The sequence below is a fragment of the Salinactinospora qingdaonensis genome (genome assembly GCF_039539445.1).
Classification (GTDB): Bacteria; Actinomycetota; Actinomycetes; order Streptosporangiales; family Streptosporangiaceae; genus Salinactinospora; species Salinactinospora qingdaonensis.
The window spans coordinates 1-57671 of the sequence record NZ_BAABDD010000025.1 but is presented as its reverse complement, the minus strand read 5'-3'; the positions used below and the strand labels follow the sequence as shown (position 1 = coordinate 57671).

Below are 57671 nucleotides of genomic sequence, written 5' to 3'. Positions count from 1 at the left end.
CGGGGACGTCGGACTCGTTCGCGACGTCAATACTCATTGCTCAACGCGCCTTCATCTCGATCGTGAACCCCCGCCACCGGCGGCGCGGTGGCGGGGACGGCTATCCGGCGCCGTTGCCCGAACCGTTGAACGTGGACCGTGACGACCGTGACCACGAACCACTGTGCTGGCGATTGTGCTGCTCGCCGTCCTGTTTCCTCTTGTCGAAGCGCCCGTAGGCGTCGACGATCGCGCTGACCAGCTTGTGCCGGACAACGTCTTGGCTGTCGAGCCGCCGGAAGGCGATGTCGTCGATGCCGTCCAGGATGTGCTGGATCGTACCCAAGCCGCTGTCCTGCCCGCCGGGCAGATCGACCTGGGTGACGTCACCCGTGACCACGACCTTGGAGCCAAACCCCAAGCGGGTGAGGAACATCTTCATCTGCTCCGGCGAGGTGTTCTGCGCTTCGTCGAGGATGATGAAGGAGTCGTTGATGGTGCGGCCACGCATGTAGGCCAGCGGAGCCACCTCGATCGTCCCGGCCGACATGAGCTTTGGGATCGAGTCGGGGTCGAGCATGTCGTGGAGCGCGTCGTAGAGCGGGCGCAGATAAGGATCGATCTTCTCGTAGAGCGTTCCGGGCAGGAATCCGAGACGTTCCCCCGCTTCGACTGCGGGGCGGGTGAGGATGATCCGGTTGACCTGCTTGGCCTGGAGTGCTTTGACCGCTTTAGCCATCGCCAGATAGGTCTTGCCAGTGCCGGCCGGCCCGATACCGAAGACGATGGTGTACTTGTCGATAGCGTCGACGTAACGTTTCTGGTTGAGGGTCTTGGGACGGATGGTGCGCCCCCGTGACGACAGAATGTTCGTCGTCAGCACCTCGGCCGGGCGCTCACCTTCGTCGCTGGGAGCGCGCAGCATGCCCAGCGCGTGGTTAATGGCGTCGGGAGTGATCTGGGTGCCGTCCTTGACGAGTTCCAGCAGCTCTTCGATGAGACGTACCACCAGCGAGGTCTCCTCGGGACGGCCGCTGATGGTGATCTCGTTGCCGCGCACGTGGATGTCGCTGTCGAACGAACGCTCAACGGTCCGCAGCAGCTCATCTCCGGAACCCAGCAGGTTGATCATCATGTGCTCTTCGGGCACAACGACCTTGACCTGAGTGGTGGATTGCGTTGATTCGACCATGGCATGGCCTTGCGGCCGTTCGCCCCTGCCCTTCCAAAACTGGTGGGTTGCTGGTGTGTTCTACGGCGTCACGGTGACAAGCGTGGATAGCTGCTCAGTAGGAGATTCTACCAAGCGGGCCCTGGCCGCCCCTAAGGCTTTTACCTGGTTCCGCCGGTTTCAAAGGCGGCTTAGCCAGGAGGCCACTCCAGGCCACGCCCACCGAGTACGTGCCCGTGTACGTGGAACACGGTCTGGCCAGCGCCTGTTCCCGTGTTGAAGATGAGCCGGTAGCCCGTTTCGGCCACGCCGTCGACCTTGGCCACCTCTTCGGCCTCGCGGGCGATCTCGTCGAGCAGTCCCACATCAGCGTGGGCCGCCTCCGCGGCGGTGGCCACATGCTCGCGGGGCACGATCAACACGTGGGTGGGTGCCTGCGGATTGATGTCGCGAAACGCGATGGTGCGTTCGCCTTCGCGCACGATCTCGGCGGGGACCTCGCCCGCTACGATCTTGCAGAACAGACAGTTGGGTTCCCTCGACGCCACGGCGTCGCCTCCTTGAGTCGCATCACAACGGCGGTCCCCACCCATGATGCCTGAGACGCCCCGATTATCTCGCGTGAGCTGAGGTGCTTGCGAGCGCCATGAGACGCATGAGGGAGAGGTCAATATTGCACGATCTTGGTACCTCCCGTGAAGGTTTTCTCCTACGGTAGATCGCGCAACGACGCTCAACCCACCTGGAAATGACTGCCCATCACCCATCAGTGTCCGCACCCGTGTCGGGCGGAGAGCACGCCGTCCAGCGGCTATTCTGGGTGTCTTGCGCGGTTTTTGCCGCGCTGTCCCACCTTGGCGGGTTGTTCGTTAGCAACGGGCCAGCACGGGACATTCCCGTGCAATCGGGGAGGGAACCGTCCACCTTCTCCCTAGCAGAGGCGTCAGACACCATCACTGAGTGAGAAGAACGGTATGCCCTTTCGTAAACCGGGCGACAAGGGCGCGCGTCCAACTGACGTGACTGAAACCATGGTGGCGAACAGCCCCACGGCGACGGTGACGGTCGGATGGGACGCCGACCAAGCGGTGACCCAGCTATACAGCGCCCACTATCGGCCGCTGGTACGACTCGCCACCTTGCTCGTCCGAGACGCAGCGACCGCGGAGGAAGTCGTACAGGACGCTTTCGTCGCCATGCACGGCGCATGGCGACGGCTTCGCGACCCCAACAAGGCGCTGTCCTATTTACGGCAGTCGGTGGTCAACCGGGCCAGGTCGGTCTTGCGTCACCGCGCCGTCGTTGAAAAGCACGCGCCCAAAGCCCTACCGGACGCTCCCAGCGCCGAGCAGGGAGCCCTTGGCGAACTAGAGCGCACCGCCGTTATCCAGGCGCTGCGTAAACTGCCGAGCCGGCAACGGGAGGCCATCGTTTTGCGTTACTACGGTGATCTCTCCGAAGCCCAGATCGCCGAGGCAATGGGAATCAGCCGCGGCGCAGTCAAGAGCCACACGGCGCGCGGGATCACCGCGCTCCGCTCGGTTCTGGAGCAAACGACATGACCGAACCATTCGACGAAAGCAGCATCGAAGAGCGGCTGCGCGCAATCCTGCGCGAAGAGGCCGACACGGTGCAGCCTTCCCCTGAAGGGCTGGACCGCATCCGCGCACGCACCTCTAGGCGACGGATGGGCTGGTTCGGCATTGCGTGGTTGCGGCCGGCCGCCGCGGTGGCCGCGGCGGCGCTGATCGTGGGCTCGGTGCTCCTGGGCACGCCGCAAATCCGCGACGAGGTGCTCCCCGACAGCTTCGCGCCGGCCGCGGGCTCCTCTGAGACCGCTACCCCCACCGAGGGGAGAGAGCCCTCCACCAGTGAGGCCCCCAGCCCCTCCGAGCGCGACCAGCCCCCCGGGGACTCCGACGACACCGCTCCCCACGCCCCCGCCCCCAACATTCCAGTGGAGCCCGAGAGCAGCGAGGAGAGCACGAGCACAAGCCCCGAGTGCATCACCCCCGGCGCCGACCCCGAGGATCTTCCCGACGAGGTCACGGCATCGCCGCAGGAACGGGAACGCCGCCACATCCCGCTGTGCGAGCCCTCGACAAGCCCCTCCACTAGTGGTTCTGCCAGCCCCGACGACGGTTCGGGCAGCGAGTCCGACTCCACCGACGAAACCCCCACCGACGACAGTTCCGAAGAACCAGCCGGCGAGGCGAGCCCCACCGACGACGCCACCGGCGATGCCGGGGCGAGCGTGCCCGAGAACGACGCGGTCAGCGGGGAACAGTCTTAAGACCGGACCTAGCGCGAGCCGCTACCAGCGACCGCAGCGGGCCTGCACCACCGCCAGGGCCGCGAGTCCGGCGGTCGAGGTACGCAGCACGGTGGGCCCCAACCGGGCCCGCCGTGCACCCACCGCGTCGAAGGCGGCGAGTTCGTCGTCACTGAGCCCACCCTCGGGACCTACAACGAGGACGATGCTGTCGTCGCCCTCACCACGGGGCACAGGCAGGCGCGAGAGCGGCTCGGCGGCCGACTCGTGCAGTACGAGCCCCAGCGTGGCCTTGGCCAGCAGCGCAGCGACGTCAGCCCCAGAGGCGAGTTCGCTCACCTCGGGGAGCCGACTACGCCGCGCCTGCTTGGCCGCTTCCCGAGCGGTGGCGCGCCACTTGGCCAGTGACTTGGTCGCGCGCTCGGCCTTCCATTTGGTGACGCAGCGATCCGCGGCCCACGGGACGATCCCGTCCACGCCGGCCTCAGTCATCACCTCAACCGCCAACTCACCGCGCTCGCTCTTGGGCAGGGCCTGCACAACGGTAAGGCGCGGAGAAGGCGGCGGCTCAGTGCGGCGCTCCCGCACAGCGAACGTGACCACATCCTTACCCACCTGCGAAACCACGCAGCGGGCACGGGTGCCTTCGCCGTCGGCGAGGTCGGCGACCTCGCCGACGGCGAGTCTGCGCACCGTCGCGGCGTGTCGACCCTCACCACCGGTGAGGACGACACTGTCGTGGTCCAGCTCGCCCGGCTCGGTGAGAAAGACCGGGGGCGTCATCACCGGGCGCCGTTGAAGGCGTCCCGCAACCGTGAGAAGAAGTTCCCCTGGCCTGGGCTGAACTTACCCGGAGGCTGGTTCTCCGAGCGCAGTTCGGCGAGCTTGCGAAGCAGCGACTCCTGCTCCTCGTCGAGCTTGGTGGGCGTCTCGACATTGACGTGAATCATCAAATCGCCACGCCCTGGCCCGTTGAGGCGCTTGGTTCCCCGCTCGTTGAGGGTGATCACGTGCCCGGAGTTGGTACCCGGCCGCAGGTCGAGTTCCTCGTTGCCGTCCAGCGTCTCGACGGTCATGGAGACCCCGAGCGCCGCCGCGGTCATGGGAACCGCGATCGTGCAGTGCAGATCGTCACCCTGGCGCTCGAAGATCGGGTGCGGGCGCTGCACGATCTCAAGGAAGATATCGCCGCGTGGCCCGCCGTTGGGACCGACCTCACCCTCGCCGGCGAGCTGGATCTGCGTGCCGTCGTCGACACCGGCCGGAATCTGCACCTTGCGGGTGACCTTCTCGCGGACCCGCCCCTCGCCGGCGCAGTCGGCGCACGGGCTGGGGATGCTCACACCCTGCCCCTCGCACTGCGGACACGGGCGGGTCGTCATGACCTGACCGAGGAAGGACCGGGTGACCTGAGACACCTCTCCGTTGCCCTGGCACATGTCGCAGGTCTCACGCTTGGTGCCCGGGGCCGCACCCTCACCCTGGCAGGTCTCGCACAGGACGGCGGTGGGGAAAGTGATGTCCTTGGTGACCCCGAAAGCCGTCTCGGACAGGTCCAGCTCCACTCGGACCTTGATACTGCGGCCTCGGCGCATCCGGTCGCGCGGGCCACCGCGTCCCCCGGCTTGGCCGCCGAAGAAAGCGTTCATGATGTCGTCGAAGGGGAAGCCGCCGCCGAACCCTCCGGCGCCGCCCGCGCCGCCGCCACCACCGGGCGCGTACGGGTCGGCTCCCATGTCGAACATGCGCCGCTTCTCAGGGTCGGAAAGGACCTCGTATGCCTGAGTGACCTCTTTGAAACGGTCTTGGGTGGCCGAATCCGGGTTCACGTCCGGATGTAGTTCGCGTGCGAGTCGACGATATGCCTTCTTGATCTCGTCCTTGGTCGCGTCGCGACGCACTCCAAGAATCGCGTAGTAGTCTCTGGCCACTTACTGCCCCGCCAAGATCTGACCGACGTACCTTGCCACTGCGCGTACCGCTCCCATCGTTCCCGGGTAATCCATTCGCGTTGGGCCGACCACGCCCAGTTTGGCCAGCGATTGGTCACCGACGCCATAACCCGCGGAGACGATCGAAGTCGACTGTAGTCCTTGGTGAGAGTTTTCCGCGCCGATGCGGACGGTAAGCATAGAAGGATCGCCGGCCTCGCCTAGCAAACGGATGAGGACGACGTTTTCTTCCAACGCTTCGAGTATCTCTCGCAGGCTAGTCGAGAAATCGACCGAGGCGAGGTTGGCCGTGCCACCGAGCACGACCTTTTCCTCGTGCTTCTCCACGAGGCTCTCCAGCAGCACCGAGAGGACGGCAGCCGCCAGGGGACGCTCCTCTGGGGGCAGCCGGGAAGGCAAGTCCGACACAGCCGGGGGAACCTCGGTAAGCCATGTTCCCACAAGCGTCTGATTGAGCAGGAGCCGCAGGTTCTCGACCTCATGCTCCTCAGCGCTCTCCAGCCCGTCGATAACCCTCTGCTCCACCCGCCCGGTATCGGTGATGAGAACCATCATCACCCGCTGGAGGCCAAGCGGTACCAACTCGATGTGCTGCACCGCCGAACGTGTGAGCGACGGGTACTGTACGACCGCCACCTGCCGCGTTAGCTGGGCCAGCAGGCGCACTGTGCGCGTCACGATCTCTTCGAGGTCGACGGCGCCCGAGAGGAACGTCTCAATGGCACGCCGCTCGGCCGTCGACAGGGGTTTGACCGTGGACAGGCGGTCGACGAAAAGACGATAGCCCTTATCCGTGGGAACCCGGCCGGCACTGGTGTGCGGCTGGGTAATGTAGCCCTCTTCTTCGAGGGCCACCATGTCGTTGCGGATGGTCGCCGGCGAGACGCCCAAGGCGTAGCGCTCGCCGAGAGCCTTGGACCCCACGGGCTCGTTCGTGGACACGTAGTCCTCGACGATAGCCCGCAACACCGCGAGTTTTCGATCGTCGAGCACGCGCTCACCTCCTGGCACTCCGTGGTCTCAAGTGCTAAGTCTATGCGGAAGCGTCCAATCCTCCCCTAAAGCGGGCGGATGCGCGAGCACGATGCCATGACAGTTCGGCTCCAAACACTTTCAGTTCACGGCCGTAACGTGAGGCTGAGGGGGCTACTGCCGATAGAATCGCCCACCGTGCGCAGCGATTCCGGGAACAGGTACGGCTCGGACGTGCTCGCGGGCGACTGGCGGCGGCTTCGTAAAGGACGGGTGCGCGAAGTGCCCGCAGAGCGGGAGCTTGTCGTGGAATCAGCCGACGAGGGGTTTTGCGGTGCGGTCGTCGACTGGGACAAGACGACCGTCACCCTGGAGGACCGCCACGGTCGTCGGCGAGTGTTCGACCTCGCGCCCGCGGCGTTTCTGATCGACGGCGAGCCGGTGACCGTAGTCCCCCCAACGACTGCGGCCTCTCCGACTGCCCTGCGCAGCGCCTCGGGATCAATCGCCGTCTCGGGCCTGCGGCCACGTGTGGCCAAAGAGAGCCGCATCTACGTCGAGGGCGTGCACGACGCTGAGTTGGTCGAACGCATCTGGGGGCACGACCTGCGCGTCGAAGGGATCGTGGTGGAGTATTTGGAAGGGGTGGACGTGCTGCCGCAGGTGGTGGCGGAGTTCGCCCCAGGGCCGGAGCGACGGCTCGGCGTCCTCGTCGACCATCTCGTGCCCGGCTCCAAAGAGAGCGCGATCGCCGAACACGTCACCTCCCCCCACGTGCTCGTGGTCGGGCACCCTTTCGTCGACATTTGGGCGGCTGTGAAGCCGGCGGTGGTGGGGATCGATGCCTGGCCCGAGGTTCCCCGCGGCGTGGCGTGGAAGGAGGGGGTGCTGCGTGCCCTTGGCTGGGAGGAGGAGCCCGGGCAGGCGTGGCAGCGCATTCTGGCGGCGGTACGCTCCTATGCCGACCTGCGTCCCGAACTCCTCGGCCGCGTCGAGGAGCTGATCGACTTCGTCACTGCGACCGACCCGGCGTCGCTGAGATGATCCCTGTGACAAGAGCCGACACCGGTCGGCACCACCGCGCGCCCGCGCACGGTGGCCACGTTCGGGGGTGAGGCCCCGAACCCCCGAACGTAGTATCGGCACATCGCAACCGGCACAGCCAAGGGACACCATGAGCGAGACCCCGCCCAACTATCCACCGCCTCCCGAGCAGCCCTCGGAGGAGCAGCCGGGACACGGTTCCACCCCCTCAGGCGGCCAGCCGGCTCCAGGGGCGGCGGACTCCGGCGGACAGCCTGGCTATGGACAGCCGCCACAAGAGAGCGCTCCCCCACCGGCTCAGCCGGGCTACGCTCCCCCACAGCCCCACGAGAGCGGCCCGCAACAGCCGGGCTACGGCCAACCGCAGGGCTACCCCAGCGGGGGCCAACCCGCCTACGGCCACCCCCACCAACCGGGACCACCGCCGCAGCAACCGGGGTATGCTCCCCCGCCCCCACAGCCGGGCTACGGGCAGCCACAGCAGCCGGGGACTCCGCCGCCTCCCGCACCGGGCTACGGCCAACCGCAGGGCTACCCCGCCGGCAGCCAGCCCACCTACGGCCAGCCCTACCAGCAGCCGCCGCAGGGCTACGCCACCGGTGCCCAACCCGCCTACGGCCACCCCCACCAACCCGGTTACGCTCCCCCGCAGCCCTACGAGGGCGCTCCGCCACAGCCGGGCTACGGGCAGCCACAGCAGCCGGGCTACGCTCCCCCACCCCCACAACCGGACTACGGGCAACCGCAGGGCTACCCCACCGGCAGCCAGCCCGCCTACGGCCAGCCCGGATACGGCCACCCCCACCAACCGGGAGATGAGGCGGCTGCGTGGGACACCACGTGGGCGATGATCGCCCACCTGTCCGGGATCATCGTCTCCTGCGTCGGCTGGCTGCCCGCGCTGATCGTGTTCCTGGTCAAAAAGGACCAGTCGGCCTTCGTGCGCCACCACGCGGCTCAGGCGCTGAACTTCCAACTGACCCTGCTGCTGCCCTACGTCCTGGGGTGGGTGGTCTTCCTCGGGCTGGCCGTGTTCGCGCCGGAGCAGTCGCCGATCGGGTCAGCGTTAATCATCCTGGTATGGCTGTTTTCGATCGTCCTGGGTATTCTCGCTTCGGTAGCAGCGACCAGGGGAACGTGGTACCGCTACCCGCTCACGCTCCCGATCGTGAGATAACCCCATCCCCACGCCGGTTCGCCCCGTCTTAGCCCGGGACCGGCGATAGCTGGAGCGCAAGACGTGCGCGGCCGGCGACCTCACCATTCGTGGGCTTCCCACGAGAAAGGCGGACACCGCAATGGGCACCCCTTACCCAGATCCATCCAACGGTGATCAGTATCCCCAAAACGGCGGCCAGGACGGCCAGAACTACCCCGGTGGCTACACTCCCCCACCCGGAGGCGACCCCTACGGCCAGCAGGGCTACCAGGCCCAGCCCCACCCCGGCCAACAGCCCTACCCGGGGCAGCAGCCCCCCTACCCTGGCCAGGCGCCCCAGAGCAGCAGTGACGACAACACGATGGCGCTGCTGGCTCACCTGGGCGGGATTGTGACGAGCTTTGTCGTTCCGCTCGTGCTCTACCTGGTCAAGCGCGACGATGCCTCGCCCTACCTGCGTCACCACATCATGGAGTCGCTGAACTTCCAGATCACGATGTTCATCGCCTACATCGCCTCATGGCTCGTGGCGGGCATCACTTTCGGTTTCCTGGGGTTCTTGCCGTTCGTCGTATGGGTCGTGGTCATAGTCTTTGCCATCCTCGCCACCGTCTCCTCTAGCAAAGGCGAGTGGTACAAGTACCCCTTCGCCCTACGCCTGGTGAAGTAACCCGAGTTCGCGGGGCGGGCGGCCCCGGCCCCCGGTCGCCCCACTCGCGTTCTCCCTTGCTCGCAGCGCGCCCCGCGCGCTTCTCACGAGGCTCAGGTCAAATCGCGCGCCACGGCGTCGGCGAGCAGCCGACCCCGCTGGGTGAGCACGGCGCGGCCCCGCTCGTGGGCGGTGGCTTCCAGCAGCCCTTCGGCGACCGCGCGTTCGGCGCCCTGGCGCCCGGCGGCGTCGAGCAGATCGAGCGGGCACCCCTCCGCGATGCGCAATTCGAGCAGGATGCGCTCGAACCTGCGATCGTCGCTGTCAAGTACTTCCCTTGCTTGCCCGGGGCTGCGGCCGGCTGCCAGGCGGGCGGCGTAGCCGGCCGGGTGTTTCACGTTCCACCACCGGGTTCCCCCGACGTGGCCGTGCGCGCCGGGGCCGACGCCCCACCAGTCGCCGCCGGTCCAGTACAGCAGGTTGTGGCGGCTGCGGGCCGCCGCGCCCCTGGCCCAGTTCGACACCTCATACCAGCCGAAGCCGGCGCGGCTGAGCAGCTCGTCAGCGGCCAGGTAACGGTCGGCCATAGCGTCGTCGTCGGGCGGGGCGAGTTCGCCGCGACGTACGCGGGCCGCGAGCCGGGTGCCCTCTTCGACGATCAGCGAGTAGGCCGAAATGTGGTCAGGGCCGGCCTCGATCGCCGCGCGCACCGAGTCGGTCCAGTCGGTGTCGCTCTCGCCGGGCGTTCCGTAGATGAGATCCAGGTTGACGTGGTCGAACCCGGCCTCGTATGCCCAGGCCACGCACTGCTGTGGCCGGCCGGGCGTGTGGGCGCGCTCCAGCACCGCCAGCACGTGCGGGTGGATGCTTTGCATCCCGAAGGAGATCCGGGTGAAGCCGGCGTCGCGCAACCGCAACAGCGAGTCGCGGTCGACGGTCTCAGGGTTGGCTTCCGTGGTGACCTCGGCGCCGGGTTCCAGACCGAACGTCTCGTCGACGGCGGTGAGGATACGGCCGAGGTCGCCCGGCGACAGCAGAGTAGGGGTGCCGCCGCCGACGAAGACGGTGCTCACCGGCACCTCGGCCGCGCCTAGGACACGGCGGGCGAGGGCGATCTCGGCCACGGCGAGGTCGGCGTAGGTCTCTCGCGAGGCGGTGGCCCGACCGTCGCCGCTGCGCAGCTCGTCAGCGGTGTAGGTGTTGAAGTCGCAGTAGCCGCAGCGGGTCACGCAGAACGGCACGTGGATGTAGCAGCCGAAGGGGCGCGTCCCCACGCCGGCCAGTGCCGCCGCGGGTAGCGCCCCGTCGTCGGGCACGGGGTCGCCGTGAAGCGGGACGGAAGGCATACCTCCAGTGTCGGTGATGGCGGCGACCGAACGTGCCGGAGCGGCTTAGCCGGCTTCGGAGGTACGGGAAACCTGGCGTTGCACTTTCTCGAAGACGCGCTCCCATTCCTGGGCACGTCCAGGGATGTCGAGGATGCGGCGCAGCAGCGCTATGTCGCGCTGGGGTGAGGCCCGGAAGGCGCTGACGAGGTCGATCCCGTGGTCGGGACGGTACTCCACGGTGACGGTGTCGCCGGCGGCGAGGTGGCCGGGCTCGATAACCCGCAGGTAGGCGCCGGTGCGCGCTTCATCAGTGAACCGTTTGACCCAGGCGGGCTCGTCCAGCCAGTTACGGAAGACCGCGCAGGGCACGCGCGGGGAGACGACCTCCAGCAGGGTGGTGCCCACGCGCCAGCGCTCGCCCAACAGCGCGCGGGTCACCTCAAAGCCCTCGATGGTGAGGTTCTCGCCGAACACCCCGTCGCGCAGTGGCCGGCCAAGCTGTTCGGCCCACCAGTCCAGCTCCTCGCGGGCGTAGGCGTAGACGGCTTGGTCGTGGCCGCCGTGGTTCTTTTTGTCGGCTTGCTCGTCGCCGTCGAGCCCCAGCGGGCCAACGGCGACGGGGCCGGAGACGGGCCGTTTGTCGATGGCGGTGCGTCCGAGCTTGCCGGCCCAGTCCGCTTCGGCAATGCGACCGACGTTCACCGATCGCAGGTTTCCGGAATCCATGAGCCGTACGGTAATGCGGTGGCCGCTGGAAAGCGAAGGTGTTTCGGGGCTCGCGGCCGGCTTAGGTGGGTGCGGCTTCGGAGAGTTTGGAACGGGCGGAGCTGGTCGAGCCGCGCACCACAAGCTCGGGATCGAACATGTACTCGGTGCGTGAGGCGGCGTGGCCGGCGATTTCGTCGCACAGGGCGCGTACGGCGGCCAGCGCCATGGCCTGTATCGGCTGGCGCACCGTTGTCAGGGGCGGGTCGGTGAAGGCGACGAGTTGAGAATCGTCATAGCCGACCACGGAGAAGTCGCCGGGCACGCTCAGGCCGCGCTGGCGGGCGGCGCGCACCGCGCCCAACGCCATCAGGTCCGAGCCGCACACCATGGCGGTGACGCCCCGGTCGAGGAGTCGGCCAGCGGCGGCGTGGCCGCCTTCCACGCCGAACAGCGAGAGTTCGACGAACTCGTCGTCATGGACGAGGCCGTTGTCGCTCATGGCCGAGCGGTAGCCTGTCAGTTTGCGCTGGACTGGGACGTAGCGGTAGGGACCGCTGGTGAAACCGATCCGGGTGTGGCCCAAGGCCGCCAGATGGTTGACGGCGAGGTGGCTGGCAACGTAGTCATCGCAGGAGACGAAGGCGGCGGAGATGGATTCGCTGTAACCGTTGACCAAGACGATGGGCAGCCGACGCTCAAGCAGAGCACGGTAGCGGCCATGGTCGGCGGCAGTGTCGGCATGGAGACCCGAGACAAATATCACGCCGGAGACGTTGCGCTCCAGCAGCATCTCGACGTATTCGTCTTCGACGATGCCGCCCGGGGTCTGGGTGCACAGCACAGGGGTGTAGCCGTGCTGTGCCAACGCGCCCTCAGCAGCTTGGGCGAACATGGGGAATATCGGGTTTTCCAACTCGGGCACGACCATGCCGACCAGTCCCGCGGAACGCTGGCGTAGGCGTGCGGGGCGCTCGTAGCCGAGTACGTCGAGTGCGATGAGCACGGCTTTGCGGGTTTCGGCACCGACACCTGGCCTGTCGTTGAGCACGCGGGAGACGGTGGCCTCGCTGACGCCGGCTTGGGTGGCGATATCGGTCAGTCGTGGGCCCATGGGAGCACTCTAATGCAAAGCCGTGCCAACGGCGCGCAAGATATCGATAATCTTACGCAAGGAATTGCAACCTTTAACATCGTCCTTGCGACACGGAGGAAACTCCATGCAACTCACCCCCGACCCTAGCGCGGTGCCCTCCCCACCGGTCGCCCAACAGTGGTGGCGCGACGCTGTGATCTACCAGGTGTACGTGCGCAGCTTCGCCGACGCCAACGGCGACGGTGAGGGAGATCTGGCCGGCATCCGGCAGCGACTGCCCCAACTCGCCTCGCTGGGGGTCGACGCGGTCTGGCTCACCCCCTTCTACGTCTCCCCGTTGGCCGATGGCGGCTACGACGTGGCTGACTACCGCGATGTCGATCCGCGCTTTGGCACCTTGGCCGACTTCGACGCCCTGCTGGCCACAGCCCACGACCTGGGGTTGCGGGTCATCATCGACATCGTCCCCAACCACACGTCGGCCGCCCACCGGTGGTTCCGGGAAGCCGTGGCCGCCGAGCCCGGCGCCCCGGCACGCCAGCGTTACATGTTCCGACCGGGCCGCGGCCCCAACGGCGACAAGCCCCCCAACAACTGGAAGTCGATCTTCGGTGGCCCGGCCTGGACTCGGCTCAAGCGCCCCGACGGCACGCCGGAAGAGTGGTACCTTCACCTGTTCGACGCCGAACAGCCCGACCTCAATTGGAACAACCCCGAGGTCCGCGACGAGTTCGACGACGTCCTGCGGTTCTGGCTCGACCGAGGGGTGGACGGGTTCCGCATCGACGTCGCGCACGGCATGATCAAAGACCCCGACCTGCCCGACATCGCCGAGGGACAGGCGGCCGGTCTACTCGACGGCAACACTTCGCTGCCCTACTTCGACCAGGACGGCGTCCACGAGATCTACCGCCGCTGGCGCGCCATCTGCGACTCCTACCCCGGCCAGCGGGCGATGGTCGCGGAGGCGTGGGTCGAGGATGCGCGGCGGGTGGCCCGCTATCTGCGCCCCGACGAGCTGCACCAAGCGTTCAACTTCGAGTACCTGACCGCACCGTGGCAAGCGGAGAAGCTGCGCAGCGTCATCGACGACTCCCTCAGTGCCAACTCCGACGTGGGTGCACCCACCACCTGGGTGCTGTCCAACCACGACGTGACCCGCCATCCCACCCGGTTCGGTGGAGGCGCCACGGGGGCGCGCCGCTCCCGCGCGGCCACGCTGCTCATGCTGGCCCTGCCCGGCTCGGCCTACCTGTACCAGGGAGAGGAACTGGGACTGCCCGAGGTCACCGACCTGCCCGACGAGGTGCTACAGGACCCCACGTGGCAGCGTTCGGGCGGCGTCGAGCGCGGTAGGGACGGCTGCCGGGTGCCGCTGCCGTGGGAGGGCACGGAGCCGCCCTTCGGCTTCAGCCCCGACGGTGCGCAACCCTGGCTGCCGGTGCCCGGGGAATGGCGCTCGCTCACTCGAAAGGCCCAGCAGGAGGAGCCCGATTCCACCCTGCGCATGTACATGGCGGCGCTGCGGCTGCGTAGGGAGCTGACCGGTCTGGGCGACGGCGAGATGACCTGGCTGGAGGCTCCTGAGCACGTGTTGGCGTTTCGGCGCGACCCTGATGTGGTTTGCGCGGTCAACCTCGGCGAACAAGCCGTGGAGCTGGCGCTGACGGGCGATGTGGTGCTGTCGAGCGCGCCGGTGGAGCAGCACGGCGACACGGTCGTACTGCCGCCGGACACTGCGGTGTGGCTACGCGGCTGACGCCCCGCGGCCTGCCTCACGATCGAGGGCCACGCCCGCGGGGCGTCATCGCTTTGGCGGCTCGGATGCCCGTAGCGGCGTCCGGGCCGCCGCCCAGCATGAGGACAGCGCCAGGAGCTGGTCAGCAGGGCGCTAAAGGTCATGACCGCTCGGGCTTTGGCGGGCACCACCCGACACCGCCGTCTCAGAAAAAAGTTGCAGAAAAAGAAATATTTTTCTTGACTTATAGCGCTATTTCTCCACAACCGGTCCAGGTAGCGAACTCGTCTCGGGGCCACCTAAGTTACGGCGGCGTCGCGCACTGCGTCACCCTAGGGCCATAACCGGACACGCCCGGGGGCGCAGCTACGGTGCGCCCCGGCGGCGCGGAGAACGGGCCACCCTCACCGCTCCACGACTCGGCCGCCGAGGCTACTTGCGCTTGTCGCTGTCGCTGCTGTCGCCGGAGTCGGTGGACAGCGCCGAAATGAACGCCTCTTGGGGCACCTCGACCCGGCCCACCATCTTCATGCGCTTCTTGCCCTCCTTCTGCTTCTCCAGCAGCTTGCGCTTACGGCTAATGTCGCCGCCATAGCACTTGGACAGCACGTCCTTACGGATAGCGCGAATATTCTCCCGGGCGATGATGCGCGAACCGACCGCAGCCTGGATAGGCACCTCGTACTGCTGGCGCGGGATGAGTTCACGCAGCTTCTTGGTCATGTCGACCCCGTAGGTGTAGGCCTTGTCGCGGTGCACGATGGCTGAGAAGGCGTCGACCACCTCGCCCTGCAACAGGATGTCGACCTTGACCAGGTTGGCGACCTGTTCGCCGGAAGGCTCGTAGTCGAGCGAGGCGAACCCCTTGGTGCGGGACTTGAGCTGGTCGAAGAAGTCGAACACGATCTCGGCCAACGGCAGCGTGTAGCGCATCTCGACGCGGTCTTCGGAGAGGTAGTCCATCCCGTCGAGGACCCCACGGCGCCCCTGACACAACTCCATGATCGGCCCGACGAACTCCGCCGGAGCCAGCAGCGTGCCCTTGACCACCGGCTCGTGAACCTCGGCGATCTTGCCGTCGGGGAATTCGCTAGGGTTGGTCACCTCGTGCTCGGTGCCGTCCTCCATGAACACCTGGTAGATCACGTTGGGCGCGGTGGAGATGAGGTCGAGATTGAACTCGCGCTCCAGCCGGGCACGGGTGATCTCCAGATGCAGCAGCCCCAGGAAACCGCAGCGGAAGCCGAAGCCGAGCGCGGCCGAAGTCTCGGGCTCGAACACCAACGCCGCGTCGTTGAGCTGGAGCTTCTCCAATGCGTCACGCAGCACGGGGTAGTCGCTGCCGTCGATGGGGTAGAGCCCAGAGAACACCATGGGCTTGGGATCTTGGTACCCCGGAAGCATCGACGTGGCGCCCTTGTTAGCGGAGGTGATCGTGTCACCGACCCGGGACTGGCGCACGTCCTTGACGCCGGTGATGATGTAGCCCACCTCGCCCACGCTGAGCCCTTCCACCTTGGTGGGCTCAGGCGAGATGACCCCCACTTCCAGCATCTCGTGGGAGGCGCCAGTCGACATCATCTTGATGCGCTCACGGGAGCTCAGTTGACCGTCGACGACACGGATGTAGGTGACAACGCCACGGTAGGTGTCGTAGACGGAGTCGAAGATCATCGCCCGTGCCGGGGCGTCGGCTTCGCCCTCGGGGGGCGGCACCTGCCCCACCAACTCGTTGAGGAGCTCCTCGACACCCTCTCCCGTCTTGGCGCTGACTCTGAGCACATCAGAGTCGTCGCAACCGATGATGCCGGCCAACTCGGCGGCGTACTTGTCGGGTTGGGCCGCGGGCAGGTCGATCTTGTTGAGCACCGGGATGATCGCCAGATCGTTCTCCAGCGCCAGATACAGATTGGCCAGCGTCTGCGCCTCGATGCCCTGGGCCGCGTCGACGAGCAGGATGGCGCCCTCGCAGGCGGCCAGCGAACGGGAGACCTCGTAGCTGAAGTCGACGTGCCCGGGGGTGTCGATGAGGTTCAACACGTAGGTGACGTCGTCAAGAGCCGTGAAGGGCAGCCGTACCGCCTGCGACTTGATGGTGATGCCGCGCTCACGCTCGATGTCCATGCGGTCGAGGTACTGCGCGCGCATCTGGCGGTCCTCGATGATTCCGCTCAGTTGCAGGATGCGGTCGGCCAAGGTCGACTTGCCATGGTCGATGTGCGCGATGATGCAGAAGTTTCGGATCAGCGCAGGATCGGTCCGATTGGGCTGTGGCACCGTGGTCCGTTCACGTTCTCGTGGGGTACGTCTGTGCGTCGTCCCATCGCTCCCGGACGGGAGAATGGGACAGGCGGCAGGTATCAGGCTATGCGACCGGCGGAGTGGAGCGGGAGACCAGGGTGAAGTGGCTGCTCAAAAGGATCGCGGCAGGGCTGGCGGCGGTACTGGTGGTGGCTGTGGGGGCTGCGGTGCTGTTGGGGGCGCAGTTTTCCGGGGAGCAGGCCCCCTGGGCGGCCTCCACTGGCCATGACGGCGTGTGGTTGAGCGGAAGCTGGGTCAACGGCGAACACGCCCCCGAGGAGATCGAGACGGTGCTCGGGCGACTGCGAGAGGGCGGCTTCACCGATGTCTACGTGCATGTCGGTGAGATCGCCCCCGATGGCTCGCTAGACCCGGCCGGCTACGCCGCGGCCGAGCCCTTCCTCAGCCGACTGCGCGCGGAACTGCCCGACGCGCGGGTGCTGGGGTGGATGAGCCATACCGCCGAGAGCTCCTCGCTGGTGGAGGATCAGTTCAACGAAGAGCAGCGCGCCACAATCGCGGCTGCCGCAGCCGCAGTGGTCGACGCGGGATTCGACGGAATCCACTACGCCATCGCCCCCATCACCACCAACGACCCGACACTGCCCGACGTGCTGGAGCGCACACGGGCGGCGATCGGCCCGGAACGGACGCTGTCGGTGCGAGCCCACCCTCTGGAACTGCTCACCGGCATGCGGATGCCGGTGCTGCTGTTCGCGGGCAAGGAAGTGTTCTGGTCGACCGGCTACCTCACGCGGGTGGCCGAGCGGGCCGACACGGTGGTGATCCAGGGCCATGGCACAGGCATGCCGGTGAAGCAGCTCTACGGAGGGTTCATGGTGCGCCAAACCGAACTCGCCTTGGAGAGCGTGCCTGAGGACGTCACCGTGCGTATCGCCGCCCCTGCCTTCGACGACGAGTCGCTCGGGCCGACCTCGAGGGCCGAGACCGTGGCCACCGCCACGAGCGCGGTCCGCATCGGGTTGACCAAGAGCGGCCAGCGACGCGAACGCATGGGGATGGGCCTCTACGTTCTCGACGGTACCGATGACCAGGAGTGGGCGGCGTTTCGGGACAACTGGCTGGTGCCGAAACGCTGACGCCACGCTGGCCCGCCGCCGGCGGGGAGCCATCCCCGCGGCGGACCCGACGCCTCCGGCGCCGGCCGGCGAGCTCGGCGCCGATTCGCGCGAGCCAGAGCCGTCGGACCAGGTGGGGCGCGGGTGGAGAGCAGGGCTCCACTGCCATGCCCACCAGCCGTTTCAGCACCGCCCCGCGCCCTGGAGACGCAACCGGCGGTGACACGGCTGTTGCCCGCAGGTCTTGCCCGCAGGCGGGCCGCCCAGGGTTTCTCGAATCTTCGTTAGACGGCGCTGGTGGGTGTCGAACGGTCCGGCGAATGGCGTGAGCACACGGCATACGGATGCATAATGGAAATCCGTGTCTCGAACGTTCCACGTTCACAGTTGAGCCCTTTGGACTCACACATCTACGTCGTCAGGCGAGTGGTGCTGCCGTAGTTCGGCTGCCTACGTCAGAGCACCCTCAGTCGGCGGCGACCTGAAGTTACTGGAGCACGTTTTCGCATGGCGAACATCAAGCAGCAGGAAAAGCGTAACCGGCAGAACGAGCAGCGCCGGCTGCGCAATAAGTCGGTCAAGTCGTCGCTGAAGACGGCTATCCGCAAGTTCCGCGTAGCCGCAGAGGCTGGGGACGTCGAGCAGGCCGTCATCCTGCAACGTTCCGCCGCGCGCCAGCTCGACAAGGCCGCGAGCAAGGGCGTCATCCACAAGAACCAAGCCGCGAACCGCAAGAGCGCGATCGCCAAGCGTCTGGACAAGCTGCAACAGAAGTCCGCAGCCTAGACAGCGGTTCTGTATGGGGCCGGCCTCCCTTGGGAGGCCGGCCCCATAGTGTTACGGCCGAGTCGGCGAACGCTCCAACCGCCGCCAGCGAACGCAACCATCCAGCGCCCGCGTCATCTCCTCTCACCTCGGAGCGGAGTCGCCCACCCCTTCAGTGCTTTGGTGGGGCTCATTGGTGGACCGCGATCTCGAAGATCTCAGCCGGTGGACGATCCCCGCCTGCGCGGGGCTTCCCCTCCTCTAGCCCCCGGTGCCCTCTGGTGGCTGTGATGCGCTCCTAGAGGACTGCGGGCGACGATGCCTGTCGCACCAGGGGGTTATCCACAGGGGGAGGATCGGGGGCGACGGGGAGCATGTTCGCGACTTAGCGTGATCGACATGTCACTGAAGCGCCGACTCGGTTCCACGGACAGTGCGGGTGTCGCCCTGCGGCGCCTCCAAACCCTCACCCCTTCCACCTCGCCGGCAGCAGCAGAGCACGCCGCGGGCGGCGCTGCCGAGACCGACGAGGCCACAGCCGGTACCGCCGTCGCACCCTCACCCTCTGTACCGGCACAGCGCTCCCCCGGCCGGCACGAAGGATACGACCGGCTTCCTCCTTCCGGCGGCACGGTCGCCGATGCCTCGCCCACGACAGAGCTCCACCAGCGGGGGGAGAACCCCGCCACTACTGCGCTGGGAAACCACCGGGCGGAGCATGCCGGGGACCGTGGCGGGTACCCGGATGGGGAGCCCACCGCCATCCCCGCCCCGCCCTATGCGCTGGACCCGCCCGAAGGGGCGCCGCCGGCGCCGGAACCGCCGGCGCCCGACGCGAACACGCCGACGAGTGGGCGCGAGGGAGCGCGGGGGCGGCAGGACAGGGCGGAGGGGATGGAAGCGCCACCGCCCGGCTACACGCAGGTCACAGCCGAGGGCTCTCATCGAGGGCGGCGGGAACTACTCACCCGTTTCTTTCCCGAGCGCGTGGAATCCCCGCGCCTGGGGGTGGCCGGTGTGCGCACTCTGGCGGCGGTCTGTGTTGTGGCCGTCGCGCTGACGTGCTGGTTCATGGTGCGCGACCGCGCCGAGCCGCAGGCGGCGCCGGTGCGCGGCGCCGATGCGTCACCCTCGGCCTCGGTGTCGGCTGCCGTCGACGCCCCGACCCTCCCAGAGTCACCTGCGCCCTCCACCACAGCGACCGCCACTTCGGTCGTGGTGCACGTGGGTGGGAAAGTGGCCGAACCCGGGCTGGTCACCCTACCGGCAGGGGCGCGCGTGGCCGACGCCATCGAGGCGGCCGGCGGCGTGCTGCCCGACGCCGAGACGGGCCTGCTGAATCTCGCCCGCCCGGTCATCGACGGTGAGCAGGTGCTGGTGGGGCTCCCCTCCCCCAGTCTTGGGCCGCGGCAGGGGCGTGAGGGGCGGCGGCGCGGCCCGCTCGACCTCAACGTGGCGACGCTGCATCAGCTCGACGAACTGCCGGGCGTGGGGCCGGTGCTGGCTGGGCGCATCCTTGACTTTCGCGCGGCCAACGGCGGCTTCGCCTCGGTCGAGCAGTTACGCGACGTCGACGGGATCGGCGAGCGGCGTTACGCCGAACTGAGCGAACTCGTGGTGGTGGGAGGCAGCCGTTGATGCGGTGGGAAGCGGGGCCGTTCGACTTTTCCGAACGGCTGGATCTGCGGCTGGTGGCTCCCGCGGTGGCGACGTGGCTGACCATGCTGGTGCTGCTCGGTGGTTCTGCCGCGAGTGCCGTGGTGGTGGGGGCGGTGCTGGCGGTGTTGGCGGGGCTGGCGCTGGTGGTGGGGCGCGCGAGACGGGAATGGTCGGTGGCGGGTGTGGTCGCGGTGCTGTTGTGTTCGGGCACGGGTGCTTTCGTGGTGGCCGGGCGGTTGGCCACGGTCGAGTCGAGCCCTCTCACGCGGTTGGCCGCGCGAGAGGAGGTGGTTGAGCTGGCGGTGACCATTACCCGCGATCCCCGCGCTCGGGTGGGGCCGGCGGGAGCCGGCGGCCATGAGTACGTGATCGAAGGGCGGACAGCGTGGGTGGAGGTGGCGGGAGAACACGTACGCACCCGAGTGCCTGTGGTGCTGCTGGCTTCGGGTGAGCAGTGGAGCGCGCTGCTGCCGAGCCAACGGGTGCGAGCTCAAGGCACGCTGCTGCAAGCGCGCGACGACGGGTTGGTGGCGGCCCTGGTGCCGGTGCGCGGGCCACCGCGCGAGGTCAGCCCTGCCACAACGGTGCAGGAACTGGCGGGCACGGTGCGGCAACGGCTGCGGGCTGCGTGCGCGGTGCTGCCACAACCGGAGCGGGGACTGCTGCCGGCGATGGTCGTGGGGGATGTCTCCGGCGTAGCGCCACAGACCCGAGAGGAGTTCCGCGCCACCGGCATGACCCACTTGTTAACCGTGTCGGGGGCCAACCTGGCCATCCTCACCGGGACAGTGCTGGCGGTGGCGCGGTGGCTGCGGCTGCCCGTGTGGGCCGCTGTGGGCGGCGGTGCCGTGATGATCCCGGTGTTCGTCGTGGTGGCTCGGCCAGAACCCAGCGTGCTGCGGGCGGCGTTCATGGCAGCGGTGGCGTTGGCCGCGTTGGCCTCGGGACGCTCCCGCTCGGCCGTGGCGGCGCTGGCCGCCTCGGTGCTGGGGCTGCTGCTGTTCGTTCCGGAGTTGGCGCGCTCTTACGGGTTCGCGCTGTCGGTTCTGGCCACGGGCGGGATCGTGGTGCTCGCCCCACGTTGGCGAGACCGGTGGGCGCGGCGTGTGCCGCGGGTCGTGGCCGAGCCGGTGGCGGTGGCGACCGCCGCGCATGTGGCGTGCGCGCCCGTGCTCGTCCTGCTCGCAGGGGAGGTGAGTTGGATCGCGATCCCTGCCAACGTGGCGGTCGCACCGGTGGTGGCGGTAGCCACGATCGGCGGGTTCGCGGTGACCGCCGTCGCTGTGGCTTCGGTAGCGCTGGCGCGGTTGGCGGTGTGGCTCCCGGCGACAGCGGTGACCTGGACGGCCACCGTGGCCGCCGCAGGGGCCGACGTGCCGGGTGGGGCGCTGGCGTGGCGCGACGACCTGGTGGGGGCGGTGGGGCTGGCGGCTTTGGTGCTGGCGCTGCTGGCCGTTCGGGGGCGGGTACGTCGCGCGGCGGTGGCGCTGGCCTGCTCGGTGTGTGGGGCGGCGCTCGTGGTGCGGCTGGTGGCGCCGGCGTGGCCGCCGGATCGGTGGCTGCTGGTGGCCTGCGATGTGGGCCAGGGCGATGCGCTGGCGCTGTGGGCCGGTGAGGGGCGCGCGGTCGTGGTCGACACCGGCCCCGATCCGGCGGCGGTGGACCAGTGCCTGCAACGGCTGAGGGTGGGCGAGATCGCGCTGCTGGTGCTCTCGCATGGCGACAGCGACCATGTGGGAGGGGTGCCCGGGGCGCTGCGGGGACGCGAGGTGGGGGCGGCGCTGGTGCCGCGTGGCTTCGACTCCCCTGAGACACTACGACGGCTCACCGCGGCGGGGGCAGCGGTGCGTACCGGGGCGGCGGGGCACGAGCGTGTCGAGGGGCCGTGGCGGTTGCAGACCCTGTGGCCTTCGCGCGCGGCCGAGCTTGGCTCCAACGACGGCAGCCTGGTGCTGTTGGCGCGGTGGCGGCCGGGTGCCGCGGACGGAAGCGAGGGACGCGCCGGCGGGCGCGCGGGCGACCCGGCTGGCGCGTCACTGCGGGTGCTGTTGACTGGTGACATCGAAGGGCCGCCGCAGCGGGCCCTGGTGGGCAGCCGCGCCATTCGTGACGTCGACGTGTTGAAAACACCCCACCACGGGGCCGGGGAGCAGGAAGAGGCGTTCCTGCGGGCGGCTCGTCCTCGGGTCACGCTCACCTCGGTGGGAGCCGACAACCCTTACGGGCACCCCGCGCCCGCGACGTGGACGCTGCTGCGTTCGCTGACGACGGCGTCCTACCGCACCGACCTGCATGGCGATATCGCTGTCACCGCCACGCCCGGCGGGGGCGCGGCGGTGGCCTGGCGTGGCCGCGAGCGCGGGTGAGCCGGTGCCCGATCAGATACGTTCGGGCTTGTCGACGGTGCGTGCCTCGCGCACGTTTCCCGTGTTGCTGGTGGTGGTGGGTTCGAGGAGGACCACCTCGCAGTCCTCTTCGGCGACAGGGCAGTGCTCCACCCCACGCGGGATGATGATGAACTCCCCCGGCAGGACGGTGACGTCGCCGTCGCGCAGACACATGCGCATCCGCCCGTTGACGACGAGGAACAGCTCATCTTCGGCCTCGTGGTGGTGCCAGACGAACGCTCCGGTGAGTTTGACCAGCTTCAGTTGCATGTCGTTGATGTCGCCGGCCACTTTGGGGCTCCAGGTGTCGCTGAAACCGGCGAAGGCGGCGCTGAGGTTGACTTTGCGTGGGGCGGGGGCGGGCTGCTTTTGGTCGGTCACGGGGGTTCTCCTCGCTGTTTGCTCCAGTGGGGTCGGAGCCTACGTGCGGTTTTGGCTGAACTCACCCGTGTGGACATCCGGACGAGTCAGGGGGTGGTGCCCGCCACGGGACCATCCTGTCGCCTAGGCGTGGCATGCTGCTGGCATGGGCTCCGTCTCGTTGCTTTCCGTCATCGTCGGTGAAGAGGAACTGCTCGTCGACCGTGCCGTGGCCGAGATCGTGGCGGCGGCGCGGGCTGACGACCCCGAAGTTGACGTGCACGATCTCGTGCCTTCTCAGGTCACGGCCGGCACGCTGGTGGAGGTGACGTCGCCGTCGCTGTTCGGGGAGCGGCGCGTAGTGGTGCTGCGCTCGGCGCAGGACTTCACCAAGGACATCGCTGCCGAGGTCACCGCCTACCTCAACGCTCCGGCCGACGATGTGGTGCTGGTGCTCACCCATGCCGGTGGCGCGAAGGGTAAGGCGCTGCTGGAGGCGGCGAAGAAGGCGGGAGCGCAGCGGATCGACTGCCCCAAGCCCACGAAGGCGGCCGAGCGTCTCCAGTTCGTCAAAGGGGAGTTCCAGCGCGCCGGGCGGCAGATCACCCAGGACGCAGCCCAGGCGCTGCTCGACGCGGTCGGTAACGACCTGCGGGAGCTGGCCGCCGCCTGCACCCAGCTCGTCGCCGACACTGAGGGACGGGTGGGCACCGAGACCGTGGCGCGGTACCACACCGGTAAGGCTGAAGCGTCGGGGTTCACCGTCGCCGATCGGGCCGTGGAGGGCAAGCTCGGAGAGGCGCTGGAACAGTTGCGCTGGTCGTTGACGGTGGGGACTGCGCCGGTGTTGATCAACAGTGCGCTGGCGGGGGCGGTGCGGGGGCTCGCGGTCGCGGCTCAGCCACCGCGCGGCATGAGTGACGCCGACCTCGCCAAACGCGCCAAGGTGCCCCCGTGGAAGCTGCGCACGCTGCGGCAGCAGGCGCGGGGCTGGACACCGCAGGGGGTGGCGCGGGCGTTGGAGGTCGTGGCCGAGACTGATGCGTTGATCAAGGGCGCCGGTCGTGACCCGGGGTATGCGCTGGAGCGCGCCGTCATCGAGATCGCCGCCGCCCGCAACCAGCGAGGGTGAGGAGACGGCAGGCGTGGCACTGCCGCCGAGGTGGCTTTTCGCGGGCCGGGAGCCACGGTTGTGCGGGACAGCGGCGAGATCCGGCCTAACGGATGGATTCGCCGCCGCGCCACACGCGGAGGGCTTTGAGGCCGTAGGCCCAGGCGAAGGCGCCTTCGTGGTCGGCGTCCCACTGCACGATGTCGGCGAGGTAGCCGTTGGCGAGAATCCCACGATCGGGAGATCCCAGGGCTATGGCGCCGCCGACCGTGGCCGCGCGCAACGCTTCCAGGACGCTCATGTTGAACATGGCGATGGCCATGCACACGGTGAGCGGCATCTGGGTGGAGCCGGATTGGCCGGGGTTGTGATCGGTGCCCAGCGCTACGGGCACCCCGTGATCGAGCAGCGCCCGCACCGGTGGGGTGCGGCGCTCGTACAGGGAGTTGGTGGGGCAGACGACGACGGGTGTGGCGGATTTGGCCAACGCGAGGATGTCGTCATCGTCGGTGTCGTTGACGAGGTCGACCGAGGAGCACTGCAAGTCGGCTCCCATGCGTACGGCACCGTGGCGCGGGCGCGAGCAGGCGTGCATCCGGGTTTGCAGGCCAGAAGCGCGTCCGGTGGAGAGCAGCCATCGCGCGTCGTCGGCGGTGAACTGCTGACCGTCGCAGAACACGTCGACGCCGTCGGCACCAGCTTGGGCGGCGTCGCTCAGCCAGGAGCCGACCGCTTCGACGTAGTCGCGGGGGCGCCCGAAGTACTCCGGTGGCACGGCGTGGGCGGGGAAGAAGGTGACGTGCAGCCGGGGCATGCCCGGCTCCTCCTCCAGGGAACGCAGCAGCCGGACGTCGGCGAGTTCGCCGTCGCGGGTGAGGTGGTAGCCGGTTTTGGCTTCCACGGTGGTGGTGCCGCTGAGCAGCCAGAGACGTAACCGCTCGCGCACCCCGTTGCACAAGGTCCACGGGTCGGTGCCGCGAGTGACGGTGACGGTGGAGGCGACACCGCCGCCGGCGGCGTTGATCTCGGCGGTGGAGGCGCCGCTGGCGCGCATGTTGATCTCGGCGTAGCGGTTACCGGCGTAGACGGGGTGGGTGTGGGCGTCGATGAGGCCGGGCGTGACGAAGCCGCCGGCAAGGTTGTCGACATCGTCGACGTCGACGATGTCGTCGATGACGCCGGGCAGCGATTGGGGTAGCTCGGCCGCCGGGCCGACCCACACGACCCGGTCGTTTTTTATCATCATCGCCGCGTTACTGAGGATCTCGGTGCCGGTCCACAGTCGCCCGATGTTGGTCAGCAGTCGTACGGTCATGGTCTCACCGCTCGCCCGCCCTCGATGTCACGGCCGCCACGGCACAGTTGGATCGGCACACATGCGAACAGTCATGAGGTGACCTCATCTTCGGCTGGTCTGGCCACGGGGCAGGCGTCGGCGTCCAGGGGGAGGCCGAAGGACTCATCTCAGGCCAGTGAAGGAAACCGTAGTTCATTGGCCAATGAGATGTATAGCTCTCTGCCCTAAAAGAGTAGACGGCGAGCGGCCCCGCACAGTACCGCTTGAGCGAAACCGAGTGTCATCGGATTCGCTAGGGTCATGGCTGGGGCAGCCTTACCAGCGCTAACGCTAGAGGAGGCCGCCGCGGCCTCGGAATTCTTACGCACACGTAAGCTGATGGTCACCGCACCGACAGCGGGTGGCGCCGGGTGAGGCGGCGCTGCCGGTGGGAGCTGGGGACGCGGGCGTCGCCCCTCCCGTACGCTCGGGTGGGGAGGGGCGCTGCGACGGCGTGGTCAGGCGACCGGGGCGGGGTAGTTGTCGAGCTGGCTGGCCAGGACCTCGGGGACCCGGGCGTGCATGAGTGTGCCGTCACCGGTGTGTTCCTCGGTGAGGACGCGGCCCTCTTGGTGCACGCGCGAGACCAGGTCGCCGCGGTGGTAGGGCAGCACCACGCGGACCTCGCGGTCGAGCGTGGGCAGGGCGTCGGCGATGGCGGTGACCAGGCGGTCCATCCCCCGGCCGGTGCGCGCCGAGACCTCTGTCGCCTGCGGGTCCTTGGTGATCAGTCGCTTGAGCGTGAACGGGTCAGCGGCGTCGATCTTGTTGATCACGACGAGTTCGGGAACGTCTTGGGCTCCGATCTCGGCGAAGACTTCGCGCACCGCGGCGAGCTGCTGTTCGGGGTCGGGGTGGGAGCCGTCGACGACGTGCAGGATCAAATCGGCCTCGGCGACCTCGTCGAGGGTGGAGCGGAAGGCGTCGACAAGCTGGTGCGGCAGGTGGCGCACGAACCCGACGGTGTCGCTGAGCGTGAACGCGCGGCCGTCGGGAGTGCGGGCTTGGCGCACGGTGGGATCGAGGGTGGCGAACAGGGCGTCCTCGACGAGCACACCGGCCTTGGTCAGCCGGTTGAGCAGGCTGGACTTGCCAGCGTTGGTGTAGCCGGCGATAGCCACGGCCGGGACCTGCCGTACGCGCCGCCGATCGCGTTTGACCTCGCGGGCGGTGGACATCTGGTTGAGCTGGCGGCGCAGCTTGGCCATGCGGCTGTTGATGCGCCGACGGTCGGTTTCGATCTTGGTCTCACCGGGACCGCGCAGCCCCACGCCGCCGTTGCCGCCGCCGGCGCGTCCGCCGGCCTGCCGGGACAGGGCATCGCCCCACCCCCGCAGGCGAGGCAGCAGGTAGGTGAGTTGGGCGAGCTCCACCTGTGTCTTGCCTTCGCGGCTGCGCGCGTGCTGGGCGAAGATGTCGAGGATCAGCGCGGTCCGGTCGATGACCTTCACCTTGGTGAGGTCTTCGAGTTGGCGCAACTGGCCAGGCGCGAGCTCACCGTCGCAGATGACGGTGTCGGCGCCGGTGGCTTGGGCGATGTCGCGGAGCTCTGCGGCCTTGCCGCGTCCGATGTAGGTCGCGGGGTCGGGCTTGTTGCGGCGCTGGGTGAGCCCCTCCAGGACGAGCGCGCCGGCGGTCTCGGCGAGTTGCTTGAGTTCGAGGAGGGAGTTGTCGGCGTCGAGTTGGGTGCCGCTGGTCCAAACGCCCACGAGGACGACGCGCTCCAGGCGCAGTGAGCGGTACTCGACCTCGGTGACGTCGGTGAGCTCAGTGGACAGGCCGGCCACGCGGCGGAGGGCGCGGCGGTCCTCCAGTTCGAGTTGTCCCTGCTCGGGAAGGTCATCGTTGAAGGCAGTAGTCATATCCATCCAGAGTCAACGCGGGAACGCCGCGACTTCTTCCTGTGATACTGCCACGTCCGCGTCACGGTGACACGTTCTTTTTGGCGGAGATGGTCGCGGGGGACACTCAGGGCGTCGGCGAGGCGGGAGGGGGCGGCGCGGAGAAGAATGGCACTCCTTTGCCTGTCGGCAAATCTACTCGATTCACCGCATGGGTACGGCGTTGACCAGGCCACGCGAGCCAAGTAGCGTCCTAATTCCGAATAGCAAAATAAAATTTCACTTTATGGAAGGAAAGGTTTCATGGGCGGCACTCACGGGGTCGAGGTCACCGGCCCGAGACACGAGCGCTATGACGAGATCCTCACCGACGACGCGCTCGCACTCATCGCTGAGCTGCACCGCCGCTTCGAGGGGCGGCGCCAGGAGCTGCTCGCGGCGCGCGTGCGGCGCCAGGAGGCGATCTCCAGCGGCGCCGACCTGGACTTCCTCCCTGAGACTCGCTCGGTGCGCGACGATCCCGACTGGCGGGTCGCCCCACCGGCGCCGGGCATCGTCGACCGGCGCGTGGAGATCACCGGCCCCACCGACCGCAAGATGACGATCAACGCGCTCAACTCCGGCGCCAAAGTGTGGCTGGCCGACTTCGAGGACGCCAACACGCCGATGTGGGAGAACATGATCGGCGGCCAGCTCAACCTCCGCGACGCCCTGGACCGCGCGATCGACTTCACCGGCCCCGATGGCAAGAGCTACACCCTGGCCGACGACGACCAACTCGCCACGATCGTGGTGCGCCCGCGCGGCTGGCACCTCGACGAGAAGCACATCCTCGTCGACGGCCAGCGCACTTCCGGCGGCATCGTCGACTTCGCCCTGTACTTCTTCCACTGTGCCCGCCGCCAGCTCGCCAAAGGCAAGGGGCCCTACTTCTACCTGCCCAAGATGGAAAGCCACCTCGAAGCGCGGCTGTGGAACGACATCTTCGTGCACGCCCAGGAGAGCCTGGGCATCCCGCGCGGCACCATCCGCGCCACCGTGCTCATCGAGACCCTGCCGGCGGCCTTCGAGATGGAGGAGATCCTCTACGAGCTGCGGGAGCACTCCGCGGGCCTCAACGCCGGCCGCTGGGACTACCTGTTCAGCATCATCAAAACCTACCGGCGGCGCGGACGCGGTTTCCTGCTGCCCGAACGCAACGCGGTCACCATGACCGCGCCGTTCATGCGCGCCTACACCGAACTGCTCGTGGCCACCTGCCACAAGCGCGGCGCCCACGCCATCGGCGGCATGGCGGCTTTCATCCCCAGCCGCCGCGACCCCGAGATCAACGCCAAAGCCCTGGCCAAGGTGCGCGACGACAAGACGCGCGAGTCCGGCGACGGCTTCGACGGCTCCTGGGTGGCCCACCCCGACTTGGTCCCGGTGTGCCGAGAGATCTTCGACGAGGTCCTGGGCGATCACCCCAACCAGATCGACCGGCAGCGCGACGACGTCTCGGTCAAGGCGAGCGACCTGCTCTCCGTCGACAGCGCCGAAGGCGGCATCACCGAGGCCGGGCTGCGCAACGACATCAACGTCGGAGTGCAGTACCTGGCTTCCTGGCTCGGCGGCAATGGCGCGGTGGCGATCCACAATCTGATGGAAGACGCCGCGACCGCCGAGATCTCGCGTTCGCAGGTGTGGCAATGGCTGCACAACGACGTCACCCTCGACGACGGCCCCAAGGTCACCCGCGAGCTGGTCGAGCGCCTCACCGACGAGGAGATGGCCACGATCCAAGCCGCACTGGGCGATGCCTTCGACGCTGACCTGTTCGCTCGCGCCAGGGAGCTGTTCACCCAGGTGGCGCTGGCCGACACCTACGTCGAGTTCCTCACGCTGCCCGCCTATGAGGCCATGGCCTGACACGCCCGGTGAACAACGGGTATAGCCCCACGATCGCGGTAGGGCCGTTACAGTTCCACCTCAACGGGGAAGGACGGTGCTACCGCGGTCGCGCGGCGACCGCCCCAGGCCCCTGCCGACACTCAGGGAGGGGGTGACGGCGCCCATGGTCGACAACCCCGACCTCAGCGCGCTGCTGCCCACACTGCGCGCCCTATGCGGCGAAGACGGCGTCATCGCTGAGGAGGCACAACGCCGCACCTACGATGCCGACGGCCTGACCCACCATTCGGCGGTTCCCGGCGCCGTGGTGCTGCCGACAACGGCCGAACAGGTGGCCGAGGTGGTGCGGCTGTGCGCCGAGCACGGCGTGCCGTTCGTGCCGCGCGGTTCGGGCACGGGGCTGTCCGGCGGAGCCATGCCCCACCCCGAAGGCGTCCTCATCGTGACCTCGCGGATGCGCCGCATCCTGCGCGTCGACATCGACAACCAGTACGCCGTGGTGGAACCGGGCGTGTTCAACCTCGACGTCACCCGCGCCGCGGCACCGCACGGCCACTACTACGCCCCCGACCCCTCAAGCCAGCAGGTCTGCTCCGTGGGCGGCAACATCGCCGAGAACTCCGGCGGCGCGCACTGCTTGAAGTACGGGTTCACCGTCAACCACGTGCTGGGCATGCAGGTCGTCACTCCCGACGGCAGCATCGTGGAACTGGGCGGCACCGCAGCCGAGCAGCCCGGCTACGACCTTATGGGCGCGTTCATCGGTTCAGAGGGCACCCTCGGCATCGCCACGCGCATCACCGTGCGGCTGCTGCCCGCCCCCGAGAAGGTCCGCACCTTGCTCGCCGCCTTCCCCTCGATGGACGCCGGCGGCAGCGCGGTCTCGGCCATCATCGCCGCCGGCGTGCTGCCCGCGGCGATCGAGATGATGGACGCGCTGGCGATCGAGGCGGCCGAAGCCGCCGTGCACTGCGACTACCCGCCGGGGGCGGGGGCGGTGCTCATCGTCGAACTCGACGGCCCCGCCAGCGAGGTCGACGCCCAATTCGACGCCGTCACAGAGCTGTGCCGCGAGGCGGGCGCCTTCGAGATCCGCACGGCCTCCGACGCCGCCGAACGCGCCCGCGTGTGGAAGGGCCGCAAGTCGGCGTTCGCGGCGGTGGGCCGCATCAGCCCCGCCTACATCGTCCAGGACGGCGTGGTGCCGCGCACCGCGCTGCCGGAGGTGCTGCGCGGCATCGCCGAGCTCTCGGCGACCACCGGCATCCGGGTGGCCAACGTGTTCCACGCCGGCGACGGCAACCTGCACCCGCTCGTGCTGTTCGACCACGCCGATTCCGCCGCGGCCGAGCGGGCGGCCGAAGTCTCGGGCGCGATCTTGGACCTGTGCATCGAGCACGGCGGCTCCATCACCGGCGAGCACGGGGTGGGCGTGGACAAGGCCTGCCACATGCCCCGCATGTTCTCCCCCGCCGACCTGGCGGCCATGGAGCGGCTGCGGCGCGCCTTCGACCCCGCGGGCCTCGCCAACCCGGAGAAGCTGCTGCCCACGCCGCGGCTGTGCGGGGAACGGCCAGGGGTGCGCACCGAGGAACACCCCCTGGTGGCCTCCGGCGAGGCGGAGCTGTTCTGACGAGCCGGTCACGAAACAGACGAGGGAGCGGGCATGAGCGAGACGGCGCGGGCGCCCGCGGCGATCGAGACGGTGGCCTCCAAGCTGGCGGCCCACGGCATCCACGCGCGCCCCGGCGAGGAACGCGCGGGCGACGCCGTGAGCGGGGTCGTGCCCTCCCTTGTGGCCACCCCGGCCGACACCGCCGGCGTCGAGTCCGCCATGGCGCTGGCCAACCGACACGGCCTGGCCGTCGTGGCACGCGGCAACGGCAGCAAGATCGACTGGGGCGCCCCGCCCCGCCGCTTGGACATGACCGTGGCCACGACCGCGCTCACCGGGATCACCCACGCCTCCGGCGATCTGGTGGCGCGGGTGGGGGCCGGCACCCCCCTGGCCCAACTCCAGGAGGAGCTGGCGACGGCCGGCCAACGGCTCTCGGTGGACACCGTCATAGCGGGCTCCACGGTGGGCGGGGTGGTGGCCACCGGCCTGTCCGGGCCACGCCGGTTGCTGCACGGCAGCGTACGTGACCTGGTGATCGGGATGACCGTGGTGGGCGCCGACGCAGTCGCGACCTCGTCGGGCGGAGCCGTGGTCAAGAACGTGGCCGGCTACGACCTGGCCAAGCTGCACACCGGGGCGCTGGGCACCCTGGGCGTGATCACCTCGGTCACGTTTCGACTGCACCCCATCGCGCCCGCGCTGCGGCTGGTGCGTGCCACCACGAGCGACCCCGCGGCGGCGCGCGCGTGGGTGTGGGACATGGCCCGCTCGCCGGCCGTTGCCAGCGCGGTGGAACTGGACTGGCCCGCCGGTGGAGCGCTGCACCTGTACGTGCTGTTGGAGGGCACGGTGGCCGGGGTCGAGGCCCGCGCGGCAGCCGTGGCCGCATCCCTGCGCGGCGGCGCGGCCGAACCGGATACGCGCGCCGACCTGCCGGCCGGCTGGGGAGCCGCTCCCGGCGAGGACGGCGACACCCTGCTGCGGGTGAGCTGCCCGATCGCGGCCACGGTGGACACGGCGCTGGCGCTGCGCTCGGCAGGCGAGGCCGTGGGGGTGCCGGTGGCGGTGCGCGGCTCGGCCGGAGCAGGCGTGCTGCTGGCCAGCGTGCCGGCCCGAACAGCCGCGGCCGACGTGGCCACGATCGTGACGCGGGTGCGCACAGAACTGGCCGAAGGGTCGGTGACCGTAGCGCGGCCGGCCGCGGCCGTGCGCGGCAGCGGGCTGGACCTGTGGGGCGAGGTCGCCGGCCTGGAGCTGATGCGCGCGGTCAAGGACAGTTTCGACCCCGGCCACCACCTGGCCCCGGGCCGCTTCGTCGGCGGGATCTGAGATGGCGCCCCACGGCCGGGGCCAACCCAGGGGAGAACAACCATGACCGAACCCGACACCAGCGCCGACCCCACGGCCGGCCGTAGCTTCGACGACCTGCTCAACGACTGTGTGCACTGCGGGTTCTGCCTGCCCACCTGCCCCACCTACGAACTGTGGGGCGAGGAGATGGACTCCCCGCGGGGACGGATTCACCTCATGGGGCAGGGCCAAGAGGCCGACCTGCTCGACCCGACCGCCGTGACCCACATGGACCGCTGCCTGGGCTGTCTGGCCTGCGTCAGCTCGTGCCCCTCGGGGGTGCGCTACGACGCTTTGATCGAGACGACGCGGGCGCGGGTGGAGCGCGAGCACGAGCGCACTCGCGGCGAGCGGCTACTGCGCGCGGGGATCTTCGCGCTGTTTCCCTACCGGCGGCGGCTCGCCCTGTTGCGCGCACCGTTGCGGGCCTACCGCGCCAGCGGGCTGGCGTCGCTGCTGCGCCGCAGTGGTGTGCTGGAGCGGCTCCCGGCGTCGCTGGCCACAATGGAGCGCATCGCGCCGGCGCCGCGCCGCACCCCGCGGCTGCCGGAGTTCGTCCCGGCCGTGGGGCGGCGCCGCGCCGTGGTGGGCCTGCTGACCGGCTGCGTCCAAGGGGCGCTGTTTCCCGAGGTCAACACCGCGACCGCGCGTGTGCTGGCCAGTGAGGGCTGCGACGTGGTGATCCCGCGGCACCAAGGCTGCTGTGGGGCGCTGTCGGCCCACGCGGGCCGTTCGGGCGAGGCGGCGCGGCGGGCGCGCGCCACAGTGGCGGCCTTCGCTTCGGCCGGTGTCGATGCCGTCATCGTCAACTCCGCGGGCTGCGGCGCCACCATGAAGCACTATGGGCGGGTCCTGCGCGAGGCCGGCTATGACGAAACCTCGGCGCGCCGCGCCGACGAGCTGAGCGCCACCGTGGCCGACGTATCGGAGTTCCTGGCGGCCTTGGGGCCCGTCGCGCGGCGCCACCCACTGCCGGTGCGGGCCGCCTACCACGACGCCTGCCACCTGTCCCACGGGCAGGGCGTGCGCGAGGCGCCGCGGGAACTGTTGCGCGCCATCCCCGAGCTGCGGGTGTCCGACGTGGCCAACCCCGACCTGTGCTGCGGGTCGGCGGGGGTGTACAACCTGCTGCAACCGCAGGCGGCGCGCGAGTTGGGCCGGCGCAAAGCCGCCGATGTGCGCACTACCGAGGCCGAACTGCTGGTGGCGGGCAACCCGGGCTGTTCACTCCAGATCGCCGCTGCGCTGGCTGAGCCCACCGAGAAGGTCGCCGACGCTGGCGCCGCGGCGCAGCCGGAGGCCGCCCCGGCGGGGATCGCTGTGGCCCACACCGTGCAGGTGCTCGACGCCTCGATACGAGGACTGTCACCTACGGCTCTGCTGGGCGCCCACGCAGCCGGCCGGCGCTGAGACCGTTGGGGACGGCTGTGTTGTTTGGGAGGGCGACGAGAGCAGGCGGTGGGCGCACGCGGGTGAGCGCCCCCGCAGGCTGGCGAGATCGCGCAGCGATCGAGGCACGAGCCACCAAAGAACACCCCCGCACCCCAGCCGTCGGCACCACAGCACCTAGGGCTTGAGGAAGCCGATGTCGGCGTAGTCGAGGATGGCGAAACCGGCGGCGCCGATGTTGGCCAGGTCGCTGCGCACCGCCGTGAACTCGGGGCGCTGGTAGAGGGGGAGCGTGTGGCCGGCCTCCCAGAGCAGCCGGTCCGCCTCGTTGATGTGTTGGATCGCCACGTCGCGGTCGGTGGTCGTCAGCGCCTTGGACATGGCGGCGTCGATCTCGGGAGAGCCTATGCGGCCGACGTTGCCGCGCCACCTACGTTCGCCGTCGACGGTGACGGCGTTGGCCCACTGCTCCATCCCTCCCGAGACGGGAAACCCGTCGCCGGTGGTGACGAAGGAAACCAGATCGTAGTCGCCGGGCACGACGTAGGAGGAGAACAGCTCATCGCCGGAGACCTCCTCGATCACGACCTCGACGCCAACTTGGCCCAGCATCGACTGCACCAGTTGAGCCTCGTTGCGGGCCGGGGCGTAGCCGCGCGGCACGATGTAGCGCAGGCTGAGCCGTTGGCCGTCTTTGGTACGCCCTTCGTCGGGGCCGCCGCTCCAGCCGGCGCGCTCCAGAAGTTCCATGGCGCGCTCAGGGTCGTGCTTGCCCCATTGCCCGCTGTTGTCGCGGTAGCCCTCCTGTACGGGCAGCAGGAAGTGGTTGCCCAGGGGCTGATCGGGCTGCCATGCCAGCGAGCCGAACGCCGATTCGGCCAGGGCGGTGCGGTCGATGGCCAAGAACACGGCGTGGCGCACGTCGACATCGGACAGCGCCGGCGACTGGCCGTTGAGGGTGATGTGGCGGTAGTCCGGCGCGAGGGCGGCGCGGATCTCGCCGTCGCGGGCGTCGCTGACCCGCTCCAGTGAGGCGGGATCGGGGGGCAGGGTGTAGACGTCGATACCGCCGTCGAGAAAAGCGCTGGCGAGCGCCTCGGCGCCCAGCGAGCGGAAGATGATCCGGTCGAGTTTGGCCGGCTCACCCCACCAGTCGGGGTCACGGACGAGGGTCAGCGTCTGGGCGGTGCGGTCAATGGCCTCGACCGTGAACGGCCCGGCCGTGATGGGGATGCGGTCGAGGTAGCCGGTGTTGAACCGTTCCGGGGAGTCGGTGTAGTCGGCCGGCAGCAGCAGGTGGAACAGGGAGCGGTATTCGGTGAAGGGCCGATCGAAAGTGATGACCACTTCGTAGTCGTCGGCTCCGGCGCTGACGTCGGCGATGCGGTCATAGCCGATGGAGCTGCCGACCTGGTAGCCGGAGGACTCACCTGAGAGGGCGTAGACCATGCCAGCGTAGTCGCGCCAGGTGATGGGGGTGCCGTCGGACCAGCGGGCCTGCGGGTTGAGCCGTAAGGTGACGGTCTGGCGCGGGGAGAACTCGACGGTGACGTCGCGGACATAGTCGGGATCGGGGTGGGCCTCACCGCTGCCGTCGACGCGGAAGGGTCGGGGCATGAGGGAGGTGAGGACCGTAGAGACGGTGCTGAGGCCACCGTTGGCGTGGTGGAAGTTCCATTGACTGGGGAACTCGTTGATGCCCCACCGCAGTGTGCCTCCATCGGCGAGTTCCGCGCGGTCGGTGGGGTTGATCTCCACAGCGGACAGGCGCTGCGGGCCGCCGTCGGTCTCAGATGAGGCGTCGGATTCGCAGGCCGTCCCGGAGGCGGTGAGGAACAGCGCGCACAGCAGGACCACCGTGGCCCGGAGCCTCCCCGTTCGCACGCATTCCCCCCATGTTCGTGGCGTCGAACACGGCCTCACCACCTCGGCGGGGGCAGCGCCCAGGATGACTTCAGTGGTAACGCAGTGTCACGAACCGCAATAACTACACTAATGGAACATTTGGGAAATCCTACTGGGAGCGTGCCCCCGCAGGCGGCGGATTTCACGAATGTTCTCGCCGCGAACCTCAACGGACACGTAGCCGCGGATCGAGGGTCATCTGAGCGACATCAGCGAGCAGACCCGCCACAGCCACGCACAACGCCCCGAAACAGCACACCGCCGCCACCGTGTTGACATCGCCGCGCGCGATCGAATCAACGAGAAGCTCGCCAACCCCATGCCAGCCGAACACTTTTTCGACAAACACCGAACCAACAAACACCAACGCCGCGGAATACCCGATATAAGTCACTGTGGGTAACAACGCCATGGGCAATGCGTGCCGAAACAGCGCCGCACCGCGTGTACGCCCCTTGGCACGAGCGGTACGGACATAGTCCGCGTCGGCCTCATCGATCATCAACGCGCGCTGGTAGCGGCTGTACAGCGCGATCATCGGCAAGGCCAGCGCCAACGTCGGCAGCACCAGGTGGCGAGCGCGGTCAGCCGCCCCCGCCCAGGAGGTGGTGTCGACGCCGGGCGTGAACTCGCCCGTGGTCCGCAGCACATCGACCCCCACCGCGGCGTTGAACCACAGCGCCGCCGTCTGCAACGACACCGCGACCACCACGGTCGGCACGGAGATCAACACGAACGAGCCCAGCGTCACCACCGTGTCGAGGACGCCCCCACGCCGGGCCCCCGTCCACGCCCCCAGAAACACCCCCGTGACCGCGGCCCCGAGAAAACCCACGGCCAGCAGCCGCGCGCTCACCCCGATGCGGCGCGCCAACTCGCCGGCCACCTCGCGCCCGTCCCACGTCTGGCCGAAGTCACCGGTGACGACCCCGCCCACCCAGGTGACGTAGCGCTGGGCCAGCGGCACGCGGTCGCTGAGGTTGTACTCGCGCAGCATCGACTCCACAACGTGGGGCGGCGTCGAGGAGCCCGGCCCGGTGTAGTTGCCGCGCGGATCGAGCGCCGTGGCGGCGAGCAGGTAGCCGCAACTGGCGGCCACCAGCAGCACGAGGGCATGATCCAACAGCCGGCGCGCCAGGAAGCGGGCCATCATCTCCCCCGATGCCAGAGCGGCCCTCCGCCGCGGGAGGCCCCAACCGTCAGTAGCGCAGCGCGCCGGGCAGGATCGACCCTTCAGCCACGATCACCGCGGGGCCGGTCAACCGCGCCCCGTCGTCGTCGATCTCGACCGTGCACTCCCCGCCGGGGACGCGCACCGTCCAACTCGCCGCACTGTCGTCGCCCGTGGCGGCGGCAGCCGTGGCGACGATGCCGGTGCCGCAGGAGCGGGTCTCGCCAGAACCGCGCTCGTAGACCCGCATCTGCAACACGCCCGGCTCGACACGCCGGTACACCTCGACGTTGCCGCCCTCCGGGAAAGCTTCGGAGTCCAAGGAGGGCGCCGTCGTGAGATCGATCTCCTCAATCGGCTGCTCCACCGCGCACGCCAAATGCGGGTTACCGACCATGACACGCTGACCGCGCAGCCGCCGGCCGGCGACCACGGCCGCCCCCTCGCCCATCAGGCGCACCCGCCCCATGTCGACGGTGATGGCCCCCTCGCCGGTCACCGAAACCTGCCGCGCGCCGGCCCGCGTGCCCACCGGGAACTCTCGGGCCGCCACCCGCCCCGAGTCGAGCAGGTAGCGCCCGAAGACCCGCACCCCGTTGCCGCACATCTCCGCGATGCTGCCATCGGCGTTGCGGTAGTCCATGAACCATTCGCAGTGCTCGGCGGAGCGCGCGTCGGGTGACAGGTCCACCCCCAGCGCCTTGGTGCGCACCACGCGCAACACGCCGTCAGCGCCGATGCCGGCGCGCCGGTCGCACAGCGCGGCGACCATGGTCGGGGTGAGGTCCAGCTCACCATCGGGGTCCGGCAGGATCACGAAGTCGTTCTCAGTGCCGTGACCTTTGGCGAATCGCATGCTGGCCATCCTAAAACGGGCATGGTCCACCGCGAGCATACGACGATCAATAAGCCAGAAATAGCCTCGCAATGCCGTCGGTTCCCTCCTAAGAGGGAGAGGTCCCCTCACCGCGGCACGGCACCACCGCGGCAAACTGCCACACTGAACAGATTGAGCAGCGTGAACCCAGTTATCGCGATCGTAGGCCCGACAGCGGCCGGCAAGTCCGACCTGGCCGTCGAGGTCGCACTACGGCTGGCCGCGGCGGGCATAGCGGCCGAGATCGTCAACGCCGACTCGATGCAGCTCTACCGTGGCATGGACATCGGCACGGCCAAGATGACACCCGCCCAACGCCAGGGGATCACGCACCACCTGCTCGACGTGTGGGACGTGACCCAGGCCGCCAACGTGGCCGAATACCAGCGCATGGCGCGCGCCGTCATCGACGACCTGCACAGTCGGGACCGGCTGCCGATCCTGGTGGGCGGCTCCGGACTGTACGTACGTGGCGCGCTGGACCACCTGGAGTTCCCCGGCACCGACCCCGCGATCCGCGCCCGCCTGGAAGACGAGCTGGCACAGCGCGGCTCGGCCGCCCTGCACGCCCGCCTGGCCACGGCCGACCCGCAGGCGGCCGAGGGCATCCTGCCCGGCAACGGGCGCCGCATCGTGCGCGCCCTAGAGGTGATCGAGCTGACCGGTCGCCCCTTCACCGCGACCATGCCCGAGCACGTGTCGCTGTACCCCGGCGTGCAGATCGGACTGGGAGTGCCGCGCGAACGGCTGGACGAGCTCATCGAGCGGCGCGTGGACCGCATGTGGGCCGCCGGGTTCGTCGACGAGGTGCGCTCCCTGGAACGAGTGGGGCTACGTGAGGGCCGCACGGCCTCGCGCGCGCTGGGCTACTCTCAAGTGCTGCGGTTCCTGGCCGGCGACATCGACGAGACCACCGCCCGCGACGAGACTGTGCGGGCCACCCGCAAGTTCGCCCGCCGGCAACAGTCGTGGTTCGGTCGCGACCCGCGTGTGCACTGGCTGGACTACGACCACCCCGAGCTGACCGCGCACGCCACCCGCCTGGTCACCGACACCTGGCACGCTGCCGCAAGCCGACCCTCGGCCCTCCCCTAACCCTTCGGCGCGCGTCGCCTCGCCCTCGACTCGCCCATCCCACCATTACCCGGTATTACCCCGCGTTGCGATTATCCGCCGCCGCTGGGGGCAAAAGCGCCCACCTGAGGTCTCTTGCCGGCGAAAACGCTGGAGAGGCCCGTGGCCCGTCCACGGAAGGCCGCACTGTCGCCCACCGTGGCTAGTGACCCGCCAGGCCAGATCGCCGCCCTGGCCTGGCGTCCACCGGTGCCGGCCGCCGCGCGTGACCGGCACCGGCCTCCCGCGCGCGGCAATGCGGCTCCTCCCCGACGGCCACGAACATGACAAACCTGCCCAATCCATACGCACCCGTCTACTCAGCACCGTAGGGAGGACGGCGCTACCGCCTCGCGCAAGCACCGGCCGAGGTGGCGGCGCCAACGTAACGATGAACGAGACACCGACGTACACGCAGGGCGCCCCCGCCTGGTTCGACATGACCGTTGCCGACCTCGCGGCGACGAAACGCTTCTACAGCACGGTACTGGGATGGGAGTTCAGTGACGACGCCTACTCGATGGCCTCGACCGGCGGCAAGCGCGTCGCCGGGCTGGCCGAGCCGTGGAGCGAAGGGCAAGCACCTCCCGAACAGTCCAACTGGACCGTCTACCTCGCCACCGACGACATCGACGCCACGCTGAACGCCGCTGAGAAGGCCGGCGGCGAGATCATCACCGCCCGGCAAGACGCCGACGACGCCGGCAGCATGGCCACCGTGCGCGAACCCACGGGCACCGTGTTCGCGCTGTGGCAGGGCAACACCATGGCGGGCGCGGAGGCGTTCGGCACGCCGGGCGCACCGGCCTGGGCCGAAGTGGCCACTGACGACACGCAGACCGCCGGCGACTTCTACGCGGAGGTCTTCGGAGGGCGAACCGAACAGCTCCCCGAAGGCGACTTCCTGGTGCTCTACAGCGGCGGCACGCCCGTGGCCGGAATCGACGGCACGGGTGTGGGCCAGCCCCACACCGGGCACGGCGCCTGGCTCGTGTTCTTCGCCGTGAGCGACGCCGACGCCGCGGTGGCCACAGCCCAGGAGCAGGGCGGTTCAGTGCTGCGCGCCGCCGAGGACTCCCCGTACGGCCGGTGGGCCGCACTCACCGACCCCACGGGTGCGCCCTTCAGCGTCATCGACCTGTCGCGCACCACCCAAGACGAGGGGTGAGGCCGAGTAAGGCACTGCTCCAGAAGGATCTTCGACACAGGGCCGCAGGAGTTCGACAGGGGAACTCAGGAGAGAGCCTCGGACTCCCGGAGAGCCGAAAGCCCAAGAACCGCGATTCCACCCGCTCCGAGCCCCAGAGACCATCATCCCGGTGCGCCCCACAAAGCCCCGCCAGACAACACCCGGCGGGGCGAGTATCCCGCGCGGGGCTTGCAGGTGAAATACCGTGCTGACCAGGCCACTATCCGAGCCATCTCCGCCTTGCGTGAGGATCGCGTCACGGTGTGGATTTGGGCTGAGGATGTCGTTTGGCGTTTCCCGGCGCTCGTGCCTCGATCGCTTCGCGATCTCGGCAGCCAGGGGTGGGCTGTGCCTGGGGTGGGTGCCCTAGCCTGGCGCTGCCTCTCGGGACACCTACCGCAGGAGGATGCCCGGGGAACGCCTCACCTGCCCCCTCGGGACACCTACCGTAGGGGGTTGTGCATCCCCTCGGGGGGATCTACCGCAGGGGATTGTGCCTGAGGCTGACCTGCCACTTGTCGGAGGCGCTACCTGCCACGGGGCGGCTGCGCCAACCTGCCGCTATCTCTGGGGCGCTCCTGGTGCTGGCTCCCGAGCCATCGCAACATTCCTTCACCCGATAGCCACCCGCATCACTTCACGCCACCTCAACTACCGCGCCCACACGCTTCTCATGTCACCCCAGCCACCGCACCCCTCAGGCTGCTGAGATCGCAAAGCGATCGAGGCACGAGCGAACGACACCGCCCTCCCTGCCCCGCCAAGCACAACCACCCCCAAGCGGGGAACACTTCCACGGACCGTGGCCCCGCGAGGTTGAGCTGGGACCATCCCCGCGTGCGCGGGGAGCACCCGCATGCGAGCGTGACCGAGTAGTAGTCGGAGGGACCATCCCCGCGTGCGCGGGGAGCACTCGCGTCCCAGCGACGCCCGTACCCGGCCGCTGGGACCATCCCCGCGTGCGCGGGGAGCACGATGGTCAACCGTCCAGCCGGCGCCACTTCCTGGGACCATCCCCGCGTGCGCGGGGAGCACGAGGTGCGAATGACGCCAATCCCCACACCGGAAGGACCATCCCCGCGTGCGCGGGGAGCACTCGGTCCAGTCGACGGCGCGGATGTCGCTGAGGGGACCATCCCCGCGTGCGCGGGGAGCACCAGCGTGAGGCCAGGCAGGCCCTGAGTCGGCGGGGACCATCCCCGCGTGCGCGGGGAGCACTCGCGTCCCAGCGACGCCCGTACCCGGCCGCTGGGACCATCCCCGCGTGCGCGGGGAGCACGGTTGAGCTGCATGATGCGCAGGCCGGTTGGCGGGACCATCCCCGCGTGCGCGGGGAGCACCACGCCGAATAACCCCCTGCATGTGTAAGTAAAGGACCATCCCCGCGTGCGCGGGGAGCACGCCTGCACCACCCTGGCGAAGTTCCCGACCGTGGGACCATCCCCGCGTGCGCGGGGAGCACCGTTTACTCCTTGGCATGAAATACACTTTCTTGGGACCATCCCCGCGTGCGCGGGGAGCACGGAATTAGCACCAAAGTAGAACCACATTCTCAGGGACCATCCCCGCGTGCGCGGGGAGCACCGGAGGGGCGGAAGTCCGCACCGGGCGTCTTGGGGACCATCCCCGCGTGCGCGGGGAGCACTGGCGCGCGCCGCCCGAATTTGCAATCGCCATTGGACCATCCCCGCGTGCGCGGGGAGCACCGATGAAGAACCAGGGTCAGGACGTCGAGTTCCGGGACCATCCCCGCGTGCGCGGGGAGCACCGGTCCATGCCCGCTGTCTACATCGTAGTTCAGGGACCATCCCCGCGTGCGCGGGGAGCACCCTCGTTGACCTGCGACGCTATCAGCGGTGAATGGCTGTTTTGACCACTTGTTGAGAATCGGGCGAATGTCGCATAGGTCGCAAGGTTCGCAGAGGCGTCGGTCGGTGTCGCATGCCGGCAGTGTAGCCACGGCCACGGCCGCCCGAGGCAGGTTTGAGGATTAGGTGATCCAGCCGCGGGCGCGGGCTTTGGTCAGGCGGCTGTAGATGGTCACAAACGACTCTCAAACCCATCGCAGCTTGAGCACAGGTTTTCGTACTATGGCGTTCCACGATAAGCCCCCGTAGCTTTCACGGAATACGTAACGAGAGAACTCCTTCTACAAGACGAGCAAGATGTTCGACAACTGAACTTCACTTCCAGCGCCCTACAAACAGAATCACTTTCACCTCAAGAGACACTCTCTAGACTTAGAAAGAGGATCGAACAGTATGAACACCCAGCCGACCAACTGGCGTGAGTGCTCATACGGCGGAAACGGAGGAAGCCTGCGTAGAAGTTGCAGGGCTGCCCAATGCCACGCTTATCCGTGACACTCAGAATCGAAGACTCGGGCATCTAGCTTTTATCTCCACTGGATGGCAAGCATCCCTGGAAGCATTGAAGAACAGCAAGATCTGAAATAAAACCATCTTCCGTCCCCCTGTCTGTCTACTTGATCCGCAGAATTACAGAGAGAGCTCGATGATTAGGTATGCGTGGCACAAGTCCAGATACAGTGGAGCTAGTGGCGACTGCGTCGAAGTATCAGAAGGGCCAGAAAAGGTGAAGGTTCGCGACTCCCAACACCGGGAGCGCGGGCACCTGAGCTTCGGCTCTGCCGAGTGGCGTGTGTTTCTGGATGCTCTGAAGGACGGCGGCCTCTGAGCCTCCCCTGCACTCGCTCCGGCCTTGCCGCCGAGACTGCCCGCCCGGCCCGGCCCGCGGTATGGCTGTGAGCCGGGCTGAGCGGTCTCAGGGCGGGCTCAGACGTCGCAGCAGCCGCCGGCCGAGGCCGGCGCCGGGGCGGGCTCGGGCGCGCCGACTGAGGGCATCCCCAGCAGCACGCCAGAGGGCTTGGGGGCGCGGCCGTTGCGGGCATCCCAAGCGTCGCCGGCGCGCGTTGGGCGAACTCGGCGCACACCGGAGTCGGCCACCAGATGGTGCGGCGCCGCGTAGGTCACCTCAACCGTGGCCAAGTCGCCGGGACGGGGTGTCGCCTCCGGGTGATCCTCGTCGACGGCGAAGTGCACCAGCCGGTTGTCGGGCCCACGCCCTGACATGCGGCGGTTGCGCTCGTTCTTGCGGCCCTCGTTGTCGGCGACCAGCACCTCCACCTCGCGGCCGACCAGGCGTTGGTTCTCCTGCCACGAGATGTCGTCCTGCAACTCCACCAGGCGCTCGTAGCGTTGCTGCACGACCTCCTTGGGAAGTTGACCATCCAACTCGGCGGCGGGCGTGCCGGGGCGTTTGGAGTACTGGAACGTGTACGCCTGGGCGAAGCGCGACTCGCGCACCACCTTCAGCGTCTCCTCGAAATCCTCCTCGGTCTCGCCAGGGAAGCCCACGATGATGTCGGTGGTGATGGCGGCCTCGGGCATGGCCGAACGGACCTTGTCCACGATGCCCAGGAACCGCTCCTGGCGGTAGGAGCGGCGCATGGCCTTCAACACCCGGCTGGAGCCCGATTGCAGCGGCATGTGCAACTGCGGCATCACGTTGGGGGTCTCGGCCATGGCGGCGATGACGTCGTCGGTGAAGTCGCGGGGGTGGGGCGAGGTGAACCGCACCCGCTCCAGGCCCTCGATCTCGCCGCAGGCGCGCAGCAGCTTGGAGAACGCCTCCCGGTCGCCGAACTCCGAGCCGTAGGCGTTGACGTTCTGGCCCAGCAGGGTGACCTCGACGACGCCCTCGGCGACGAGGGCGCGGATCTCGGCGAGGATGTCGCCGGGACGGCGGTCGCGCTCCTTACCGCGCAGGGACGGGACGATGCAGAAAGTACAGGTGTTGTTGCAGCCCACCGAGATCGCGACCCAGGCGGCGTAGGCGGACTCGCGGCGGGTGGGCAGCGTCGAGGGAAAAGCGTCGAGCGACTCGTGGATCTCGACTTGGGCCTCCCGCTGCACCTGGGCGCGGTCGAGCAGCGCCGGCAGCGACCCGATGTTGTGGGTGCCAAACACCACGTCCACCCAGGGGGCGCGGCGGACGATCTCGCCGCGGTCCTTCTGGGCCAGGCACCCGCCCACGGCGATCTGCATCCCCGGGTGGGCATCCTTGACCGGGCGCAAGTGCCCAAGGTTGCCGTAAAGACGGTTGTCGGCGTTCTCACGGACGGCGCACGTGTTGAACACGACGACATCCGGCGTGGCGTCCTCGGCTGCACGCTCGTACCCGGCGTCCTCCAGCAACCCCGAGAGGCGCTCGGAGTCGTGAACGTTCATCTGGCAGCCGTAGGTACGCACCTGATAAGTACGACTCTGGCTCACGCCCCCAGGCTAATCGCTCGCTGCGGCGTCGCCGACCAGTCAGCCGCAGTAGAGGACAGAAAGCACCGAAATGTCACCATAGCGGTCTTGCGCGGTGAGGGGTCGCTCACTCTAACCCCGGCTCCCCACAACGTTTACGTGGATTCTTAGGTAACAAGTCCGCTACCGGTCGCAAGAAAGCTCGGCTGGGTAATGACAACACCACGGTATGCGGGCTAGGTTCCGGGCCATGACCGCAACCCCTCTCCTCGTGCTGGAGAACGTCGACAAGCACTTCGGTGACCTCCACGTGCTCCACGACATCAACCTCTCCGTACAGCGCGGGGAGGTCGTCGTCGTCATCGGCCCCTCCGGCTCCGGCAAATCCACCCTGTGCCGGGCCATCAACCGTTTGGAGACGATCGACAGCGGAACCATCCGCATCGACGGCGAACCGCTGCCGGCCGAGGGGCGGGGGCTGGCTCGCTTACGCAGCGACATCGGCATGGTGTTCCAGGCGTTCAACCTGTTCTCGCACCGAACGGTGCTGGACAACGTCACCCTTGGCCCCACCAAGGTGCTGCGCCGCCCTAAGGCCGAGGCCAGGGCACGCGGCATGGAACTGCTGGAGCGGGTGCGTATCGCCGAACAGGCCAACAAGTATCCGGCCCAACTGTCCGGGGGGCAGCAGCAGCGCGTGGCGATCGCCCGGGCGCTGGCGATGAATCCCAAGGTCATCATGTTCGACGAGCCCACCTCCGCGCTCGACCCCGAAATGGTGCAAGAAGTCCTCGACGTCATGACCGACCTGGCTCAGGAAGGCATGACGATGGTGGTGGTCACCCACGAGATGGGCTTCGCCCGCCGGGCCGCCAACCGGGTGGTCTTCATGGCCGACGGCCAGATCGTCGAGGAGAACTCTCCTGAGGTGTTCTTCACCACCCCCGAGTCCGACCGGGCCAGAGACTTTTTGTCCAAGATCCTCACGCACTGACGCTTCCGGCGTCCCCGAGAGCCCAGCGTTCCCAGGCAACTTCCGCCCACTTCGCGTGGGGCGGACAAGAGAAAACGAGGTAGTTACCATGCGCACCCGTCCCATCACCTGCGCGTTGGCGGCCACCGCCGCTCTGGCCCTCACGCTGACCGGCTGTGGCGGCGGCGGTGACGGCGAGGGCATCACCATCGGGGTCAAATACGACCAGCCGGGACTGGGCCTGCTCGAAGGCGACCAGCCGGTGGGGCTCGACGTCGATGTGGCCACCTACATCGCCCAAGAGCTGGGCTACTCCGAGGACCAGATCACCTGGACCGAGGCCGCCTCCGCCAACCGCGAGACCTATTTGCAGCAGGGCACGGTGGACATGATCGTCGCGACCTACTCCATCACCGAGGAGCGCAAGGAGGTCGTCGACTTCGCCGGCCCCTACTACGTCGCCCAGCAGGACATCCTCGTGCCCGCCGACAACACCGCCATCGCCGGCCCGGAGGATTTGGCCGGCAAGACCCTGTGCTCGGCCTCGGGCTCGCGGTCGGCCTTCACCATCACCGAGACCCTGGAGATCGACGCGCAACTACGTGAAGCCGGTAACTACTCCGAATGCATCCAGTTGCTGTCCAACGGCACCGTGGATGCGGTGACCACCGACGACGCCATCCTGGCCGGCTACTCCGCCCAACAGCCCGGCGACTTCAAGGTGGTGGGCAACCCGTTCCAGGAGGAGCGCTACGGCGTGGGCCTGCCGCAGGGCTCCACCGAGCGCTGCCAGGAGATCAACGACGCCATCACCCAGATGTACGACGACGGCAGCGCTGAGGAGTTCCTGGAGGAGCACTTCGGCGACGCCGGCTACGAGTACAGCACCGAGATCCCCGAATTCGACGGCTGCGCCTGAACCCGCACCGTCTGACGACCGCTGGGGTGTCGGCGCCTTAGGGCGCCGACACCCGCCCTCGACCCTGACCGGCAGAGAGCCATGGAAGCCTTCCTCAGCAACTATCAGGCCGTCATCGACGGGTTCTCTTGGACGATCCGGCTGACGCTGGTGAGCGCGCTGCTGTCCTTCGTCCTGGGGGTGCTTCTGACGGCGATGCGAGTCTCCCCCGTGCCGATCCTGCGCACGATCGCCACCGGCTACACCGAGGCCGTGCGCAACACCCCCCTGACGCTGGTGCTGCTCGCCTGCGGGCTGGGGTTGAACAGCTCGCTGGGGCTGGAGTTCAGCGACAGCGTGCAGTGGAACGTCTACTGGCTGGCGGTGCTGGGATTGTCGGCCTACACCGCCTGCTTCGTGGCCGAGGCGCTGCGTTCAGGCGTCAACACCGTGCCGTTCGGACAGGTCGAGGCCGCCCGCTCGCTCGGGCTGACCTTCACGCAGAACCTGCGGCTGATCGTGCTGCCCCAAGCGCTGCGCTCGGTGATCGGCCCGCTGGGCAGTGTCTTGATCGCACTCACCAAAAACACCACGGTGGCCTCGGTGGCCGGACTCGGCGTCCAGGAGGCCTCACGCGAGATGAAGCTGATGTTCGACCAAGGGCTGGTGCCGGTGATCCCCACCTTCATCGGCTTCGCCATCGGCTTTTTGGTCCTGACCATCCCGACCGGCTACTTCTTCGGCTGGCTGAGCAAGCGACTGGCGGTGGCGCGATGAGCATCCTGGGACGCGACGAGGCCGGCCGGCTCTTCGACGCCCCCGGCCCCAAGGCGCGGGCGCGACAGTGGGGCTACACCGTCGTCACGCTCGTGGGGTTCGTGGCCGTACTCGGCTGGATCTACCTGCGCTTGGGCGAGCAAGGGCAGTGGGAGGCGGCGAAGTGGCGGCCCTTCGTGCAGGCCGACACCTGGCTCAACTACGTGCTGCCGGGCCTGGGCAACACGCTCACCGCCGCCCTGATCGCCACAGTGCTGGCCATCGCCTTCGGGCTGGTTTTCGGGATCGGCCGGCTCTCCGAGCACACGGCGGTGCGGGTCGCGTGCGGCGCGGTCGTGGAGTTCTTCCGCGGCATCCCGCTGCTGATGCTGATCTTCTTCACGCTCGCGCTGCCGCTGGGGTTCAGCCAACTGTTCGGAGTGCCCCTGGGAATCCAGGTGAGCCCGCTGGCGGCGGTGGTCACAGGGCTGACTCTCTACAACGGCTCGGTGCTGGCCGAGGTGTTTCGCGCCGGCATCAACTCGGTGCCCGCCGGCCAGTCCGAGGCGGCCTACTCGCTGGGCATGCGCAAACCCCAGGTCATGACGGTGGTGCTGTTGCCCCAGGCGATCTCCAGCATGATGCCGGCGATCGTCGCCCAACTCGTGGTGCTACTCAAAGACTCCGCGCTGGGCTACATCGTGTCTTTCCCCGAGCTGCTGCGGAACTTCTCGCTGCTGGGCACCCGCTACAACAACGTCATCCCGGCCGCGATCATCTGCGCCGCCATCTACATCGTCATCAACATCAGCCTTAGCAGGCTGGCGATCTGGCTGGAACGGCGCAACGCCGGGCGCGGTTCCGCCGGGGCGCCACGCTCGCCCTCCGTGCCCGCGGGCGGGGCGCCACCGGCCGCGGGCGATTCTCCCGCGGCTCCCGCCGGCGCCGAACCGGCCCCCATCCAGCAGCGCCGGTGACCCGTGCCGGTGCTCGCGGGCTCCGGCTCGCCCCGGGCGCCGGCACTGTGGGGGCGCCCGAGCGGGGCAGCGGGGCTCAGCGCGCCGTCTCGGTGGCCCGCGACTCCCGGATCACCGTCACCCGGATCTGCCCGGGGTAGGTGAGCTCTCCCTCGACGCGCTTGGCGATGTCGCGCGCGATGACTTGGGCCTGCACGTCGTCGACGGTGTCAGGGCGCACCATCACCCGCACCTCCCGGCCGGCCTGCATCGCGAAGACTTTCTGCACCCCCTCGTTGGCCATCGCGATCTCTTCCATGCGCTGGAGCCGCTCGACGTAGGCTTCAAGCGATTCCCGGCGCGCCCCCGGCCGGCCGCCGCTGATCGCGTCGGCGGCTTGAGTGAGAACCGCCTCGACGGTGCGGACTTCGACCTCGTTGTGGTGGGCCTCGATCGCGTGGACCACGTCTTCGCTCTCGCCGTAGCGGCGTGCGATCTCGGCGCCGATCAGCGCGTGGCTGCCCTCGACCTCGTGGGTGAGCGCCTTGCCGATGTCGTGCAGCAAAGCGCAGCGTTTCATGAGCCGCACATCCATGCCCAGCTCGGCGGCCATCATGCCCGCCAGGTGCGCCGACTCGATGAGGTGGGCCAGCACGTTCTGGCCGTAGGAGGTGCGGTAGCGCAGTTGGCCGAGCAGCGTCACCAACTCGGGGTGCACGTCGGTGATGCCGACATCGAGCAGGGCGTCCTCGCCGGCGCGCACGCATAGCTGGTCGACCTCGGCGCGGCTGGCCTCGTAGAGCTCCTCGATGCGGTGCGGGTGAATCCGGCCGTCGAGGACGAGCTTTTCCAGCGTGAGCCGCCCGACTTCGCGACGGACCGGATCGAAACACGACAGCAGGACCGCCTCGGGGGTGTCGTCGATGATGAGGTTCACGCCGGTGACGGTCTCGAAGGCGCGGATGTTGCGGCCCTCGCGGCCGATAATGCGCCCCTTCATCTCGTCGCCGGGCAGGTGGGCCACCGACACTACCGACTCGGTGGTCTGCTCGGTGGCGAGCCGCTGGATCGCCAGCGTGACGATCTTGCGGGCACGTTCCTCAGCGTTCTTGCGGGCTTCCTTCTCGATGTCGCGCACCAAAAGGGCGGCTTCACGCTTGGCCTGGTTCTCGATATCGGCGACGAGTTCGGCCTTGGCCTCCTCAGCCGTGAGCGCCGCCGACGCCTCCAAGATCGCGCGGCGCTCGTCGTCGACACGGGACAGTTCGTGCTCCCGCTGCTGCAACGCCGTTTCTCGCTCGGCCAGCGAACGGCGTGACTCCTCCAGCGCTGTCACCTCGTCGTCGAGGCGGCGCTCCCGTTCCGCGAGCCGCGCCTCGCGGTGCTGCGCCTCGGTGCGCCGCTCTGACAGTTCCGCCTTGGCGGCCTCATGCTCGGCCTCGACCCGGCTGCGCCACTGTGCGACACGTTCCTCGGCGCTGCGCAGCTTCTCCTCTGCCTCGGATTCGGCTTCGGCGCGAATCCGTTCGGCTCGTTCCCGCGCTTGAACGAGGTCGGCTTCGATGGCCTGGGCGTGGCGTCGGCGCACTACGGCGGCGTAGCGCAACGCGGCGCCGACCACAACGAGGGCTACAAGCACGGGGGCTATGAACGCAGCGGCCACCAGCATGTCGGCCCCGCTCATCGCCCCACCCCTAACCGTGCCTCGCGCTGTTGCCTACGCCTCGACCACAGGGGGTGACCTATGCCCGCCGCCGGATGTACTGGCGGGACCACGCGCCCGGGCCGACGGTACGCATGTCGTCCGCTGTGGGGTATCGCTACCCGCCGTGTACGAAGTTAATTCCTCACTGCCGTGAGGTTAGGAGGCGGTAGCGGGAACCGGCAACCGGGATCAACGCCGGTCAGCGGCTTTACCGTGCACTCACCTAACACTTGTATAACCCCGATAACCTCCAGAGCGTATCCGACTTCTTTGACGGGTGCCGGGGCGTGCCGCTTTCCGGCAAGGTCAACGGGCTCCTCGACACGGCGGCCCCGGCCTGGGTGGCAGGTATCGCCAATACCTCCAACGGCGGCTAGCTGGTTCCGGCCTCGGGAGGGTCTGCGTCGAAATCGGGTTCGGGCAGGTCCACTTCGGTCCCTTCCGCCTCCAACTCCTCACGGACCAGCCGGTAGGCCAGCCCCGGCGCGTAGCCCTTGCGGGCCAGCACACCCATGGCGCGGCGTGCGCGGACAGCCACGTCCTTGTGGCGGGTGGTGGTGAGTTTGCGCCGCACGAGCGCGCGGGCCGTGTCCTCCTCACGGTCGGGGGTAAGCCCAGCGTCGACGGCCTCACGCACGGTGTCCTCGGCCACGCCACGACGCCGCAGTTCGGCGGCGAGGGCGCGCCCCGCCAGCCCGCGGCCGGTGTGACGGGAATCGACCCAGGCGTGGGCGAAGGCGACATCGTCGATCAGCCCGACCTCACTGAACCGGCCGAGCACCTCGCCGGCGATCTCGTCGGGGATGTCGTGGTCGGCGAGGGCCTCGGCGAGTTGGGCGCGGGTGCGCGGTGTGGTGGCGAGCAGCCGCAGGCAGATGCCGCGGGCTTTGGCCGCTGGATCGTCCTCGGGCGGCGCCGCCCCGGGTAACGGGTCCTGCCCCTCCTGCCCGTGCATCAGCCCTCCCCTCAGGCGTCAGTAGACGGCGTCGCCTTACTGCGGGTGGTGCGCTTGGCTGTCGCGGCAGTGGGGGACGCGCTCTCGGCTGCTTGCTCGCTTTCCTTGGTTTCCTTGGTCTTGGCCTTGGCGCCAGTGCTCGCGGCACTCTTGGCGTCGGACTTGGTGTCCTTGCCCGCGGCGGCCTCGGAACCGGCGGCCTCGCCCTTGGCGCTGTCGTCGCTGCCGGTGGGAACCCCCAGCTTCTCCTTGATCTTCTTCTCGACCTCGTTGGCCATATCGGCGTTGTCGCGCAGGAAGTTGCGGGCGTTCTCCTTGCCCTGGCCGAGCTGGGTGCCCTCGTAGGTGTACCAAGCACCGGACTTGCGCACGACCCCGTTCTCGACGCCGAGGTCGATCAGCCCACCTTCGCGGCTGATCCCCACCCCATAGAGGATGTCCATTTCGGCCTGCTTGAACGGAGGAGCCGTCTTGTTCTTGACGACCTTGACCCGGGTGCGGTTGCCGACCGCGTCGGTGCCGTCCTTGAGGGTTTCGATGCGGCGCACGTCGAGCCGCACTGACGAGTAGAACTTCAGGGCACGGCCGCCAGTGGTGGTCTCGGGACTGTTGTGGACCATCACCCCGTCGACGAAGTAGTTGTGGTGCCCGGCAACCTCGATGTCGAAGCGGCGCGCGCCTTCGGGTTCGAAGACGGGCTCGACGTCGACCACGGGTGTAGCCACGAGCCGCTCCTCAGGCTCGGCGAAATCGGGGGCGAGCCGGCACTGGCCGCGCAGCCGCTGCGGCAACACATCGGCGTTCACGCTGGGCACGTAGGGCGCGACCAGCTCCTGAAACTGGGCCGTAGCCGCGGTGGTGAACCGGATGCAGGTCTGCCCTTCGGGACCGGGCTGTGCCAAGGTGACGTCGAGTCCGTGGGTGTCGCGCAGATAGTCGGTGAGACGTTGCTGCGAGCCCGGGCTCAGGTGCGCCACGGGGATCTCGATCCGGCCCGCGTCGTGCTCGGACGCGGCACGGTCCGCGAGACCGGAGGTGAGGGAGCCGGCGTCCATGTACCACACCGCTAGCGCCAGCGGCGTGAGCGACTTCAAAAACTCCCACGTGAGGTGCTTAGTGGCGCCGTCGAACTCGACGACCTCGGCGAGTTCGTCGAGTTCGGGCAGCGGGCGTGACCGCGCGACGAGCCTTCCGGCGGCGTCGCTGATGCGCGTGTGGTAGACGTTGGGCAGCAGCGAAAGCTTCCAGTCGAGATAGTCAGCCTGGTGCTGGGGGTGGCTCATGCTCCACCGCGCCCCGCTGTGCCCGCGCGGGGGCGCGGAGAGGTCGGCGCCCCCCATGATCGACCCCAGCAGGAGTTGGCGCTGCTGCTCGCTCAGGTGGAAGGGCTGGGCGGTGAGGACCCGATCGCCAGGCAGCAGCTCGCCGGCCTCGCGCCAGCCTCCCGGCGTGCGGAGCAGGTGGTTAGGTGTGGCCGAGAATTGCGCCGGAGCGTTCTCGCCCGCACCGGCCACGGTGAACCGCAGGAAATGCTCGGTGGTTCCGTTGTCGAACCAGTTCACCACCGGACGCGGCACGACTCGGTCGGTGTCGGGGTCATAGGAGAGGACTTCGACGTCCATCCGCTGATCGACGATCGCGCCGACCTTCTCCTGGGAACCATCGGCCAGCGTGACGGGGGTGTGGTAGTCCATGCACCCGAACATCACGCCGACCTTCTCGCGAAGCTGGTTAATGAAGATCGCGGTCGTGCCGGTCTGGTGCAGCGCACCGGCTATCTTGCGCAAAGCCTGCGACATCAGTCGGGCTTGGAGACCGACGTGGCTGTCTCCCATCTCCCCCTCGATCTCGGCGCGGGGCACGAGCGCGGCCACGGAGTCGATGACGATGATGGAGATGGCCCCCGAGCGGATCAACATGTCGGTGATCTCCAGGGCCTGCTCGCCGGTGTCGGGCTGGGAGAGCAGCAGGTTGTCGGTGTCGACACCGATCTTCTTGGCGTAATCGGGGTCGAGTGCGTGCTCAGCGTCGACAAAGGCAGCGATCCCACCGGCATGTTGGGCGTTGGCCACCGCATGCAGGGCCACGGTGGTCTTCCCAGAGCTTTCTGGACCATAGACCTCGACAATCCGGCCGCGGGGGATACCGCCGATACCGAGCGCGACGTCAAGGGCGATGGAGCCGGTGGGGATCGACTCGATGGGCGGGCGGTCGTCATCGCCGAGGCGCATGACGGTCCCCTTGCCGAACTGGCGCTCGATCTGCGCCAGGGCGGTTTCGAGAGCCTTGTCTCGATCAGCAGATGCCACGGTGAACCCCTGTTGGGTTGATGTCTTCTTCTTCATCTCGCGAGTGACGCTATGCGGTCGCGATGACATTCCGCGACGTCATCCGCCACCCTGTGGACGACCGGTGGTCGCGTCGCTCCCCTGGTCGGCGCGGCCGTCCCAGCGCGAGCCGGGAGGCGCGCCCCGCGCCTCGCGGCCGGCCCGACAGTCCGATTCGGTTGTCGTCCTGCTAACGCGGACTGACCCGAATCCCTACCTTCATGCTACCCGAACTTCTGTTCGATCGCTCGAATGCGCGTTCGACACTGTTCGTGGGGCGTGTCGCCACCGTCGGGCCTCAGCGGGCGGCGGCAGGGACCCCGAATGTCTCGCACACCGCGGCCCATACCTCCTTGGCGCTGATGCCGTCGTCGAGCGCCTGGCGCACAGTACGCGAGCCCAAGCGCTCGATCACGTAGTCCTGCGCCAGGCTGTCGGCGTAGCTCTCACCGAACTGTTCGTACATGCGCTGCCAGAAATGGGAAAATCTCATCAGTCCCAGTATCGGGCCGGTCCTATGCTGTGTCACCTCCATCGCCCCGGAGCGGGCGCCCTCGAGAACATCCGAGAAACCGGCACGGCAAACGCGATCACCGCCGTGGCGGCTGGTAGGGAGGCGGTGGAGCCGGCATGGCGCGCGGCGGCGCGTGACCGCCGGGCTGAGGGGCATAACCCGGGTGGGGTTGGCCCGGCGGCGGAGCCACCGGGGGCGGCGTGGCATAGCCGACCGTGGGGTAGCCACCCGGCGGGGCCGGGGCGGGCCGGCGGCGCTTACGGTAGCGCAACCGTTCGGCCAACCAGGCACCCACGACGAAGTTCCCCGGCAGGAAGACCCACAGCACGGCCCACCCCAAAGCGCCCCCATAGGTCTCGATCAGCCCCAGGCTGAGCGCACCGGCACCGGGCAGGGCCGCTGGCATCTCCCCCGTGGAGTCGATCAGCGTGTTGTAGGAGAACAACAAAGCGAAGAACCCCAGATAGAGCACATGGCCACCGGGGCCGCGCCACAACAGGTAGGCCAGGGCGCCGACCACCATCGCCAACGGCAGCACCACAGAGGTGAAAGAGGCGAAAACGTTGCGGACCGCGACATCGGTCATCTCCTGCAAGGCGTTGTCACCAACGGCGAGCAGCAAAAGCACCGACCAAAGCGGAATCCACACCAGCAGCCCCAGCAACGGGATGGCGACGAGCGCGCGCGTCAACGCGCCGCGCTTAGGCAGCAGCGGCGGCGGCACCGGCCCGGGGGTGGCCACCGCTGAGCCGACCAAAGCGGCGAACAGCAAAAACCCGAGGACGCCGGCGAGGACAACGAGAAAAATCGCCTGGTCACCCGTACTGGTCACCCACCCCAACACCGGGTCGCGCATGGCAAGAGACCCGAGGGGCATCAGCAGCGGCAGGCGCGGCAGAAAGGCGACCACGGCCGTGGCGAGCAGAACCAGCGGCATCGCGTAGCAGACCGCCGCGACCCGCAACCGCGCGGGCACACTGACGACCCCCACAGCGAGCAGCGCATAGAACGGCCACAGTTCCATCTGGTAGGCGAGAACCCCAGCGATGACGGGGGCCGAGAAGTCCGCGCCTTCCCCCAGAGCCAGCGGGTGGGACGGATAGATCGACGAGACCGCCCCACCTGCGGCGAAACCCAAAAGGGCGAAGCAAAGCAGGCTCAACAGCAGCACCCGCGGGATGCCGCGGGCCACCCAGCCGCGCGGCGAGAGCAACCGCCGCCAGGCAGGGCCGGCGTTTTGGCGAGCGAAGGGCGTGAGCAGCCGTAGCGCCAAGACTCTGGCGCGGCCCTCCACAGTGGTGAGATCGCCACTGAGCGCCTCGCGCGCCAGCGTATTCCACCAGGGCACAGCCAGAGAACGCACGTTCGGCAGCACAACGGAATGGACGTGGCGGCGCTGGGGCTCGTCAAGGATCTCGATACCGATCGCTACGGCACGGTCACGTTCGGACGGAGCGAGGCGAAACCCCAGCCGGGCGGCGTGCAAGAGAGCTGCGTCGATGGTCTCGCGGGCGTGGTGGCCGATGCGCTCCAGCCGGGCACACCGGCTACCGCAGTCGGCGTGAGAGCAGGCGTGGGCCGCGGCGATGAGCGGGACCTCGTTAACGATGATCTCGCTGAGCACCTGGTGTTCCCTGGAGCCGCCCGCGGCCAGACGGCGCATCCCCTCGATGCTGACGTCATGGCCACGGTAGGTGGGGGTGCTGGTGGGCGCGTGGGCGGCGGCGAACGCCGTGATAGCCAGCGCCGCACTCTCAGGCCCCTCGATGGCGGAGAGATAGTCGCGGTCGTAGCTGGTGTCTCCGGTGTCGTCGAGCCAGTCACGCAACCGCGCCGCGCCGCTGCCGCACAGCCACTCCTCGGCGCGATCCGGATAGGTGGCGAACAGGGCCGCCAGTTCGGCGGACTCGTGCACGGTGTGGCCGGCGAAGGTGATGGGCCGCCCGACAGTGGTGGCGCGCAGCGGCTGGCTCGGCAAGGGAGTGCTGTGCTCGCTGAGGGCGAGCGTCCACTGATTGTCGATGAGCTGCGTGGCGACCCGCGTCAACTCCTCACCGGAGTCGTCGACCCGCTGGCCGGTGATGGCGGCGAACGCCTCGGCGGCAGTGGGCCGCTGGCCGGGGGCACGGTTGAGCGCACGCTGGACGACCTCGTGCAGCGCGGGCGGGAGCTTGTCAGCCGCACTGTCGGGCTCCTCGTTGATCGTGCGGTAGCGCAGCGTCTCCAGCGGGCCCGAACCGTAGGGCTGGCGACCGCTGCCGGCGAAGGCCACCAACTCTGCCCAGCAGAACATGTCGGACTCGGGGCCGGCCCGGTGGCCGTCGTAGCGTTCCGGGCTGATCCAGCCAGGCGTGCCGACGACGATGTCGGATCGGGTCATCGACGCCTCGTCGAGAGCCTGAGCGATGCCGAAGTCCAGAACCTTGGGGCCCTCGGGTGAAAGGATGACGTTGTCGGGTTTGAGGTCGCGGTGCACGATGCCTTCGCGGTGGATGGCCGCCAGCGCCTCGGCGAGCCCGGTGGCGAAGGCGGTGAGGTGACCGCCCGCCAGCGGGCCGGCGCTCGCGATGTGCTCGCGCAGCGTAGGGCCGGAGACGTAGGCGATGGCGAGCCAGGGCTGCTCGGTGTGCGGATCGGCGGCCAGCAGCGGAGCGATACAGCGCCCCCGCACCCGCTTGGCGAGGCCGACCTCGCGCTCGAACCTGCCACGGTAACCGGGGTCGGCCGCGTATTCGGGGCGCACCATCTTCACGGCCGCGGGGTATCCGGAAGAGTCCCGACCGTAGTAGACGACCCCCATACCTCCCGCGCCCAGCCGGCCAATGAGCTGGAACGCGCCGATCTGCGCCGGGTCATCCGTGGTGAGGGGCGCCAGACGAGTGTTCACGGACTCGGTCACGGTTACTGCTGCTCCTGTGGGCGGTAGCGAGACGTGGTGCAGTGACGGTCGGGCTGCGAGGGCCACGGCGACGCACCAACACGCGCCCCACCCTGCCCTGACCGCCCCATTATGGCGATGAGCGCCACCCCACTGGCGAGGTGACGGCTTCAACCGTAGGACGCGCCTTGGTTAGCAACGGTGCCATGATCACGACAGACCGATATCGGGATGTTGCAAACCCCGAAGGTTCACTCCACTTGCTGGACCACTTGTTGGCCCCAGCCGGAGAAGGAAACTAGCCCCTGCCAGAGCCGGGAACCCAGCGGGAGGCCAAGCGAAAGAGCCGAAGAAGGCGCAGTCGAGGGGGCGGCGCCGAGGTGGCGGAGTCGGAGAGGACACCGTCCCGGCCAGCCACGGAGCGCCCGAGGCGCGCCAAGGGGGCGAGGGGCAACAGGGGAGCTACCTCGCCTTAAGCCTTAACTGCCGCATGGGGGACTGTTGCCGACTCATTCTCAGACGGGCGCACCCGGCGGCCACACTCACGGTACGTTTGTCCCGTCGATCCACCCGGAGGGGGTATCGGCAGCGGCCTTCCGCTAAGGAAATAACTAAGGAAATGAACGGAAGCACCAGCAGGCGAGGACACCGAACGCACCAAGCCTGACGAGGAAGCTGAGGAAACACTTTGAAAATTTGCGCCGATTCACCCCATTTGCGCAATTCTCAACAAGTGGTCAAAACAGCCATGTCCCGCTGATAGCGTCGCAGGTCAACGAGGGTGCTCCCCGCGCGTGCGGGGATGGTCCCAAGTCGATTCATCAGACGATCGGGAGTCCAAGGTGCTCCCCGCGCGTGCGGGGATGGTCCCAAGAGTTTTTCGGAGCTGGTGAGCCCCTCGGCGTGCTCCCCGCGCGTGCGGGGATGGTCCCGACCGCGACGAGGGCCGTCGCTCGAAAGCCGAGTGCTCCCCGCGCGTGCGGGGATGGTCCAGACGAGGCCGAGGTCCGTCGTCAGGAGAAGGAGTGCTCCCCGCGCGTGCGGGGATGGTCCCTGACTATGGCGGACCGAACGCTCCAGCTCTCCGTGCTCCCCGCGCGTGCGGGGATGGTCCCAGATTCACAGCATTCAACAGGTTCTGGGTCTGGTGCTCCCCGCGCGTGCGGGGATGGTCCCGAGTCCGGCGAGCACGCACACTACGGCACCGAGTGCTCCCCGCGCGTGCGGGGATGGTCCCCCGTGGCGCCGCGACCAGCGAAACTTCAACTCGTGCTCCCCGGGGGTGCGGGGATGGTCCCGCTCGGCTACATGTTCCGCTCCTGGCCGCTGTGTGCTCTTCGTGTGCGGAGTCTGTGGCTGGCGGGCTGGGAGGGTGCGGCGTTCGCTCGTGCCTCGATCGCTGCGCGATCTCGGCAGCCTGAAGGGGGCGCGGTGGCGGGGGTGAGGTGGGAAGAGTGTGGGGGCACGGTGGCTCCGGGGTGTGTGAAGCGCTACGAGTAGCCCTCAGCGTGAAGGAACGCTGCTGTAGCTCGAAACGCAACAGCGGGTGACATCCCCCACCTCGGGTCTAGCGGCAGGCGTGCCCGCTGCGCCGCGTTGAAAGCCGTGCTCCTGAGACACCCCCGCCTCGGGGCTCGCGACAGGCCCCCGCCGCGCCGTGGCAGGGGGCAGCCGCCGTGCTCCACATGGGTACCGGCCTCGACGTAGCAGCGCCCCGTGGCAAAGGGGCGCCCTCTCGCAGCACGGCGCCAGGCTAGGGCACCCCGCCCCCGGATACGGCCCATCGCGATTTGGCTGGTCCGCGTCAGGGTGTTGCCCACGCCTAGGGCGCCCGCCTCAAGTACAGCCCGCCCTCAGTAGTGGGGTGAACTCCCGTGGGGCGCGGCGCTAGGGCACCCACCCCAAGTACAGCCCGCCCTCAGCAGTGGGGTGAACTCCCGTGGGGCGCGGCGCTAGGGCGCCCACCCCAAGCACAGCCCACCCCTGGCTGCTGAGATCGCGCAGCGATCGAGGCACGAGCGACGGGAAA

At 68.6% G+C, this 57671-nt stretch carries 45 protein-coding genes, 2 pseudogenes and 2 CRISPR repeat arrays (1 of these 49 running past the window's edge); of the genes and pseudogenes, 23 read left to right on the top strand and 24 right to left on the bottom strand.

Features of this window, described 5'->3' with window-relative positions; genetic code table 11:
* The 3 genes from ybeY to ABD848_RS19765 all read right to left on the bottom strand — a co-directional run.
* Window positions 1-37 carry the 5' end (the start) of an rRNA maturation RNase YbeY gene (gene ybeY, locus ABD848_RS19775; protein ID WP_344974720.1) on the bottom strand. It extends 443 nt beyond the left edge of the window, so only the first 37 of its 480 coding nucleotides appear in the window; the start codon lies at window positions 35-37; its stop codon lies beyond the left edge, outside the window.
* A gap of 63 nt (window positions 38-100) precedes the next feature.
* Complete coding sequence (locus ABD848_RS19770) at window positions 101-1171, bottom strand: PhoH family protein (protein ID WP_344974717.1); 1071 nt, start codon at window positions 1169-1171, stop codon at window positions 101-103.
* Between the two features lie 170 nt (window positions 1172-1341).
* On the bottom strand, window positions 1342-1743 hold the full coding sequence (locus ABD848_RS19765) for a histidine triad nucleotide-binding protein (RefSeq protein ID WP_344974714.1): 402 nt from the start codon (window positions 1741-1743) through the stop codon (window positions 1342-1344).
* Window positions 1744-2181: 438 nt separating this feature from the next.
* On the opposite strand from ABD848_RS19765, the gene ABD848_RS19760 reads away from it, so the two are divergent.
* Both ABD848_RS19760 and ABD848_RS19755 read left to right on the top strand, forming a co-directional pair.
* Window positions 2182-2712, top strand: coding sequence for a SigE family RNA polymerase sigma factor (locus tag ABD848_RS19760; protein WP_344974748.1), 531 nt, complete (start codon window positions 2182-2184; stop codon window positions 2710-2712).
* The gene (locus tag ABD848_RS19755) at window positions 2709-3443 is read left to right on the top strand and encodes a hypothetical protein (protein WP_344974711.1); all 735 of its coding nucleotides are present in this window, start codon (window positions 2709-2711) and stop codon (window positions 3441-3443) included. The genes ABD848_RS19760 and ABD848_RS19755 overlap by 4 nt, the downstream gene beginning before the upstream one ends.
* A 21-nt stretch (window positions 3444-3464) precedes the next feature.
* Here the strand turns inward: ABD848_RS19755 and ABD848_RS19750 are convergent, their stop codons facing one another.
* From ABD848_RS19750 to hrcA, 3 genes are read right to left on the bottom strand one after another with little or no spacing between them, the layout of a single operon-like run.
* Complete coding sequence (locus tag ABD848_RS19750) at window positions 3465-4205, bottom strand: 16S rRNA (uracil(1498)-N(3))-methyltransferase (protein ID WP_344974709.1); 741 nt, start codon at window positions 4203-4205, stop codon at window positions 3465-3467.
* Window positions 4205-5353, bottom strand: coding sequence for a molecular chaperone DnaJ (gene dnaJ, locus ABD848_RS19745; RefSeq protein ID WP_344974706.1), 1149 nt, complete (start codon window positions 5351-5353; stop codon window positions 4205-4207). Before dnaJ ends, ABD848_RS19750 begins: the two co-directional genes overlap by 1 nt.
* Window positions 5354-6367 carry a heat-inducible transcriptional repressor HrcA gene (gene hrcA / locus ABD848_RS19740; RefSeq protein ID WP_344974702.1) on the bottom strand — a complete coding sequence of 338 codons (1014 nt, stop codon included), beginning with the start codon at window positions 6365-6367 and terminating at the stop codon, window positions 5354-5356.
* 177 nt (window positions 6368-6544) lie between these two features.
* On the opposite strand from hrcA, the gene ABD848_RS19735 reads away from it, so the two are divergent.
* From ABD848_RS19735 to ABD848_RS19725, 3 genes are all read left to right on the top strand, one after another.
* Window positions 6545-7390 (top strand): DUF3097 domain-containing protein, encoded by an 846-nt coding sequence (locus ABD848_RS19735; RefSeq protein WP_344974699.1) that lies wholly within the window; start codon window positions 6545-6547, stop codon window positions 7388-7390.
* Window positions 7391-7520: 130 nt separating this feature from the next.
* Window positions 7521-8567 (top strand): DUF4870 domain-containing protein, encoded by a 1047-nt coding sequence (locus tag ABD848_RS19730; RefSeq protein ID WP_344974696.1) that lies wholly within the window; start codon window positions 7521-7523, stop codon window positions 8565-8567.
* A 121-nt stretch (window positions 8568-8688) separates the two neighbouring features.
* Complete coding sequence (locus ABD848_RS19725; protein ID WP_344974693.1) at window positions 8689-9219, top strand: DUF4870 domain-containing protein; 531 nt, start codon at window positions 8689-8691, stop codon at window positions 9217-9219.
* A 92-nt stretch (window positions 9220-9311) separates the two neighbouring features.
* Here the strand turns inward: ABD848_RS19725 and hemW are convergent, their stop codons facing one another.
* The 3 genes from hemW to ABD848_RS19710 form a co-directional block, all read right to left on the bottom strand.
* Window positions 9312-10544, bottom strand: coding sequence for a radical SAM family heme chaperone HemW (gene hemW / locus ABD848_RS19720; RefSeq protein ID WP_344974690.1), 1233 nt, complete (start codon window positions 10542-10544; stop codon window positions 9312-9314).
* Window positions 10545-10589: 45 nt separating this feature from the next.
* Window positions 10590-11252, bottom strand: a complete 663-nt coding sequence (locus tag ABD848_RS19715; protein WP_344974687.1) for an MOSC domain-containing protein — start codon at window positions 11250-11252, stop codon at window positions 10590-10592.
* A gap of 61 nt (window positions 11253-11313) precedes the next feature.
* The gene (locus ABD848_RS19710) at window positions 11314-12345 is read right to left on the bottom strand and encodes a LacI family DNA-binding transcriptional regulator (protein ID WP_344974684.1); all 1032 of its coding nucleotides are present in this window, start codon (window positions 12343-12345) and stop codon (window positions 11314-11316) included.
* 106 nt (window positions 12346-12451) lie between these two features.
* Here ABD848_RS19710 and ABD848_RS19705 point away from each other — a divergent pair, with 106 nt between their 5' ends.
* Entirely contained in the window at window positions 12452-14086 is a 1635-nt protein-coding gene (locus ABD848_RS19705) for a glycoside hydrolase family 13 protein (protein WP_344974680.1), read from the top strand.
* A gap of 411 nt (window positions 14087-14497) precedes the next feature.
* Here ABD848_RS19705 and lepA read toward each other — a convergent pair whose 3' ends face one another.
* Complete coding sequence (gene lepA, locus ABD848_RS19700) at window positions 14498-16342, bottom strand: translation elongation factor 4 (RefSeq protein WP_344974677.1); 1845 nt, start codon at window positions 16340-16342, stop codon at window positions 14498-14500.
* A 122-nt stretch (window positions 16343-16464) separates the two neighbouring features.
* Here lepA and ABD848_RS19695 point away from each other — a divergent pair, with 122 nt between their 5' ends.
* From ABD848_RS19695 to ABD848_RS19680, 4 genes are all read left to right on the top strand, one after another.
* On the top strand, window positions 16465-17466 hold the full coding sequence (locus tag ABD848_RS19695) for a hypothetical protein (protein ID WP_344974674.1): 1002 nt from the start codon (window positions 16465-16467) through the stop codon (window positions 17464-17466).
* Between the two features lie 486 nt (window positions 17467-17952).
* The gene (gene rpsT / locus ABD848_RS19690; protein ID WP_344974671.1) at window positions 17953-18231 is read left to right on the top strand and encodes a 30S ribosomal protein S20; all 279 of its coding nucleotides are present in this window, start codon (window positions 17953-17955) and stop codon (window positions 18229-18231) included.
* Between the two features lie 378 nt (window positions 18232-18609).
* Window positions 18610-19848, top strand: a complete 1239-nt coding sequence (locus tag ABD848_RS19685) for a ComEA family DNA-binding protein (RefSeq protein WP_344974665.1) — start codon at window positions 18610-18612, stop codon at window positions 19846-19848.
* Window positions 19848-22235 carry a ComEC/Rec2 family competence protein gene (locus ABD848_RS19680; RefSeq protein ID WP_344974661.1) on the top strand — a complete coding sequence of 796 codons (2388 nt, stop codon included), beginning with the start codon at window positions 19848-19850 and terminating at the stop codon, window positions 22233-22235. The genes ABD848_RS19685 and ABD848_RS19680 overlap by 1 nt, the downstream gene beginning before the upstream one ends.
* 12 nt (window positions 22236-22247) lie before the next feature.
* Here the strand turns inward: ABD848_RS19680 and ABD848_RS19675 are convergent, their stop codons facing one another.
* A complete protein-coding gene (locus ABD848_RS19675) occupies window positions 22248-22637 on the bottom strand; it encodes a cupin domain-containing protein (RefSeq protein ID WP_344974658.1) in 390 nt (129 codons plus the stop codon).
* Window positions 22638-22782: 145 nt separating this feature from the next.
* On the opposite strand from ABD848_RS19675, the gene holA reads away from it, so the two are divergent.
* A complete protein-coding gene (holA, locus tag ABD848_RS19670) occupies window positions 22783-23748 on the top strand; it encodes a DNA polymerase III subunit delta (RefSeq protein WP_344974655.1) in 966 nt (321 codons plus the stop codon).
* 85 nt (window positions 23749-23833) lie between these two features.
* On the opposite strand, the gene ABD848_RS19665 is transcribed toward holA, so the two are convergent.
* Together ABD848_RS19665 and hflX are read right to left on the bottom strand one after the other, a co-directional pair.
* Window positions 23834-25042: an amidohydrolase family protein gene (locus ABD848_RS19665; protein WP_344974652.1), complete on the bottom strand. Its 1209-nt coding sequence runs from the start codon at window positions 25040-25042 to the stop codon at window positions 23834-23836.
* Window positions 25043-25521: 479 nt separating this feature from the next.
* Entirely contained in the window at window positions 25522-26931 is a 1410-nt protein-coding gene (gene hflX, locus ABD848_RS19660) for a GTPase HflX (protein WP_344974650.1), read from the bottom strand.
* Window positions 26932-27207: 276 nt separating this feature from the next.
* On the opposite strand from hflX, the gene aceB reads away from it, so the two are divergent.
* From aceB to ABD848_RS19640, 4 genes are all read left to right on the top strand, one after another.
* A complete protein-coding gene (gene aceB, locus ABD848_RS19655; protein WP_344974647.1) occupies window positions 27208-28812 on the top strand; it encodes a malate synthase A in 1605 nt (534 codons plus the stop codon).
* Between the two features lie 145 nt (window positions 28813-28957).
* The gene (locus ABD848_RS19650) at window positions 28958-30427 is read left to right on the top strand and encodes an FAD-binding oxidoreductase (RefSeq protein ID WP_344974745.1); all 1470 of its coding nucleotides are present in this window, start codon (window positions 28958-28960) and stop codon (window positions 30425-30427) included.
* A 33-nt stretch (window positions 30428-30460) separates the two neighbouring features.
* Window positions 30461-31741 (top strand): FAD-binding oxidoreductase, encoded by a 1281-nt coding sequence (locus ABD848_RS19645; RefSeq protein WP_344974644.1) that lies wholly within the window; start codon window positions 30461-30463, stop codon window positions 31739-31741.
* Between the two features lie 42 nt (window positions 31742-31783).
* Window positions 31784-33172 carry a (Fe-S)-binding protein gene (locus ABD848_RS19640; RefSeq protein ID WP_344974641.1) on the top strand — a complete coding sequence of 463 codons (1389 nt, stop codon included), beginning with the start codon at window positions 31784-31786 and terminating at the stop codon, window positions 33170-33172.
* A gap of 156 nt (window positions 33173-33328) precedes the next feature.
* On the opposite strand, the gene ABD848_RS19635 is transcribed toward ABD848_RS19640, so the two are convergent.
* The 3 genes from ABD848_RS19635 to dapF all read right to left on the bottom strand — a co-directional run bounded on the left by ABD848_RS19635 (window position 33329) and on the right by dapF (window position 37083).
* Window positions 33329-35035, bottom strand: a complete 1707-nt coding sequence (locus ABD848_RS19635; RefSeq protein WP_344974637.1) for an ABC transporter family substrate-binding protein — start codon at window positions 35033-35035, stop codon at window positions 33329-33331.
* 187 nt (window positions 35036-35222) lie between these two features.
* A complete protein-coding gene (locus ABD848_RS19630; protein WP_344974634.1) occupies window positions 35223-36206 on the bottom strand; it encodes an ABC transporter permease in 984 nt (327 codons plus the stop codon).
* Window positions 36207-36255: 49 nt separating this feature from the next.
* Entirely contained in the window at window positions 36256-37083 is an 828-nt protein-coding gene (gene dapF / locus ABD848_RS19625; protein WP_344974631.1) for a diaminopimelate epimerase, read from the bottom strand.
* A 162-nt stretch (window positions 37084-37245) separates the two neighbouring features.
* Between dapF and miaA the strand changes: the two genes are divergently transcribed.
* The 4 genes from miaA (at window position 37246) to ABD848_RS19605 (ending at window position 42103) form a co-directional block, all read left to right on the top strand.
* Window positions 37246-38199, top strand: coding sequence for a tRNA (adenosine(37)-N6)-dimethylallyltransferase MiaA (miaA, locus tag ABD848_RS19620; protein ID WP_344974628.1), 954 nt, complete (start codon window positions 37246-37248; stop codon window positions 38197-38199).
* Window positions 38200-38608: 409 nt separating this feature from the next.
* Window positions 38609-39385 (top strand): VOC family protein, encoded by a 777-nt coding sequence (locus ABD848_RS19615; protein WP_344974625.1) that lies wholly within the window; start codon window positions 38609-38611, stop codon window positions 39383-39385.
* Between the two features lie 844 nt (window positions 39386-40229).
* A CRISPR array of direct repeats spans window positions 40230-41235; the repeat unit is 29 nt; unit sequence GGGACCATCCCCGCGTGCGCGGGGAGCAC.
* Window positions 41236-41692: 457 nt separating this feature from the next.
* A complete protein-coding gene (locus tag ABD848_RS19610; protein WP_344974622.1) occupies window positions 41693-41857 on the top strand; it encodes a DUF397 domain-containing protein in 165 nt (54 codons plus the stop codon).
* Between the two features lie 63 nt (window positions 41858-41920).
* On the top strand, window positions 41921-42103 hold the full coding sequence (locus tag ABD848_RS19605; RefSeq protein WP_344974620.1) for a DUF397 domain-containing protein: 183 nt from the start codon (window positions 41921-41923) through the stop codon (window positions 42101-42103).
* Window positions 42104-42201: 98 nt separating this feature from the next.
* On the opposite strand, the gene miaB is transcribed toward ABD848_RS19605, so the two are convergent.
* On the bottom strand, window positions 42202-43677 hold the full coding sequence (gene miaB, locus ABD848_RS19600; RefSeq protein WP_344974742.1) for a tRNA (N6-isopentenyl adenosine(37)-C2)-methylthiotransferase MiaB: 1476 nt from the start codon (window positions 43675-43677) through the stop codon (window positions 42202-42204).
* A gap of 253 nt (window positions 43678-43930) precedes the next feature.
* On the opposite strand from miaB, the gene ABD848_RS19595 reads away from it, so the two are divergent.
* The 4 genes from ABD848_RS19595 (at window position 43931) to ABD848_RS19580 (ending at window position 47284) form a co-directional block, all read left to right on the top strand.
* Window positions 43931-44674 carry an amino acid ABC transporter ATP-binding protein gene (locus tag ABD848_RS19595; protein WP_344974617.1) on the top strand — a complete coding sequence of 248 codons (744 nt, stop codon included), beginning with the start codon at window positions 43931-43933 and terminating at the stop codon, window positions 44672-44674.
* Between the two features lie 88 nt (window positions 44675-44762).
* Window positions 44763-45572: a glutamate ABC transporter substrate-binding protein gene (locus tag ABD848_RS19590; RefSeq protein WP_344974614.1), complete on the top strand. Its 810-nt coding sequence runs from the start codon at window positions 44763-44765 to the stop codon at window positions 45570-45572.
* 81 nt (window positions 45573-45653) lie between these two features.
* Entirely contained in the window at window positions 45654-46328 is a 675-nt protein-coding gene (locus ABD848_RS19585) for an amino acid ABC transporter permease (RefSeq protein ID WP_344974611.1), read from the top strand.
* Window positions 46325-47284 (top strand): amino acid ABC transporter permease, encoded by a 960-nt coding sequence (locus ABD848_RS19580; RefSeq protein WP_344974608.1) that lies wholly within the window; start codon window positions 46325-46327, stop codon window positions 47282-47284. The genes ABD848_RS19585 and ABD848_RS19580 overlap by 4 nt, the downstream gene beginning before the upstream one ends.
* Before the next feature lie 76 nt (window positions 47285-47360).
* On the opposite strand, the gene rny is transcribed toward ABD848_RS19580, so the two are convergent.
* The 7 genes and pseudogenes from rny to ABD848_RS19545 all read right to left on the bottom strand — a co-directional run bounded on the left by rny (window position 47361) and on the right by ABD848_RS19545 (window position 55663).
* Entirely contained in the window at window positions 47361-48947 is a 1587-nt protein-coding gene (gene rny / locus ABD848_RS19575; RefSeq protein ID WP_344974605.1) for a ribonuclease Y, read from the bottom strand.
* A 394-nt stretch (window positions 48948-49341) separates the two neighbouring features.
* Window positions 49342-49923, bottom strand: a complete 582-nt coding sequence (locus ABD848_RS19570; RefSeq protein WP_344974601.1) for a regulatory protein RecX — start codon at window positions 49921-49923, stop codon at window positions 49342-49344.
* 11 nt (window positions 49924-49934) lie between these two features.
* Window positions 49935-50636 (bottom strand): hypothetical protein, encoded by a 702-nt coding sequence (locus ABD848_RS19565; RefSeq protein ID WP_344974739.1) that lies wholly within the window; start codon window positions 50634-50636, stop codon window positions 49935-49937.
* 135 nt (window positions 50637-50771) lie between these two features.
* A pseudogene (locus ABD848_RS19560) lies at window positions 50772-51341 on the bottom strand (intein-containing recombinase RecA); the annotation flags it as partial.
* A gap of 42 nt (window positions 51342-51383) precedes the next feature.
* Window positions 51384-52232: pseudogene (gene recA, locus ABD848_RS19555) on the bottom strand (recombinase RecA); the annotation flags it as partial.
* Window positions 52233-52548: 316 nt separating this feature from the next.
* Window positions 52549-52743, bottom strand: coding sequence for a DUF3046 domain-containing protein (locus ABD848_RS19550; protein ID WP_344974598.1), 195 nt, complete (start codon window positions 52741-52743; stop codon window positions 52549-52551).
* Window positions 52744-52840: 97 nt separating this feature from the next.
* The gene (locus ABD848_RS19545) at window positions 52841-55663 is read right to left on the bottom strand and encodes a serine/threonine-protein kinase (protein WP_344974595.1); all 2823 of its coding nucleotides are present in this window, start codon (window positions 55661-55663) and stop codon (window positions 52841-52843) included.
* Window positions 55664-56423: 760 nt separating this feature from the next.
* Window positions 56424-56940: direct repeats of the CRISPR family, unit length 29 nt; unit sequence GTGCTCCCCGCGCGTGCGGGGATGGTCCC.
* Window positions 56941-57671: the final 731 nt, after the last annotated feature.

What these genes read in the sequence shown, in the direction of transcription:
- dapF (WP_344974631.1), bottom strand. Translation starts at nt 37,083, where the DNA reads ATGCGATTCGCCAAAGGTCACGGCACTGAGAACGACTTCGTGATCCTG.
- rpsT (WP_344974671.1), top strand. Translation starts at nt 17,953, where the DNA reads ATGGCGAACATCAAGCAGCAGGAAAAGCGTAACCGGCAGAACGAGCAG.
- ABD848_RS19760 (WP_344974748.1), top strand. Translation starts at nt 2,182, where the DNA reads ATGGTGGCGAACAGCCCCACGGCGACGGTGACGGTCGGATGGGACGCC.
- aceB (WP_344974647.1), top strand. Translation starts at nt 27,208, where the DNA reads ATGGGCGGCACTCACGGGGTCGAGGTCACCGGCCCGAGACACGAGCGC.
- ABD848_RS19570 (WP_344974601.1), bottom strand. Translation starts at nt 49,923, where the DNA reads ATGCACGGGCAGGAGGGGCAGGACCCGTTACCCGGGGCGGCGCCGCCC.
- ABD848_RS19710 (WP_344974684.1), bottom strand. Translation starts at nt 12,345, where the DNA reads ATGGGCCCACGACTGACCGATATCGCCACCCAAGCCGGCGTCAGCGAG.
- hemW (WP_344974690.1), bottom strand. Translation starts at nt 10,544, where the DNA reads ATGCCTTCCGTCCCGCTTCACGGCGACCCCGTGCCCGACGACGGGGCG.
- ABD848_RS19650 (WP_344974745.1), top strand. Translation starts at nt 28,958, where the DNA reads ATGGTCGACAACCCCGACCTCAGCGCGCTGCTGCCCACACTGCGCGCC.
- ABD848_RS19630 (WP_344974634.1), bottom strand. Translation starts at nt 36,206, where the DNA reads ATGGCCCGCTTCCTGGCGCGCCGGCTGTTGGATCATGCCCTCGTGCTG.
- ABD848_RS19725 (WP_344974693.1), top strand. Translation starts at nt 8,689, where the DNA reads ATGGGCACCCCTTACCCAGATCCATCCAACGGTGATCAGTATCCCCAA.
- ABD848_RS19640 (WP_344974641.1), top strand. Translation starts at nt 31,784, where the DNA reads ATGACCGAACCCGACACCAGCGCCGACCCCACGGCCGGCCGTAGCTTC.
- ABD848_RS19755 (WP_344974711.1), top strand. Translation starts at nt 2,709, where the DNA reads ATGACCGAACCATTCGACGAAAGCAGCATCGAAGAGCGGCTGCGCGCA.
- ABD848_RS19750 (WP_344974709.1), bottom strand. Translation starts at nt 4,205, where the DNA reads ATGACGCCCCCGGTCTTTCTCACCGAGCCGGGCGAGCTGGACCACGAC.
- ABD848_RS19685 (WP_344974665.1), top strand. Translation starts at nt 18,610, where the DNA reads ATGTCACTGAAGCGCCGACTCGGTTCCACGGACAGTGCGGGTGTCGCC.
- hflX (WP_344974650.1), bottom strand. Translation starts at nt 26,931, where the DNA reads ATGGATATGACTACTGCCTTCAACGATGACCTTCCCGAGCAGGGACAA.
- rny (WP_344974605.1), bottom strand. Translation starts at nt 48,947, where the DNA reads ATGAGCGGGGCCGACATGCTGGTGGCCGCTGCGTTCATAGCCCCCGTG.
- ABD848_RS19705 (WP_344974680.1), top strand. Translation starts at nt 12,452, where the DNA reads ATGCAACTCACCCCCGACCCTAGCGCGGTGCCCTCCCCACCGGTCGCC.
- ABD848_RS19770 (WP_344974717.1), bottom strand. Translation starts at nt 1,171, where the DNA reads ATGGTCGAATCAACGCAATCCACCACTCAGGTCAAGGTCGTTGTGCCC.
- ABD848_RS19590 (WP_344974614.1), top strand. Translation starts at nt 44,763, where the DNA reads ATGCGCACCCGTCCCATCACCTGCGCGTTGGCGGCCACCGCCGCTCTG.
- ABD848_RS19595 (WP_344974617.1), top strand. Translation starts at nt 43,931, where the DNA reads ATGACCGCAACCCCTCTCCTCGTGCTGGAGAACGTCGACAAGCACTTC.
- ABD848_RS19645 (WP_344974644.1), top strand. Translation starts at nt 30,461, where the DNA reads ATGAGCGAGACGGCGCGGGCGCCCGCGGCGATCGAGACGGTGGCCTCC.
- ABD848_RS19605 (WP_344974620.1), top strand. Translation starts at nt 41,921, where the DNA reads ATGATTAGGTATGCGTGGCACAAGTCCAGATACAGTGGAGCTAGTGGC.
- ABD848_RS19680 (WP_344974661.1), top strand. Translation starts at nt 19,848, where the DNA reads ATGCGGTGGGAAGCGGGGCCGTTCGACTTTTCCGAACGGCTGGATCTG.
- ABD848_RS19765 (WP_344974714.1), bottom strand. Translation starts at nt 1,743, where the DNA reads ATGGGTGGGGACCGCCGTTGTGATGCGACTCAAGGAGGCGACGCCGTG.
- ABD848_RS19580 (WP_344974608.1), top strand. Translation starts at nt 46,325, where the DNA reads ATGAGCATCCTGGGACGCGACGAGGCCGGCCGGCTCTTCGACGCCCCC.
- ABD848_RS19665 (WP_344974652.1), bottom strand. Translation starts at nt 25,042, where the DNA reads ATGACCGTACGACTGCTGACCAACATCGGGCGACTGTGGACCGGCACC.
- ABD848_RS19715 (WP_344974687.1), bottom strand. Translation starts at nt 11,252, where the DNA reads ATGGATTCCGGAAACCTGCGATCGGTGAACGTCGGTCGCATTGCCGAA.
- ABD848_RS19585 (WP_344974611.1), top strand. Translation starts at nt 45,654, where the DNA reads ATGGAAGCCTTCCTCAGCAACTATCAGGCCGTCATCGACGGGTTCTCT.
- ABD848_RS19615 (WP_344974625.1), top strand. Translation starts at nt 38,609, where the DNA reads ATGAACGAGACACCGACGTACACGCAGGGCGCCCCCGCCTGGTTCGAC.
- ABD848_RS19550 (WP_344974598.1), bottom strand. Translation starts at nt 52,743, where the DNA reads ATGAGATTTTCCCATTTCTGGCAGCGCATGTACGAACAGTTCGGTGAG.
- holA (WP_344974655.1), top strand. Translation starts at nt 22,783, where the DNA reads ATGGGCTCCGTCTCGTTGCTTTCCGTCATCGTCGGTGAAGAGGAACTG.
- ABD848_RS19730 (WP_344974696.1), top strand. Translation starts at nt 7,521, where the DNA reads ATGAGCGAGACCCCGCCCAACTATCCACCGCCTCCCGAGCAGCCCTCG.